Origin of the sequence: Daeguia caeni (assembly GCF_042653845.1) — a bacterium.
Lineage (GTDB): Bacteria > Pseudomonadota > Alphaproteobacteria > Rhizobiales > Rhizobiaceae > Brucella > Brucella caeni.
Window position 1 is genome coordinate 56,080 of sequence record NZ_JBHSEL010000126.1, and the last position, 56,239, is coordinate 112,318.

Here is a 56,239-nt window from a genome sequence, read left to right on the forward strand (position 1 = left end):
AGGGAAAGAGCAATGGTTGAAATCGCACTTCCCAAGAATTCCCGCCCGAAAGAGGGCAAGACCTGGCCGCGTCCGGATGGCGCAAAGCGGGTAACGGAATTCCGTATCTATCGCTGGTCGCCAGATGATGACGAAAATCCGCGTATCGACACCTATTTTGTCGATCGTGACGATTGCGGTCCGATGGTGCTGGACGGTCTGCTCTATATCAAGAACAAGATCGATCCGACGCTGACGCTGCGCCGTTCGTGCCGTGAAGGTATTTGTGGCTCCTGCGCCATGAATATTGACGGCTCGAACACGCTCGCCTGCACCAAGGGCATGGATGACATCAAGGGGCCGATCAAGGTCTATCCGCTGCCGCACATGCCGGTGGTGAAGGATCTTGTTCCAGACCTCAACCACTTCTATGCCCAGCACCGTTCGATCGAGCCTTGGCTCAAGACGGTTTCGCCGGAACCGCAGAAGGAATGGCTGCAGAGCCATGAAGACCGTCAGAAACTCGACGGTCTTTATGAGTGCATCCTGTGCGCCTGCTGCTCCACCTCCTGCCCAAGCTACTGGTGGAATGGCGACCGCTATCTTGGCCCGGCTGTCCTGCTGCAGGCCTATCGTTGGCTGATCGACAGCCGCGACGAAGCCAAGGGCGAACGTCTGGACAATCTGGAAGATCCGTTCCGTCTGTATCGCTGCCATACGATCATGAACTGCGCGCAGACCTGCCCGAAGGGATTGAACCCGGCCAAGGCGATTGCCGAAATCAAGAAGATGATGGTCGAGCGCCGCGTGTAAGCGTGGCAACAGTCCAGAAAGAAATTGAAAGGGGAAGGTCATGCCTTCCCCTTTTGCTTTTGCCAATGAAGTCTGTTGCTCATGCTGCGTTTCTGTCTGCCGCGATGAGCTTGCCCTTCTTCTTCCATCCGAGCAGATTTTTTAAATATGTCGAAGGATGCTCTGAGGGCTCAAGCATATAGGCTTCAATGTTTCCAGCATGCCAAGGTCGCGCGCCTTTCATGATGCGGCGCTGCTCGGCATGGAACCTGTCGTGGAATGTGGCGACTGGGTGGGCTATGACCGTAATGGCAAGCCGGGCCTGATCCGCATTATCAATCCCGATTATCATGCCGCCTTCGTGTTCGATCCGGACGGCCAGAATAGTGAGGCGGTCTATCCTTTGCCGGAAGGATCAGTCTCCTGCGGTCTTGAAATCAGATAGCAGCACGTCGGACAGCAATGGGCTGCAAATTCCTTGAATTCCTGGTGTTTCGGGTCAAAAACGGGTATCCGTCACGATCGGCCTGCCTCAATGCTGTAGCATAGGGTTTTCCGTTGCGGCTTGCCGTGTCTTGCAGGGCGTTGAAGTGCTGCTCTACCGCCTGCATGTTTCTGCTGTCATGTCCGGTCGGAAACGGAAAAGCACGATATGGCGTATCGTGCCGGACCGTAGGAAGGGTGAGGAAAGCCGCGGGCCAATCCTGCCGAGCACCGACAGAGCTGACCCGCGTCCCTCGACATTCATCCCAAAGTTGGAAGGCTAGAGCGCCTGTCCTTGCAACAGCTTCGGTGTGTCGCCGGCAATGCCTGCCGCCTGCTTAATGAAATAGGATTTCAGGCGCGGCATGCGGTCGACAAGCCCCAGACCAAAATCGCGAATGGTGCGGATGGCTGCATTGTCATTGGAAAACAGCCGGGTGAGGATGTCTGTGGTAACTCCCATCTGTACCGTATCGAAACGGCGCCACGACTGATAGCGCTCCAGTGCGGCAAGCGAGCCGATATCAAGGCCAAGACGATCGGTTTCGACGATGACTTCGGCAATGGCTGCGGCATCGCGGAAACCGAGATTGAGGCCTTGTCCGGCAATCGGATGCATGCGATGGGCGGCATCGCCGATAAGGGCAAAGCGCGGCTTCACATATTCGCGCACCAGTGTCAGGCCAAGCGGAAAGGCCTGACGTGGGCCTTCGACCCGAATCGCGCCCAGACGATGGCCAAAACGCTGTTCCAGCTCTGCCTCAAACACAAAATCATCGCTCCTGACCAGACGTTCTGCATCCGCAGTCCGCTCTGTCCAGACCAGCGAGCTGCGATTGCCCTTGAGTGGCAGAATGGCGAAGGGGCCTGATGGCAGGAAATGTTCATCAGCTCGGCCACCATGCGGCTTTTCGTGTGACACGGTGCAGACAATGCCGGATTGGTCATAGTCCCATTTGACGGTCTTGATGCCGGCCTGATCGCGCAGACGCGAGCGTGCGCCATCGGCTGCAAGCAGAAGCCTTGCTTCATATTCCTTTCCATTCGACAGATGGACGGAAATGGATTCATTGTGCGTTGCAAACCGTTCCGCGCTGACGCCCGGAATGAATGGAATGCCAAGCTCTTCCGCCTTGCGGTGCAGGCTGGCATTCAGCACACGGTTTTCGACCATATGGGCGAAAGGCTCGCCGGGCTTCACTTCGCCCTCAAAGGTCAGAAAGACCGGACGGACCGGATCGCTGACGCGCGAATCGGTGATCACCATTTCCGTTATCGGCTGCGCATCGGGCAGGACATCCTGCCAGCAGCCCAGCGTGTTGAGCATGTTGGCTGGTGCGGCTGCAATTGCCGAGGCGCGTGGATCGTTTTTCCATCTGCCGTCCGGAGCGCCATCTACGACCACCACGGACAGATGTGGTGCGCCCGTCTTGATTGCAATTGCGGTGACCAGGCCGACATAGGCACCGCCAGCGACGAGAATGTCGCATTTCTGGGGGGCTGGGTTGCGAACCATGTTTTATTCCTTTCCGGACAGATCCGTCGGGTGATGTTTTGGCACGAATTGATCGTGTTGAAAGCCCCCCTTTTTGACGCGGGGTAAGGAGGCGCGTCCTGTCCCATGTTTAAGCCGACTTGACAGTTTTCACCAGCCCGGTTCAAACAGGCACGCGTGGGAGACGGAAATAGATCATTGCGTCAGGGAGGCGGGTTCATGTCCGAATGTGAAACGGCATTTGTCGAGCAGACGGCTGCCATGGAGCAGCTTTTGTCGATTCTGGATCTTGAAATGCTGGATGAGGACCTGTTCCGTGGCAACAGCCCGCAGGTAGGCTGGCAGCGGGTTTTTGGCGGCCAGGTGATCGGACAGGCGCTGATTGCAGCACAGCGCACGGTGGATCGTGAACGGCATGTGCATTCGCTGCACGGCTATTTCATGCGTCCGGGCGATCCGGCCGTGCCGATCATCTATGAAGTCAACCGGATGCGTGACGGCTCAAGTTTCAACACGCGCCATGTTCTGGCACGGCAACATGGCAAGGCGATTTTCTCGCTCTTGGCTTCTTTCCAGATTGATGAGGCGGGGCTTGATTACCAGAAACCCATGCCAGAGGGTCTGCCGCTGCCCGAACAGCTTGTGGGTGACCGGGATATACCGGAAGTCTATCTGAAAAAGGCACCTGAAAATGTGCGCCGCTATTGGGAGCGGGAGCGGCCGGTTGAACTGAAGCCGGTCTCGCTGACACATTATCTGTCACGTGAAAAGCTGCCGCCCGTCCAGCATGTCTGGGTACGCGCACGCGGCATTGTGCCGGATGATCGCGCGCTTCAGGCGGCAATCCTTGCCTATCTGTCCGACATGACGTTGCTGGATACGTCACTGTTCCCACATGGGCGCAGCATTTTCGACCGTGATATTCAGGTTGCAAGTCTGGACCACTCCATGTGGTTCCATCGTCCGTTCCGGATGGATGACTGGCTGCTTTATACGCAGGACACGCCAAGCTCCTCCGGCGCGCTCGGCTTTAACCGTGGCGCACTTTATACGCGCGACGGCGTTCTGATTGCCTCGGTTGCGCAGGAAGGCCTGATTCGTGTTCATGGCATGGACAAATGATCAAAAATTAAACATGCGGTTAGCTGTTGCCTAAATTTTAATCTCTGCCTGGATGCGTCTGATTGCGTGATGCACGCATGAAAAGCCCATGCCGTCGGCGTGGGCGGTGCAATCATCCAATTCTTATGCACAAGGCAGATTTTCATGAAAAATTTTGTCGGTCATTGCCTGTGCCGTAATCCTGGTAAATGCTTGGTTTTTCAGTGTTTTATGTAAATCATCTGACAATTTTAAAAGGCCCGGTCCGGCAAAAATGCCCATCGTGGCAAGAGGCTTTTTCTAACTGGCACGATTTTTGATTGTCTTACGTCGATACGGTCTTTCCAGCGCAGAAGCGTTTGAAGCCGCCTTACGACGGAGATACTCGATGCTCATAAAGGGAAAATTCAAGCAATCAGCACTATGGGCTGCCGTGCCCTCGCTTATTGCCATGGCTGGAACGGCACTTGCACAGGATGCTGCTCCTGAAGCGACGCCTGTTCTCGACACCGGCGACACCGCCTGGATGCTGACGTCAACGGCTCTCGTCCTGATGATGACCATTCCAGGTCTGGCATTGTTCTACGGCGGCATGGTCCGTAAGAAGAATGTGCTCTCGGTTGTCATGCAAAGCTTTGCGATCACCTGCCTTATGTCCATTCTGTGGATGATTGCCGGTTATTCGCTGGCTTTTACCGATGGCGGTTCGCTCAATACTTATCTCGGCGGCTTCTCCAAGGCCTTCTTCGCTGGCGTAACGATGGATTCGCTGTCCGGAACCATTCCGGAATATCTGTTCATCGTCTTCCAGATGACCTTCGCGATCATCACGCCTGCGCTTATCACCGGTGCATTTGCCGAGCGCATGAAGTTTTCTTCCATGCTCGTCTTCATGACGCTGTGGCTGTTCATCGTTTATGTTCCGGTGGCGCACTGGGTCTGGGGCGGTGGCTTCCTTGGCTCTGACGGCGTTCTTGACTTCGCTGGTGGTACGGTTGTTCACATCAATGCCGGTGTTGCTGGTCTTGTTGCTGCACTCATCGTTGGCAAGCGTGACGGCTATGGCCACACCAACATGCAGCCGCACAATCTGGTTCTGTCGGTCATCGGTGCCTCTCTCCTGTGGGTCGGCTGGTTTGGTTTCAATGCCGGTTCGGCTGCTGGCGCCAACTCGCTTGCCGCTGTTGCAATGCTCAACACGCAGGTTGCCACGGCTGCTGCCGCTCTCGCCTGGATGTTCGTTGAATGGGCTGTTGCTGGTCGTCCGAGCGTTCTCGGCATCATTTCCGGTGCTGTTGCCGGTCTGGTCGCCATCACGCCTGCTGCCGGATTCGTCAACCCGGTTGGCTCGCTGATCATCGGTCTGGTTGCCGGCGCGATCTGCTACATCGCCGCTGTCAAGGTCAAGCACGCGCTCGGCTATGACGACTCGCTCGATGCTTTCGGCGTCCATGGCGTAGGCGGTTTTGTCGGCGCGGTTCTGACGGGTGTATTCGCTGATGCATCCATCAACTCCGCTTCCGAAGGCGCATCGGTTGCCAAGCAGTTCTTCGGTGCTGCCATCACGGTTGTCTACACCGCTATCGCAACGGCAATCATTCTCTACGTGGTCAAGGCAATCATGGGTCTGCGCACCAGCAAGCAGGCCGAAATCGAAGGCCTCGACATTGCGTTGCACGGCGAGTCTGTTCAGTAGAACAGATTTTCCGAAGAGGAAAAGGCGCGGGAGACCGCGCCTTTTTCATTTTGGGTGGGTTCTTGCGTTGGGCTGGCCTTACACCTGGACTGGCTCCTGGGTTTGGGGCATTAGCGCATGACATGCACGATTCGTCATGCCGACCAGCTTTCAAAGAGCATTGGCGGGTTCAAACCCTGAAAACAGCATGGTTCTTGAAAACGGCATGGTTAATGTCGAATTAACCATCACGCACTAGGATCGGGATCGATTCAGTGTGCCCGAATCATTGTCACGGGCAGTCAGCGTATTTGGTTCGGAACAGGCTTTATGCGGCAAGGATATTCCCAAACATACCCGCTGCGCGATGAGCGGATGTCGGAAGACAGGCTCAGGCTTTCCAATATCATCCGCAGACAGCTTTATATTCTGTTGGGTCTTGGTTTGCTGGCATTGACCGGCATGGCGGTCGGCGCTCTGGCGACGTGGAATGTCGCCGATCCCAGCTTCAGCCATGCCACCGATAATCCGGTGACCAATGCACTTGGCTATCCCGGTGCGGTCTTTGCTGATCTTTTCATGCAGTTTTTTGGTCTTGCCAGCGTGCCAGCGCTTCTGCCGCTGGCAATCTGGGGGCTGTTCCTGATGGTCAGCGGCCGGATTGGCCGCTTGCCGCAGCGTTGTTTTGCCTGGCTCATGGCTGCCCTGCTGTTTGCTGCCATTGCCGGCTGTTTTGCGGTGCCGGAATCCTGGCCCATGCCGATCGGCCTTGGCGGTGTGTTTGGAGATCTGATCCTGCGCCTGCCGGGTGTATTCCTTGGTCATTTTCCGCAAGGGGCGGTTGCCTCTGTCATCGCGCTGGTTCTGCTGGCACCGGCAGTCTGGCTGTGCCTGTTTGCCTGCGGCCTGATCGGGCGTCATCCGGCGACGAAAGGGGCAGCCGGAGATGATGCCGAAGACGACGGCATATTCATTAATGATGCGGACGAGGATGAGGCATCCGGTCGGGGCTTCTATCTGTTCGGTGCGCTGACTCACATGCTGCTTTCCATGAGCGCCAGCCTGAAACGCATGACCGGTCTTGGCCGGCGCATGTCTGCGCGGGATGATGCGCTTGATGATCTGCCGGCCGTGCGCCGCAAGGCGGAAGCGCGCAGATCCATGCGCCGCGAACCGGGTTTTGATGGCGATACCGACAATGATTCCTTGTTTGAGGCCGAGGATGACGAGCCTCTTGCCGGTCAGGAATGGCATGATGCGCCGCCGCCACGCAATCGCAAGCAACAGACCGGGTCTGGCCGCAGTGCATCGCGCGAGCGCGCGCCAGTCAGGATCAGTGGCGTGTTTGAAAAACCGTCGCTCAATTTCCTCGCCGAGCCAAAACTGGTTCAGCGCGATCAATCCCTGTCGCGCGAAGTGCTGGAGCAGAATGCGCGTCTGCTGGAAGGTGTTCTGGAAGATTTCGGCGTGCGTGGCGAGATCATCAGCGTCAAGCCGGGCCCGGTTGTCACGCTTTACGAACTGGAACCTGCACCAGGCATCAAATCCTCCCGCGTCATTGGTCTGGCGGATGACATTGCCCGCTCAATGAGCGCGATTGCCGCGCGTGTTGCCGTCATTCCCGGGCGCAATGCGATCGGTATCGAACTGCCCAATCCAAAGCGCGAAATGGTTTACTTGCGTGAAATGCTGGCAAGCCGCGATTTCCAGCAGTCGAAAGCCAAGCTCGCGCTGGCGCTCGGCAAGACCATCAATGGCGAGCCAGTGATAGCTGACATCGCCAAGATGCCGCATCTTCTGGTCGCCGGTACGACAGGTTCGGGCAAGTCTGTTGCGATCAATACAATGATCCTGTCGCTGGTCTATCGCATGACGCCAAGCGAATGCCGACTGATCATGATCGACCCCAAAATGCTGGAATTGTCGGTCTATGACGGCATTCCGCATCTGTTGACGCCGGTCGTGACCGATCCAAAGAAGGCAGTTGTCGCGCTGAAATGGACCGTGCGCGAGATGGAAGACCGTTATCGCAAGATGTCCAAGGTTGGCGTGCGCAATATTGACGGTTTCAATCAGCGCGTCAGCCTTGCCCAGCAGCGTGGCGAGCCGCTGGCGCGTACGGTTCAGACCGGCTTTGATCACGATACGGGTGAGGCGGTCTATGAAACCGAGGAGCTTGATCTGCAGCCCATGCCCTATATCGTCGTGATCATCGACGAAATGGCTGACCTCATGATGGTTGCTGGCAAGGAAATCGAAGGGGCGGTACAGCGTCTGGCGCAGATGGCGCGTGCGGCCGGCATCCATGTAATCATGGCAACACAGCGCCCGTCTGTCGATGTCATCACCGGCACGATCAAGGCCAATTTCCCGACGCGCATTTCCTTTCAGGTCACGTCCAAGATCGACAGCCGCACAATTCTTGGCGAGCAGGGCGCAGAACAGCTTCTGGGCCAGGGCGACATGCTGTTCATGGCGGGCGGTGGCCGTATCCAGCGCGTGCATGGCCCATTTGTCGGTGATGATGAGGTTGAACGTGTTGTCCAGCACCTCAAGGCGCAAGGCGTGCCGGAATATCTCGATGCGATCACCGAGGATGAGGACGAGGGCGATAGCCCGGCCGGAACCGGCAATCTTGCCGATTCGGACGATCCTTACGATCAGGCGGTCGCGATCGTGCTGCGCGACAGGAAGGCTTCGACCTCATACATCCAGCGTCGTCTCGGCATTGGCTATAACCGCGCTGCCTCCATCATTGAACGCATGGAGGAGGAGGGCATTATCAGTCCGGCCAATCATGCCGGCAAACGCGAAATACTCGTGCCAGCGCGGGATGATGATTTCTGATCTGTCCCGCATTGCGCCACACTCGCGACAAACTGGTCGTGTAGTCTTATGCTCATGAAAACAGAAAGAGATGCGATGATTTTCCATTCCTGGTTCGCCCGCCTTTCAGCCGTTGCAAAAGCTGGTCGTCTGGCTGTCATGCTGGGCGTGGGGGCAATTGGCGCAACGGCTGCTTTCATGCCGGTTGCCGTCATGGCGCAGGATGCTGCCGCCGTGGCTGCGGCCCAGGCGATTGCCGACCATTTTTCATCCGTGAAAACCATGACCGGCGAGTTCGTGCAGTTTGGTCCCAAGGGCGAACAGACGGGTGGGACATTCTATATCGAGCGTCCCGGCAAGATCCGCTTCAACTATAATGATTCGCCCATCCGTGTGATTTCGAATGGCGAATCTGTGGTCATCAACAATCGCAAGCTTGATACCTGGGATCTTTATCCGCTGTCCAAGACGCCGCTCAAGCTGCTGCTGGGCGACAGGATCGATCTTGGTGGCGGCAGGCTCAAAAGCGTGAAGCAGGAGCCGGACATGACGACCATCGTGCTTGGCGACAAGTCGGTGTTTGGTGATGCCAAGATCACCATGATGTTCGATCCCAAGACCTATGAGCTGAAGCAGTGGACAATCACGGATGCACAAAATCTGGATACGACCGTGATGGTGTTCAATGTGCGCACTGGCGTGCGTTTTACCGACGACATGTTCAAGATCGATACGCGCCGCATCACCATGAAGCAGAAAGAAACCCGATAAGCTGGGGTTGATCGCCTTGATCAGCGCTTCGTTATTTGCTTTTGGGCGAGAAGTGATTAGTTTCGCGGCAACCCAATCTTGCCGCGAGTTCCCCTAATGGTTTTTTCCGTCGCAACCTGGAACATCAACTCTGTTCGCCTGCGTCTGCCGCTGGTCGAACAGTTCCTGCGTGATTATCAGCCGGATGTGCTCTGCCTTCAGGAAACCAAGTGCCCGGACAATCTCTTTCCGTTCAAGTCCTTTCGAGCACTGGGCTATGAGCATGTCGCCGTCAGCGGACAGAAGGGCTATCATGGCGTTGCCACCGTTTCGCGCCGTCCCTTGCGGGATGTCGAGCGCATTGGCTTTTGCGATATGGGGGACTGCCGCCACTTGAGCGCGGTGGTGGAAGCAGGTGCAAAGAAACTGCGCATTCACAATTTCTATGTGCCGGCTGGCGGTGACGAACCTGATCCGGAGATCAATCCGAAATTTGCGCACAAGCTCGCCTTTCTGGATGAGATGCGTGCCATTGTTGCCGACCGGAATGACGGATTTTCCTCGCTTCTGGTGGGGGATCTCAATATTGCGCCGCTCGAAAATGATGTCTGGTCGCACAAGCAGCTTCTGAAGATCGTCAGCCATACGCCGATCGAGACGGAAACGCTGGAGGATCTGCGCATCAAGGGCGGCTGGAGCGATCTGATGCGCCATCTCATTCCGGCTGACCGGAAGATCTATACCTGGTGGAGCTATCGCGCCAAGGACTGGAATGAATCAGACCGCGGTCGCAGGCTCGATCATGTCTGGGGTTCTGTCGACCTGGAAGACCATATCAGGGATGTGAAGATCCTGCGTGAGGCGCGTGGCTGGGACCGTCCGTCTGATCATGTGCCGGTCATTGCCACATTTGATCTGGATTGACGGGCCGCAAGAGAGTGCTGCATCCATAGAAGTTCCAGAAAAAGCGGAAACCGGTTTCCGCCCGGAAACTGGGAAAAACATGCTTGAGCAATCAGCGTTTCCGTGAAAATCGGAGTTGCGCCGTGTGCGGCCCTTTTCATGGCCGTGGCGTTATCAGCCCTGACCGGCAAGGCGCGGTGCAACACGCTCGATTTCGTCAATCAGCGCCAGCAGATTGCGGCTGATCTGCTGGTGCAGCTTGATGGCGACTTCGGGATATTCTTCCAGAATGCGATGGAAAATTGAGCGGCTGATACGGATGACTTCGGTTTCAACGTCTGCAATGGCGCCGGTGAGACGCGCGCTCTGGGCGATCATGGCCAGTTCACCAAGTACCGTCCCTTTGGTGACGGTGCGCACCGTCAACCGGCCCTGTTGCGTATCGCGATAGAGGCTGATCTGGCCCGAGACGACAACATAGCCGCAATCCGCATTCTGGCCTTCCTGATAGAGTTCACGCCCGGCGCGCAACACCAGACGCTCGACACCGAAGGCAAGAAGACGCAACTGTTCAGGCGTGAAGGACGCGAACAGATCAACCGTACTCAGAATGAGAATATCATCATTGAGCGCCATGAAACGTCAATACACCTGACAAAGGTGTATTCCATCATGGGACGAGTTTGTATCCCCCGCTTTCTGTAACAAGAAGCGTTGCATTAGATGGATCTTTCTCAATTTTTTGCCGCAAGCGATAAACATGCGTCTCCAGAGTATGCGTGGTCACACCGGAATTGTAACCCCAGACTTCTTCCAGCAGCACATCACGACTGATGACTTTGTCACCAGCGCGATAGAGATATTTGATGATCGCCGCTTCCTTTTCCGTCAGGCGGATTTTCACGCCCTTTTCATCGATCAGGAGTTTCTGGCTCGGCTTGAAGGTGTAGGGCCCGACGATGAAGGTTGCATCCTCGCTCTGCTCATGCTGACGCAGCTGGGCGCGGATGCGCGCAAGCAGTACGGCAAACTTGAATGGCTTGGTGACATAGTCATTCGCGCCTGATTCGAGACCGAGGATCGTATCGGCTTCGGTATCATGCCCGGTCAGCATGATGATGGGCGCACGAAAACCGCTCTTGCGTAGAAGCTTGACCGCTTCGCGTCCATCCATATCGGGCAAGCCGACATCCATGATGAGCAGGTCAACGACCCCATTGCGCGCCGTCTCCAGGCCCTTGGCCGCCGTGTCTTCCTGCAGGATCTGGAACTCCTCGCAGAGTTCAAGCTGCTCTACCAGGATGGAACGGAGGTCTTCGTCGTCATCCACAACCAGAATTGTACGGCCTGTCATACGTGCCCTCGTTGCTCTTTGATCAAATCGCTCTTGATACTTATGACATTTAATGACGATAAGTTGAAGCCGCCAAAGGCGGTATTCATTTCGTGTTCGATCAAGTGCGGAAAAACAGCAAAGGATCATGCGGTGACCAGAACAGAGCAGCGGCGCGGATTGCGTTTCATCGATGTGCGGCCAAAGCCGGGTGACAGGTCACGCGGAATTCTGGTTGCAGGCAAATATGTTCTGCAATGTTCCCTGGGCAAAGGTGGCATCAGTGCCTTCAAGCGTGAAGGCGATGGCGCAACGCCTCTGGCAAAAATGCGCCTGCTTTATGGTTTCATGCGTGGTGACAAGGGGGCCCTGCCTGCAACAGGCCTGCGGCTGACACGGATCGGCAAGGCGGATGGCTGGTGTGACGCACCGCGCAATGCCAATTATAACCGGAAGGTGCGGCTGCCCTTTTGCCAGAGCCACGAGAAAATGTGGCGTGATGACGGTCTTTATAATGTCTGCATCGTGATGGACTGGAACATTCGCCCGCGGCGGCGCAATGGCGGCAGCGCGATCTTTTTCCATTTGGCGCGTCCGGGCTATCTTCCGACTGAAGGCTGTATTGCACTCAAACGGTCAGACATGGCGCTGATCCTGCCCCATCTGAGCGACCGCACGGTCATTCGCGTCTTGCGTGCTTGATGGCCTCGCGCAAGACCACATAAATGCGCGGATCCGTCGACTGGGCGACATTGAAGCGCAGATATTGGCCGGCTGAATGCGAAGGGCTGAAAACATTACCAGGGGCGAAGACGACGCCCTTTTCGAGGCCATAACGCGCGACATTGCCGGAATCGACGCCATCCGGCAGGCGCGCCCACAGGAACATGCCGCCTTGCGGTTCGGTCCACAGTGTCAGACCATCTGCCTTCAGCCGTTTGGCGGTCAGCGACATGGCATCGGCCAGTTTCACGCGCAGGCTTTCAATATGACGGCGATAGCTGCCATCTGTCAGCATGGCATGGATGATCTGGGCAGATAGCGGATTGTTGCCAAAGGTCGTGGCAAGTTTCAGATCGGTCAGTCCTTCGATCCAGTCACGCCGCGTGGCAATATAGCCAACGCGTGCTGCCGCCGACAAGGTCTTGGAAAAGCTGCCAATGTGCAGAACACGCTCAAACCCGTCGAGTTCGGCAAGAAGCGGCGTGGGGGAGGGATGAAAATCGCCGAATATGTTGTCTTCCACCAGCGTGATGCTGTGCATTTCCGCAAGCTTTAGCAAGCGATGCGCGGTGGCTGGCGTCATGGTGCCGCCGGTCGGGTTTTGCAGTCCGGCATTGGAAATATAGAGCTTTGGCGCATATTTGGCTGCGGCATTGGCAAAAGCATCAAGGTCGGGGCCGGTTGCGGTGTAAGGCACGCCAACCAGCTTGACGCGGTGCGACAGAAGCACGGCCTGAAAATTGAAATAGCATGGATCATCGACCAGAACCGTATCGCCCGGCTGGAGAATGAAACGGCAGATGAGGTCAATCGCCTGCGTGCCGGAATCTGTCAACATCAGATCGGCCGAGCGTAGATCAATGCCCTGTTCAGCAAGGCGATGGGCAAGATGCTGGCGCAGCGGGCCATGCCCCAGCGGTTCGCCATAATTGGCGAGATTGCTGTCTTCCTCGCGTGCGATCTGGCGTATGGCGCGGCGTATGCTTTCCAGCGGCAGCCATTCATCCGGCAGCCAGCCGCAGCCGGGCTTCAACGTGTCTCTGGACGTTTCCAGCGATTGCCGCATGACCCAGAACGGATCGATCTGACGGTCATGATGCGGTGTGGCCCTGGCCAGCGTGAAGGGCTGGCGCGCACGCTCGGCCACAAAGAAGCCAGCCCCCCGGCGTGACTGAATGATGCCTTCCGCCACCAGCCGGTCATAGGCTTCGACCACGGTTGATTTTGAAACAGCCATCGTTTCTGCAAGGCGGCGGATCGAAGGCAGGCGCGCACCCGGTGCAAGGTTCATTGCCGAAATGCGTCCGCGGATGATGCCCATGACCTTTTCAACCAGTGGCGTGCGCTCCGGGACAGTCTCTTCCACTTTTGGCGCTGCTGTTTCATTTTGTGCCGCCGTTTCGCCGTTGGCATAGGCCTGTTCCAACGCCTTGAGGCTGTCGAGCAGGCCTTCCGATATCATCTGTACCATAAGTTTCACCAGTACAGTTTGCTAAATTGTCTTGAAACTGTCCATTATCATTCTACGGCCGTTCATATAATTGTCCAGATTGGATATGGATGATTGCACAACAGGTTAAATGAACAAAATGAACAGCATGGTTGGAACCGACAAGGCTGGCTGGATCAATGGATTTCTTGGCGTTCTGATTTTTTCCGGTTCGCTACCGGCGACCCGTCTGGCGGTGATCGACCTTGATCCGACCTTTGTGACAATGGCGCGCGCCAGCATTTCCGGTCTTCTGGCAATGGCATTGCTGTTTGTCTTCCGCGCGCCCTTGCCCAACCGGCGCGAGGTGTTTTCTCTCATCATCGTGGCGATGGGGGTCGTGGTTGGCTTTCCGCTGCTCACCGGTGTCGCATTGCAGCATATGACATCTGCCCATGCGATTGTGTTTGTCGGCCTGTTGCCGCTCGCAACCGCCATCTTTGCTGTTGTGCGCGGCGGCGAACGCCCGCGCCCGCTGTTCTGGCTGTTTTCGCTCGCGGGCAGCCTGATCGTTGCTTCCTATGCCTATGAGCAGGGCAGCACATCGACGCTTTATGGCGATGCCCTGATGCTGGCGGCGATCATTGTCTGTGGCTTGAGCTATGCCGAAGGGGCAAAACTGTCACGTCATCTCGGCGGCTGGCGGGTGATCTGCTGGGCGCTGGTCGTCACGCTGCCGATCATGCTGCCCTTGAGCATCCTGACGCGGCCGGAGGTCTGGTCAGGCATTGGCGTGATGGCATGGGGCGGTCTGTTCTATGTAACGCTGTTTTCCATGCTGATCGGGTTTTTCTTCTGGTATACCGGTCTGGCGCAGGGTGGCGCTGCCACGGTTGGCCAGTTGCAATTGCTGCAGCCGTTTTTCGGGCTGGCGCTGGCGGCAAGCATTGCAGGTGAGGCTGTGAGCCTTGGCATGGTGCTCACAGCTTTGGCTGTCGTGCTTTGCGTCGCCGGGGCGAAAAAATTCGCTTAGGACATCGCGTCCATCCGGACACCGACGCTCTAGACAAAAGCCCAGACGGTCGTGCGCTTGACTTCCGAATCCTCCAGTGCGCGGGTTACCGGAACGGTATAGACACCCAGTTCCTTCAGCCGGTCTTTCGGCAGATAAGCGCGGCCCGGATCGCCGACAATGATGGTTTTTCCACCTTGGCTGAGAGCGGAAAACCATGGAATAAGCCGGTCGGCGAGTGGTTTTTCATAAAACACATCGCCCGCCAGAACCACGTCCCAATCGCCGTCCTGACCGATCAGATCATCGAGCGTGACGGTGATGGCGACATGATTGGCGTTCGCATTGAGTTCAATGGCCGGACGGGCAAATGGGTCGATGTCGGATGCAGTGACCCTTGCTGCGCCTGCTTTCATTGCGGCAATGCCGACCAGCCCGGAACCGGAGGCAAAATCGAGAACCGTCTTGCCCTTCACCACTTCCGGATGATCGAGAATATAACGCGCAACGCCCTGGCCACCCGCCCAGGCAAAGGCCCAGAAGGGTGGCGGCAGGCCAATGGTTGCAAGCTCTTCTTCCGTCTTGTGCCAGAGATCATGCGCCTCGTCGGCAAGATGCAGCATGATTTCCGGTACATGCGGTGGGGCTTGCAGGCCGGTATTGGCCAGAATGAAAGCGCTCGTGCCCTGTTCTTTCGGATCAAGCATCGTCAGATCGAATTCGGATCCAGCTCTCCCATGCGGCAGACTTCAATCCATTCGTCTTCCCGGACTGGCTGGACGGACAGGCGCATGGAAGTGACCAGCGACATGTTCTGCAACAGCGGGTTGGCCTTGATGGCCTTCAGCGAGACGGGTTTTGGCATGTCGCAGACGGCACGAATATCGACGCATTCCCAGCGTGGATCATCCGTGGTGGTATCGGGATGTGCCAATGCACAGACTTCGACAATGCCAACGATCTCCAGCCCTTCATTGGAATGGTAGAAAAAGCCTTTGTCGCCAAGCTGCATGGCGCGCATATTGTTGCGCGCCTGATAGTTGCGCACGCCGTCCCACTGCTCGCCTTTTTCGCCACGGGCTTTCTGCATTTCCCATGACCATTTGAACGGTTCGGATTTGAACAGCCAATATGCCATTGGTCAGACCTTTACGCGTTAGCTGGATTCTTGATCGCCCAGTTCCATGGGCGGACGGTGACATCCTGAAACAGGCCTGCCTTGGCGTAAGGGTCGCTTGCGGCAATGGCTTCGGCTGCAGCCTTGTCTGCCGCTTCAACGACAACCAGACTGCCATTCGGCTTGCCATCATCACCGAGGAAGGGGCCGGCAAATTTCACCGTGTCGCCAAGGCTGTCGAGATATTCAAGATGGGCGGGGCGGGTGTCGAGACGCAGCTGAAGATGGTCTGGCTTGTCGTTGCACAGCAATGCGAACAGCATGGATTAGTCCTCGGATTTGAGTGGTCGATTGATGAGCGCCGTCACCGCATCGGAAATGGTGATCCTGCCTGCGAGAAGGGCTGCAACGGCGCTGATGATGGGGGCGTAGATATTGTGTTTTCGGCAAAGTTCTGCCGCCATGGGGGCGGTTGCCACACCTTCGGCGAGCGGGCGGTTTTCAAGGCTTTCGCCGCGCCCCAGCGCAAGGCCATAGGAATAATTGCGCGACTGGCTGGAAGAACAGGTAAGCATCAGGTCGCCAAGCCCGGAAAGCCCCATGATGGTTTCCGGGCGTGCACCCAGAGCTTCGCCAATGCGGCGCAGTTCGGCAAAGCCGCGTGTGACAAGAGCTGCCTGCGCGCTGGCACCAAGGCCAAGCCCGGTTGAGGCGCCGGCGGCAAGGGCAAGTACGTTTTTCAATGCGCCACCAAGTTCAACACCCATGAGGTCGGTGGTCGAATAGCAGCGAAAGGACGGACCAGACAAAAGTGCGGCCAGCCGGTCGGCAATGGCGGCATCCGTTGCGGCAATGGTGACGGCCGTGGGCAGTCCGCGCGCAACATCGCTGGCAAAGCTTGGGCCGGAAAGGGCTGCGATCTGATGGTAGGGCAGGATTTCCGCGACAAGCTCTGACATCATGCGACCCGTGCCGCGTTCAATACCCTTGGCACACAGGACGATCGGGGCCTGCAGGGGAATCAGATCGGCAAGACCGGACAGAGCCTGCCGCATGGACTGGGCGGGAATGACCACCAGAACCGCATCCGCCTTTTCAAGCACGGCTTTTGCATCTGTGCTGGAGCGAATGCCGTGCGGCAAGAGAATATCGCCAAGATAGCGCGGATTTTGCCGCCTCTCATTGATGGCGGCGACGGTTTCGGCATCGCGGGCGTAAAGCCATGTCTCATGGCCATTGTTGACGGCCATTGCAGCCAGTGCGGTGCCCCATGCGCCGCCACCAAGAACCGCGATTTTTGTGTCTTTGCTCATGCCTTGGCTCCACGTCTCCCTGTGCCAAATACGGGGGCTGATTTTTCATCGAGCGGCCAGCGCGAACGTGGAGCAAGGCTGAGCGGGTCGGGTTCGCTTGATCCGGCGCGTTCAGCACCCGCCCAGGCGATCATTGCGGCATTGTCTGTACAAAGATTGAGCGGCGGCGCAATGAAGCGGAAGCCGCGCTTGGCGCAAAGCTCTTCAAGGGCAGCGCGCAGCGTCTTGTTGGCGGCAACGCCGCCTGCAACGATGAGCGCTGGCGTCGGGCAATCGGGAAATTCCGCGCTGAAACGGTCGAGCGAACGGCCAACGCGGTCGCGCAATGTGTCGGCCACGGCTTCCTGAAACGAGGCGCAGATATCGGCCACATCCTGATCTGAAAGCGGCACCAGTTCGCTCGCCGTCTGGCGGACGGCGGTCTTGAGGCCGGAAAAGGAAAAATCGAGCCGCTTTTCGCCTTTCAAGGGGCGCGGCAGGGCAAAACGCGTGGGATCGCCTTTCTTTGCCATGGCTTCCACTGCCGGGCCGCCGGGATAGGGCAGGCCGAGCAGTTTTGCCGTCTTGTCGAAGGCTTCACCAAGAGCGTCATCGATCGTCGTGCCGAGGCGTTCATATTGGCCAAGTCCGCGCACCAGCACCATTTGCGTATGCCCGCCAGAGACGAGCAGCAGCAGATAGGGAAAATCGAGATTGTCGGTGAGCCGCGCCGTCAATGCATGGCCTTCAAGGTGATTGATGGCGTAAAACGGCTTCTTGGCCGCCATGGCCAGCGCCTTGGCGGTCATCAGGCCAACGATCAGCCCGCCAATCAGGCCGGGGCCTGCGGTTGCGGCAATGCCGTCCACATCATCGAGCGTGAGATTTGCCTGTTCCAGCGCGCGCCTGACCAGACCATCCAGTGCCTCGACATGGGCGCGGGCGGCAATTTCTGGTACAACGCCGCCATAGGGTTCATGCTCGGCAATCTGGCTCAGAACCACATTTGACAGAATATGGCCTTTGCCCTGCTCGTCGCGTTCGACGATGGCTGCGGCTGTTTCGTCGCAACTGGTTTCTATTCCAAGAATGCGCATTTGCGGGTAGACCCTGCCTGATTGAACTCTGATGAACCCGGTATCATGGACGGCGCGATATGCAAACAGCATCCTTGAAGATTGGCACACGTGGAAGCAAGCTGGCGCTGGCGCAGGCTTATGAAACGCGCCGTCGCTTACAGGAAGCGCATGGCCTGCCGGAAGAGGCCTTTGAAATTGTCACCATGTCCACGGCAGGTGACCGGATCCAGGATCGCGCCCTGTCGGAGGTTGGCGGCAAGGGCCTGTTTACGGAAGAAATCGAACGCGCGCTGAAGGATGGCGACATCGACATTGCCGTTCATTCGACCAAGGATATGCCGACTTCCCTGCCGGAAGGCCTGCATTTATCGGTCTTTCTGGAACGCGAAGATCCGCGCGATGCCTTCATCGGCCGCACGGTGAAGCGGTTTATCGATCTGCCTGAAGGGGCGGTGGTGGGTTCCTCATCGCTGCGTCGACAGGCACTGATCCGGCGGTTTCGCCCCGACATCAAGATCGTGCTTTTCCGCGGCAATGTGCAGACACGCCTGCGCAAGCTGGAAGAAGGCGAGGTGGATGGCACTTTCCTTGCCTGCGCTGGTCTGCGTCGTCTCGGCATGGCCGATGTGATCACGGAAGTGCTTGACCCGGTCGCCTTTCCGCCAGCACCGGGGCAGGGCGCCATCTGCATTGAAAGCCGAATCGGTGATGCACGCATTGATGCGCTGCTGAAGCCTCTGGCGCATCGTGAAACACAGATTGCGCTGGCCTGTGAACGGGCCTTTCTGTCGGCGCTGGATGGCTCGTGCCGCACGCCGATTGCCGGACTGGCCAAGGTCGATGGCGATAAGATATCGTTTTCCGGCATGATCCTGACGCCGGATGGCACAAGGATGCATGAAATCAGCGCAGAAGGGGCAGCCACAGACGCAGCCCTGATTGGCGCGGATGCGGCAGCGCGCATCCGCAAGGCGGCAGGTGAAGATTTTTTCAATGGCTGGGCGTGAGATTGGCTGAAGCGGAACACAAGACAGGCAACAGGCGCATATTGGTCACGCGCCCGCAACCCGGCGCTTCGCGTACGGCCGAACGGCTGAAGGCAATGGGCTTTGAGCCGGTTGTCCTGCCGTTAAGCCGCACTGTTTCGCTTGCTGTGTCGCTCGGGGATGAAACATTCGATGCCGTAACAGTCACCAGTGCCAATCTGTTTTGCCATGTCAGCGATGATATTCTTGCGAAATTGCGCCATCTGCCGCTTTTTGCGGTCGGTATTGCAACCGCGAAGGCTGCGCGCGAAGCCGGTTTTGCCACGGTGATTGAAGGCGGGGGTGATGCGATCAGGCTTGCCGAAACGATCAGGCAGGCTTTGCCGGGCGGCGCACGTGTTCTCTATCTTGCCGGCAAGGTGCGCCAGCCTGTCTTCGAGGAACGGATGGTGGTTGCAGGACTGACCATGCGCGTCCACGATGCCTATGATATTGAAGGTATCACGCCTTCTGCTGCCGAGCTTCGGTCCCTGTCGGCCGGGGCGCCTTTTGTCGCAGCCTTGCTCTATTCCGGCGTTGCGGCGCAGAAATTCGTCGAAACCTTTGCAGCATTTGCGCCGATATATCTGAAAGAGGCGCGTTTCTTATGCATTTCAAGGCGCGTTGCGGGGCTTTTGCCGCCAGATTGGCAGGCACGCGCGCTTGTTGCCGATCATCCTGATGAAGAAGGACTTTTTCGCCTTTTATCCATGGTGTAGGCCAAAACTTTGACTCTTTTTGCCGTAACCTTTCTTCTACTGAGGACTTTATCTGATACACTCAAGCGCAGATCAGTACGATGAGAGGCTCCATGGCGAAATCCGGCACTCCGCGACATTCCAAACCGGCGCGCAAATCCGTGACGATCAATCTTGATTCATCGGAGGTAAAACGCATGGATGCGCCAGATACGGCGAAGTCAACGCCTGCTGCCGAGCCGGTGGGCGATTTTGCCAGACTACAGGATAACGCCTCTGCCTCCCCGTCCGAATCAGTGAAAGACCGCAGCACCACGGAAAAACCACAGCGGCCTGAAACCTCGTTTGATCAGCCGCCCTTTGTTGCCGGGGTAAAGCCCGAGGCCGATCGCGCTTCTGCAGCGGCAGCTTCAGCGAATCAGAAATCGCCCTCCGGCCTTTCCTATCTTGCGGCGGGCATTGCCGGTGGTGTCGTGGCGCTGGGTGGTTTTCTGGTGCTGCAATGGGGCAATGTGTTGCCAGTGCCGGGCACAAGGCCGGTCGGCGCGGAACTGCAGCGTCTCGAGCAGAAAATCGCGGATCTGCAGCGCGCGCCGGTTTCCGTCTCGCTGGATGAGGCAAGCAGGGCGCAGCTTGAGCAGATGCAGAAGAATGTGCAGGCCGCCGAAATCAAGGCAGAGGCAGTCGCAGGCACGCTGTCGCAATTGCAGCAAAGGCTGGATGCGCTGCCAAAAACGCAAGCGCAGGATTATTCTGCCGAGATCAAGGTCTTGCATGACAAGATTGCCGCACTGGAAAGCGCTGTTTCTGACACCAGGGATCAGGCCAAACAGGCCAGTGCTGCCGCCACGAATACAAGCGGGACGATTTCCACGCTGCAGTCCATGCTGAATGCCTTGCAGGAAAAGGTAAGTTCCGCGGCGCGTCAGCCGGATGCAACATTGCTCGTTGCCGCCAATGCGCTGAAAACCGCCATTGATCGCGGTGGATCGTTCAAGTCCGAGCTTGAAACCTATGCCTCGCTTGCACCGGAAGATGATGCCGTCAACGGGCTGCGCCCCTTTGCCGACAAGGGTATTGCAACCCTTGCCGAGCTCAATGCCTGGTTTGGTCCGGTTGCTAACAAGATGGTTGCCAGCGAAAACAGGCTGCCGGATGATGCCGGCGTGTGGGATCACCTGAAAGCCAGTGCAATGGGGTTGGTGAGTGTGCGTCCTGTGGCGGGAAATGTTGAGGGTTCGGGCGTCGGCCCGACAACGGCCCGGATGGAGGATGCCCTGCAGAAAGGCGACCTGCAGCGCGCCTATAGCGAGTGGGAGACCTTGCCGGCGGACGCCAAGGCTGTTTCCAGCGAGTTCATCAGCCAGCTCAAGGCGCGGCGGGATGCGGATGCGCTTATCCAGCGCCTCGTCGCCGACAGCGTCAAGCCGAAGCAGGTGAATGAAGAAAGCACGCTTTCAACTGCACCGGCCGGAAATTGAGGAGAGGCCTCATGCTGCGCGTCCTGTTTTATTTCGTTGTCATTGCGGTTCTGGGGCTTGGCTTTGCGTGGCTGGCAGATCGGCCCGGAGAATTGCATGCCGTCTTTGCCGGCAATCAGTACAGCGTTCCGTTGATCACCGCCGCCGCCATGCTGGTGGCGCTGGTTGCAGTCATTCTCATCTGCTGGTGGCTGATCAAAAGCATCTGGCAATCGCCTTATATATTGCACCGCCATTTTCGTGCACGCAAGCGCGACCGCGGTTATCAGGCGCTGTCAACCGGCCTGATTGCGGCCGGTGCCGGTGATGCCGTGACCGCACGGCTGATGATGAAGCGTGCGGCCGGCCATCTGAGTTCCGATCAGGAGCCGCTGATCAAGCTTCTGGATGTGCAAACAGCCATGCTTGAAGGACGCACCGATGATGCGCGCAAGGGCTTTGAGGCACTGATCGAGGATCCAGAAACCCGGCTTCTTGGTCTGCGTGGGCTTTATATCGAGGCGCAGCGTGCGGGCGCAATGGAAGCAGCACGCCATTATGCGGCAGAAGCGGCAAAGCTGGCGCCGCAGCTGGAATGGGCGTCTTCCGCCGTCATGGGGCAGCTTTGCGCCGAAGGTGACTGGGATGGCGCACTCAAGCTGGTCGATGCGCGCAAACAGGCGCTTGCCCATGGCAAGGATGTGGCCAGGAAAGAGCGCGCAGCACTTCTGACGGCGCGCGCCATGGCCAATATCGACACCAATCATGCCGCCGCCAAGGCAGATGCGCTGGAGGCAAACAGGCTGGCGCCCGATCTGGTGCCTGCCGCGGTAACGGCAGCGCGGGCGCTTTTCACCGATGGCGAAGTGCGCAAGGGTTCAAGAATTCTGGAGGCGGCATGGAAGCGCTTTCCGCATCCGGATATTGCGGCTGCCTATATTGACGGGCGCGCTGGCGATACGGCTCAGGACCGCCTGAAACGGGCGCGCCACCTGGTGTCGCTGCGCTCGCATACGGTGGAGGGCAGTCTTGCGCTGGCGCGGGCGGCCTATGATGCAGGCGATTACAAGCTGGCGCGCGAGAATGTCGAAAAGGTCATCCGCTCCGCACCGCGTGAAAGCGCCTATCTGCTGCTTGCCGATATTGAGGAGGCCGAAACCGGTGATCAGGGCAAGGTGCGCCAGTGGCTTTCCATGGCTGTCAAGGCGCCGCGCGATCCGGTCTGGACGGCCGATGGCTATGCGTCAGAGCAATGGTCGCCCGTGTCGCCGGTTACAGGTCGGCTGAACAGTTTTGAATGGAAGACACCGGTTGAACAATTGTCGCCGGTCATTGAAGCGCATCAGCCGGAAGTCAGGGGAGCGGTTGAAGAGGCCAAAGCGCTTTCGCCAGTCGTGCATCTGGACGAGGCGCGCCGACAGGCAAGGGCGAAAGCGGCCAGGCACGATGTCGAGGATGCGCAGACCATGGTTCCTGCCGCAGAGCCTGCACGGAAGGCGCCGGCACAAAAACCGGAAAAGCACGACACGTTGGCGGAAAAGAATGATGAGGTGGAAGACGCCCATCTCCCACAGGGGCCGATTGTCTTCGATGATCCGGGTGTCGATGAGGATGAACGCCAGCGTAAGGCAAAGAACGCATTCAGATTATTCTAAAGTTTAAACCGGACAGAATCGCTGGAAGACGGTTGATCTGTTGTGGTATTGGTACAGGCAGACATCTGTTGATGTCTGCCTTTTGTTGTTTTTCTGGATTGATTGCGCCTTTTTCGGTTTTACCAAGAGGGCAGGCTTTCAGAATTGATGCGTTGTGCTTCTGCGCAGAACATATGAGGGGCGATGTTCGAACGTCTTCTGGATTTCCTGAAAGATCTACCCGGTGCAGCTCTCCGGGCATCGACAGATAAGGACAGTCAGGACAATTTGCGCGTGGCCATTGCTGCCTTGCTGTTTCATGTCATGGAAGCGGATGGTGAAACGCGCGAGGTGGAGCGTGAAAGACTGGCATCCACGCTGGGCCAATATTTCAGATTGAAGAAGGATGAAGTCAAAAGACTCATCAAGGCCGCGGAGGCTGCGGATGCCGAGGCAATTGACCTTGCCAATTTTGCCCGTGTCGTGCGGCGGCATCTCGACCACCGGGCGCGCGTTGAATTTGTCATGTTGATGTGGGATCTGGTCTGCGCCGATGGCGAAGTGCGCGAAATCGAAGCCGATGTCATGTGGCGTGTTGCCGGCCTGATGGAGCTTACGGACGATGAGCTCAACGAGATTGAGCAACGGGTGGCGCAATTGCATGCCTAGAGCTGTTCCAGGAAAAGTGGGAACCGGTTTTCCACCAGGATGCCGGCGCAAGCGATGAAGTCGCGCCCAGAATGATGATGAAAAGGCCGTCAGGACGATTTCGACCACGAGCGCCGAAGTCAGGCTGTAGCCGCCGGTGATAGATCACCATAGCCACTGGAGGCAAAGGTGGCGGGCGAGAAGCCGGCCTTGCCGCAGGCGATGATATAAAGGATCGTGGCCGCGGCAATGCCGCCCAGAACCTGTGCGATCCAGTAGGGGATGAGGTCTCTGGCCGGAAAATGGCCGTCAAGCATCAGGCCAAGCGAGACCGCCGGATTGAAATGTCCGCCGGATTGAAATGTCCGCCGGAAATACCGTCAACGGCCATGGTCAGGATGGTAAGCCCAAAGGCAAGCGCAACACCTGTGAATCCGGTGCCAAGTTCCGAAAATGTGGCAACCAGAACAGTACTGCCGCAGCCACCGAAGACCAACCAGATGTACCGAAAAACTCTGCTGACAGTTTGTGCAAAATGGTAATCTTCACAATTCTTGAATTGAAATTATGGCTTTCGATAACTATGCTTGAAATATAGTCTATTATTTTATTTCCATCATGTGAATAATTATTCGAAACGAAACTGCCGTCGGTTCTTGTCATGTTTGTATTTATTGAAAAAACTATAATTTCCATGATTCAGGCAGGGGGTATGCTTGTGTGCGTGGGGATAAGTCATGCAGCGATGTCTTCAATTGCCGGCTGCGGGGGAGAGTTGCTAAGCCAGATGAAAAGGCTGTATAAGAACAGGCATTACAGATGGCGTCTTGCGCGAGGGATGCTCCTGAAAAGCAAATGATTGCAAGATGAAAGCCGCAGTTTGGTCAAAGGATCGACGATTTTGAAGAACATAAACTGTAAGTGCGGTGTACGTCTCTCACTCAATATATTGCTGGTTGCGGGTCTTTCATGTACATCCTCAGGATGTACGGCAACAGCCTGGTCTGAAAAGGTCAGTTTTGATGCGGCACCGCAGCCAACCGAATGTGCTGGCTGGCAACGCATCAATATGGGGCCAAGGGCCGCGATGGTTCTCGTGCGCGAGGATGCAAAACTGGTTGCGGAAATCGACGCGCATAATCTGCGTGGGCGTAAGCTCGGCTGTTGGAATTAGCCGTCTGTCTGCCACGCACTCTTTTTCGTGTCCTGTTTGATTGTGTTCAGGTGTTTATTTTGCTTCTGCGTTCAGCGTAAACTTTCGCAGATGCAAATTCATGCGTTTTTTCATAAAGCTGGGCGGATTTAACGCAACATTAACCGTCCGGGATAATGGTCAGTCTGATATCGAAATCATCCGCAGGGCTTGCGCCGGCGGGCAATGAAGAGAAGCAGACCGGTGATACGTTTTGAGAATGTCGGCCTGAGATATGGAATGGGGCCTGAAATCCTGCGGGATGTCAGCTTCCATATTCCGCCGCGCTCGTTCCAGTTTCTGACGGGGCCGTCGGGGGCTGGCAAGACGACCCTTCTGCGCCTTCTGTTCATGGCCCTGAAGCCGACACGTGGCCTGATCAATATTTTCGGCAAGGATGTTGCAAGCCTTGATCACAAACAGGTGCCGATGCTGCGGCGGCGCATTGGCATTGTGTTTCAGGATTTTCGCCTGCTCGACCACATGACGACCTATGAGAATGTCGCGCTGCCCTTGCGCGTGCGCGGCAAGGAGGAGGCGACCTATCGCCATGAGGTCGAGGAGCTGTTGCATTGGGTCGGGCTTGGTGACCGCATGAATGTGCTGCCGCCCGTGCTGTCAGGTGGTGAAAAACAGCGCGCGGCGATTGCCCGTGCATTGATCGACCAGCCGGAACTGCTGCTGGCGGACGAGCCGACGGGCAATGTCGATCCGCCGCTCGCCAAGCGCCTGTTGCGCCTGTTTATCGAACTCAATCGTTCTGGAACTGCAGTTGTCATTGCCACGCATGACCTTTCCCTGATGGATCAGGTCGATGCGCGGCGCATGATTCTCGATCAGGGACGGCTCGACATCTATGAGTGAGCTGATGCGCATGATGCAAAGAAGCTGGTCGGATTTCAGGCTTCGGCTGGAAGACCTGAAGGACATGCTGTTCGTGCGCATTGGCAAGCGTCGCAAACGGCAGGGGCCAACGCCGATCGTGCCGGATGGCAGCGTCACTGGAACGGCGCTGGTCATTGTCATTGCCATCATGACCTTTCTTGCCTGCCTGACGCTTGGTGGCGTCACGCTGGTGAAAGCCTCGGCCTCTGCCTGGCAGAGCCAGATTGCGCGCGAGGCGACGATCCAGATCCGCCCGGTCGATGGGCAGGATATGGAGAAGGCACTGGAACAGGCAAGCGCGATTGCGCGCGGCTTTGCCGGGGTCAAGGGAACCGAGATTGTCGACAAGGCGGCAACGGCGCGTCTTCTGGAACCATGGCTTGGCAGTGGTCTGGACATTGATGAACTGCCCGTGCCGCGGCTGGTGGTGGTGACCATTGATGAGACATCGCCGCCAGATTTTGAAACCATGCGCAGCGAGATTTCCCGTGCGATACCGGCCGCCAGTCTTGATGATCACCGCACCTGGGTTGATCGTCTGGTCGCCATGGCCAATACGACGGTTCTGGTTGGCACGGCCGTGCTGTCCCTGGTGATTGTGGCAACCGTGCTAACGGTCATTTTTGCCACGCGCGGCGCCATGTCGGGCAACAGCCATATTATCGAAGTGCTGCATTTCATCGGGGCGGAATCGAAATTCGTGGCGCGCGAATTTGAATGGCATTTCTTCCGTACCGCCTTCAAGGGTGCGCTGATCGGCGGCGCTGCCGCCATGCTGGTGTTCCTTGTCTTTTCGTGGTGGGCTGCCAGCAATATTGCCACGCCTGAGGGTGATCAGGCCGCAGCCCTGTTCGGCAATTTTTCGATCGGCCGTGATGGCTATATCGGTGCGGCGATCATCATCTTTCTGGTGAGTGTCCTGACGATGCTGACCAGTCGTCTGACGGTCATCCGCCAGCTGTCACTGATGGACGGGCCGGGAGGGCGGGCAGAATGACACTCTCTTCGCTTTATTCCGGTCGTGGTCATGCCAATTTCGAGCGCGCCTTGGCTGCCTATCGCTCATCGGGCATTCAGCGGGCACAAAAACCTACGGTCATACGCAGGTCTGATGTGGCTTCGTGGCGCAGTGCGGTTGCCGCGCCACTGTCATTAATCGTACTTGCTTCGGCCAAAATACTGTGGTCTGTGCTCCACATCATGTTTCGACGCCTGCAACCCGTATCAATCGCACTTTTTCTTGTCATGGCTGCTTTTGTGGCGGGTTTTGTCATGTTCAGCGAGCATGTGACGACAATGCAGCCGCCGACGATTGACAAGCCGGCCGATGGCATTGTCGTCCTGACCGGCGGACATGCGCGCATCAGAACGGCACTCGATCTTCTGCGGGAGAAGAAGGGACAGCGGCTTCTGATCAGCGGCGTTCATGCCGCCACGAACAAGCAGGATCTGAAGCGCATCAACCAGGATGACCAGAACCTGTTTGACTGCTGCATAGATCTGGATCGTTCAGCGCTCAACACGCTTGGCAATGCGACGGAAAGTGAACGCTGGATCCGTGCCCATGGCTATCGCTCGGTGATTGTGGTGACCAATGGCTATCATATTCCGCGCAGTATTCTGGAAATGTCGAACCGCATGAAGGATGTCGAGTTCATTCCCTATCCGGTGGTCAATGGCGACAAGCGTCCGCAGGGCTGGATCGGCTATGGCGATGAATTGCGCATCCTGCTGGTGGAATATGTCAAATATCTGGGTGCCTATGCGCGCGCTGGTCTGAGCAACCTTCTGGGAATAGACGTCGAAAGCCTGTCTTTCTGAACGTGCTGGCCAAATGTTTCACCCTTGCATGTGATAACGGGCCGCTCAGCGTAATTCTCACTGGAAAAAACTCACTTTCCTGATATATCGGGCGCGGATCATTTGCATTCCAGCGCTGCATTCTTTCGTGAATGTTCGCTCAAGCCCGGCGGGATCATCACCCATATATGCTTTATCTGCGCTCTGTTCTGTTTAATGTGGCCTTCTATCTCTGCACTTTCGTGCAGATGGTGATTTATACGCCGTTCTATTTCCTGTTGCCGCGCAAGAAGGCGTGGATCGTGCCCAAGACCTGGGCGAGGGTTAATCTCTGGCTGCAGAAACATATTGCCGGCACGGATCATGTGATTGAAGGCCTGGAGAATATTCCGCAGGGGGGCTATATCTGCGCGCCAAAGCATCAGTCGGCATGGGATACCTATGCCTTCCTGCCGCATCTGGACGATCCGGTTCTGATCCTGAAACGCGAATTGATGCGTATTCCGCTGTTTGGCTGGTATGTGGCCAAGATGCGCATGATTCCGGTTGATCGCGGCTCGCGGGTGAAGGCGCTGAACTCGATCACGGAAGGGGCAAAACAGGCGCTTGCCGAAGGCAGGCAGGTTCTGATCTATCCGGAAGGAACGCGCCGCACCCCGGGAGCGCCGCCGGAATACAAATATGGCATCGTCCATCTCTATACTTCATTGAACGTGCCGGTTCTGCCGATTGCGCATAATGCCGGGCTCTATTGGCCACGCCGCAAGTTCCTGCGCTATCCCGGTACGATCCGTTGCCGGATTCTGCCGCCAATACCGCCGGGATTGAGCAAGGAGGAGTTTCTGCGTCGTTTGATCGAAGTGACCGAAACGGCGTGCGATGAGCTGCTGGTTGCGGCTAGTCGCGATCCAAATCCACCGCCAATGCCACCAACAGCCAAGCGAAGGTTAAAGGAATTGGGTGCATAACCCATCGATTGCAAACGAAGTTGTAACTGCTCCAACAAATGACAATTCGTCGCGTTTTGTAAAACTTTCGTTTTCTTGCACGAGAGACTGAAACCCGTTATCAGAGCGCGACACGAAAGGACACATCATGAATATTGATGCAATTTCCATCGGTAACAATCCGCCTGAAGACGTTAATGTCATTATTGAAGTGCCAGTCGGTGGCCATCCGATCAAGTACGAGATGGACAAGAAGGCTGGAGCCCTTATTGTTGACCGTTTCCTCTATACGCCAATGACCTATCCGGGCAATTACGGTTTTGTACCGCATACGCTCTCGGATGATGGTGACCCGATCGACGTTCTGGTTTGCAACACCCGTCCGCTGGTACCGGGCTGCGTGATCAATGTTCGTCCGATAGGCGTTCTGATCATGGAAGACAATTCCGGCAAGGACGAAAAGATCATTGCCGTTCCGTCGCCGCACCTGACGCGCCGTTACGAAAAGGTGCATGATTATTCCGATCTGCCGGAAATCACCCTGAAGCAGATTGCGCACTTCTTCGAACACTACAAGGATCTCGAACCAGGCAAGTGGGTCAAGATCGGTGACTGGGGCGATGAAGACTATGCCCGCAAGATCATCGTTGAAGCGATCGAACGTGCACAGGGCAAGTAATTGATCCCGATTGATGCTTGAAGAAAGCCCGGTTTTGGCCGGGCTTTTTGTTTGTGCCTGTTGTCTTACATGAGCAGGGCAGGGGCAAGCGTCGTCCAGATGAACTGGCGAATGAAGAAAATGAGCAGCAGAACAATGACGGGCGATATATCGATGCCACCCATATTGGGCAGCAGATTGCGGATGGGACGCAAGACCGGTTCCGTGACCTTGTAGAGAAACTCGCCGACTGACGCGACGAAGCGATTGCTCATATTGACAACGTTAAATGCATAGAGCCAGGAATAAATGGCGCTTGCGATCAGGATCCACGTATAGATTTCAAGCGCCAGATCTATCGTGCGGAACAATGCAATCATGTTGGTCTCCTTGCCAGATGTGGCAGATGTAGCGGTTGCACTCCCGTTGAACAAGGGCACGTGGTCTGGCTCTGCAAACTTTCAGCCTGAAATTTTGTACAGGCGATGGGGGCAGGGAACGGAGAGGGCGGCATGCGCACAGCACCCCATGATTTCCAGTGACAGCAGATCCCTTGTCAATGAAATCCGGCCGCCGATACCAGCCTTTCCTGGGCTGCGGGGTGATGATTGTCATGGCTCCATGAGGAAGCAAGCGCCAGACCCGTCGCAAGGTATCAGCAACAGCATCGTGATCGGTGCGAAACCGGATTGTTCAGCCTTGGTCAGGGCAGTGGCCGGAAATATCTGGCCGGTGGAAGGGATTCTGGCAGCCTTTCCTTGAAAATCAGAAGGATGAACAAATATGCGTTCAGGCGCTGTGCTTGCAGCCGTTCTTCTGGCGCGCCAGGATTTCGTGCATCATGTCACTGACATGTTCCAGCGCGTGATCGCGTACGCGCATATTCTTCAGGTGTTGGATCGTATTGGTGAGATAGTCAATATTCGGGCCGGATTCGCCCCGCGATGAAGCGACAATGGCAGCGGCGGCCTTTGCATCAAGCCTGCCGGCATATTGCTCGTGATGGCGGTTGGCGACATAGGCGAGCGCGCGGACAATACGTCCATCGGCAAGATGCAATGGCAGCCATTTCTCGAAATAGACATTGTTCGACATTTCGCGTTCGCGCAGATAGGCAATCACCTCATCCGTCATGGCGCCCGGAACACGAAAGGCAATGCCAAGGCAGGAGCCGCCGGCATCCAGCCCCAGAACCAGCCCAGGATGGTCGGGTGTGCCGCGGTGGACATATGAATAGATGCACAGGCTGCGGCGATAACCATGCAGACGGGCGCGCACGGTCTCGACATGGGCAAAGCCCGGCCGCCACATCAGCGAACCATAGCCAAAGACCCAGAAATCCCTGGATCGTTCATCCTGTATCGTGGCATTTTTTCCAGAATTTCTATAAGGCATGAATTCGAAATCACTTACATAAGGATATGCGTTGTTTTTTCCGGTCGGTCGCATCACTAACCGCATTATTGCCATAATATGGCCACCACTTGGCCACAGCAATCATGATGTTTCCATCACATCTTGCGCGATTGGGTGATCATCCAGTTCCGACAGTGTGTCAGAACAATGTTTTGCAAAAGGCTAATCAGATGACAGTCTCTGCACCAAGCATTCATGATAACGGCCAGAAGAAGCCGGGCAATCGCTGGTTTGTTGTTCTGGCACTGCTGCTCATCGTCGTTTTTCTTTACAGTGTGGTCTGGTATTACATGGCTGGCAAGCTGGAACAGCGCGCCAAGGCAGATATGGCAAAACTGGCCGCGCAGGGTGTGGGCGTGCAATGCGAGGATCTGCATATTGGCGGCTATCCGCTGCGCATGAATGTGGTGTGCGACACCATATCCTGGAAGAAGCCTGCGGCAGGCATGGCGTTCAGCGCCGGCCGACTCACATCGGGCTCGCCGGTCTATGCGCCGAAAGCCTTGAGCAACAGGCTGGAAGGCCCGGCCTATGTCGAGTTTCCGGGGCTGAAGCCGCTTGAAATCAACTGGAGCAGTTTTACCTCCAACACACGGCTTGCACGGCCATTCCCGACCGAAATTACCGTGTTGGCAAGCGACGTGGCGGTTGGCATGCGCACGGAAACCACCACAACCGTGCCGCAGGGCACGCTGGAGCAGCTTGATCTGTCGGTCAGCGAGGTTGATGGCAATCTGAAACTGCAGGGCCGTTTTGTCGGTTTCAAGCTGGCTTCCACCCTGCTTGGCAACAGCAGAAGCCCGGAACTGGATGGGGTGGCCGATATTGATGTATCGGATGCCGCAACCCTGTTAAGTGGCGAGGGGTCCATTGCGGACCGTCTGATCGGACATTCCGGCGTGATCCATCAGGCGATGATTTCCATGCCCAATGGCGCCAATATCACCCTGTCAGGCCCATTTTCGATTGATGATGACGGGCTGATCGATGCGGATGTGAAGCTGAAGCTGGTCAATCCGCAATCCTTCCTGCAGGCAGGTCAGATGATGTTTCCGACCCAGAGCGGCAATCTGACAACCATCATGTTTGCGCTTGGCGCCATGCCAAAGGACGAAAACGGTAATCCCATCATCGAACTGACCATCCGCAAGAGCAAGGTCAGCGCCGGTTTCATTCCGCTCGGCCGCTTGCCGAGCCTGTAACGCAATCAGCCTATAGGCGGATTGCGTTGGCTGGACGGAAAATCGTTTTTCGGGCAGGTGCCCGAAAAACATATTGCAGAACAATGATTAATCCGTTCTTGTTTTCGCGGCGACCTGGCGGCCAAAGTCTGGCGCATCCACTTCCTGACCAGCCTCGATAATGCTGCGGCGTACGGCGCGCGTGCGGGTGAACAGGTCGAACAGCGCATCGCCATCGCCCCAGCGGATCGAGCGTTGCAGCGAGGCGAGATCTTCCGAGAAGCGGCCCAGCATTTCAAGGATGGCATCCTTGTTATGCAGGCAGACATCGCGCCACATGGTCGGGTCGGATGAGGCAAGGCGGGTGAAATCACGGAAACCGGAAGCGGAATATTTGATCACTTCCGAATTGGTCACCTTTTCCAGATCGCTGGCCGTGCCGACAATATTGTAGGCGATGAGATGTGGCAGATGCGAGACGATGGCGAGCACCAGATCGTGATGCTGCGGGTCCATGACATCGAGCCTTGAGCCACAGGCCGTCCAGAAATCGCTGAGCTTGCTGAGGGCTTCCTCGTCGGTATCGGGAAGTGGTGTGAGAATGCACCAGCGATTGGTAAACAGCTCGGCAAAGCCGGCATCAGGGCCGGAAAATTCCGTACCGGCAATCGGATGACCCGGAATGAAATGGACATGATCCGGCAGTTCCGGCTGCATCTGCGCAATGACGGATGCCTTGGTTGAGCCGACATCGGTGACAATGGCGCCGGGCTTGAGCGCGCTGGCAATCTGGCGCGCAACCGTGCCGGATGAGCCGACCGGCACCGAAACAATGACGAGATCGGCATCGCGCACGGCTTCGGCACTGTTGGTGGTGTAGCTGTCCCCCAACCCCAGCTCCTCTGCGCGTTTCAGCGTTTCGGCGCTGCGGGTGGCGATGGCAATATGATTGCACAGATTTTCGCGGCGGATGACGCGCGCCAATGATGATCCGATAAGGCCAATACCGATCAGCGCGATTTTATCAAAATGGACAGTGGACATTGTTCTACTTCAAAAACTCGGTGAGGGCGGCGACTACGCCGTGATTGGCTTCTTCTGATCCGACAGTCATGCGCAGCGCATTGGGGAAGCCATATCCACCAACACGGCGCAGGATATAGCCGCGCTGCTGCAGATAGGCATCGGCCCTGGCTGCCGAATGGGCCTCGTCTTCGGGGAAGTGGATCAAAAGGAAATTCGTGACCGATGGCGTCACGCGCAGGCCAAGCCTGGTGAATTCACAGGTCAGCCAGTTCAGCCATTTTTCATTATATTCGACCGACTTTTCGACATGGGCTCGGTCGCGGATGGCCGCAGCCCCGGCAGCAATGGCGGCCGAATTCATGTTGAACGGCCCGCGAATACGGCCAACCGCATCGATCACATGCTGCGGCGCATACATCCAGCCGATGCGCAGTGCCGGAAGGCCATGGATTTTCGAGAAGGTACGGGTCATCACGACATTTTCATTGCCGGCAACCAGTTCAATACCCGCTTCATAATCATTGCGGCGGACATATTCGGCATAGGCGGCATCAAGCACCAGCAGCACATTCTTCGGCAGGCCGGCATGCAGGCGGCGCACTTCCTCGAACGGCAGATAGGTGCCGGTCGGATTGGCCGGATTGGCAATAAAGACGATGCGCGTGCGCGGCGTGACGGCGGCAAGAATAGCATCAACATCGATGCGCTCATCCTTTTCCTTCACCGTCACCGGGGTTGCACCAGCGCCGAGCGTCTGGATCTTGTAGACGGCAAAGCCGTGTTCGGTGATGATCGACTCATCACCCGGTGCAAGATAGGTCTGGCACAGCAGGCCGAGCAGTTCATCAGAACCATTGCCGCACATGATATTGGCAATGTTCAGCCCTTGCGTCTCGGCAATGGCTTCACGCAGCGCATAGGCCTGTCCGTCGGGATAGATATAGAGTTTGTCGACCAGGCTGCGGTAGGCCTCGACTGCCTTTGGGCTGGGACCGAGCGGCGTTTCATTGGACGAGAGCTTGTAAACCTTGGCAACACCTTCAACATGTTCCTTGCCCGGCACATAGGCTGCGATATTCAGCAGACCTGCCTTGGGCTGGGGACGGTTGAGGTTTTCTTGCTTGGTCATGGCTTTGGCTCCGCCAAAATTGGTGTTGAAGTTGAAGAAATGTTGCGCTGGCGGCATAAACCGCCGCCGCGCGCAAGTCGAGAAAAACATTGCCTGGCATGTCATGGCTACCAGCAAAAGGGGCGTTTTTCTGGCCGCCGTGACTTTTAAAGCATTTTCAGACGAAACGAAATCACGAGAAATGTGCCTGCCCCTATCGGTCGCTCATGCACGGCCTTGCTTATGACGCATGCAACCTTTGGGTGGCCAGCACTCAATCCGGTTTCTGCTTTCGCCTGAGTGTGTCGCTGCGCCAGCCACTGACGGGTGAACCTTGAGGCGCCAGCACAGGTACAAAGACGCGGCGCGAGGCGCGTTGCGCGACCGGCAGCCCCTGATAAAGGCGTTTTTGCGCCTCCAGCACCAGGACACCGGCAAAGATCGGACAGACACGCCGCCCCAGCCCGTCCAGGGCAAGCGAGGGGCGCATCATCCAGCGCCGGGTGACGGGCGGAAAATGCAGGGCATGGGTGATCGTATTGACGGTGAAGTTGGCCTCGCGCAAAAGGGTGGCAAGTTGTCTGCGGCTATAGGGGCGACCGCTGCCAAAGGGGGTGTGTTCAAAGCGCGCCCAGACACCGCGCCGGTTTGGCACGACAATGACAATGCGCCCATTGGGAGCAAGAACCCGCCAGAGTTCCTTCAGTGTTTCTTCCGCATTTTCCGCATATTCGAGCGCATGAACCATCAATATGCGGTCAATGGACGAATCGGGCAGGGGAAGTTCTTCATCAAAGACCAGCGCGGTTGCGGACGGCGCACCATGCGGCCAGGCAATCGCGCCCTGTCCGGCCGGCATGAAGGCAAAGGTGCGCTCGGTATCCGGACTGAAGCGGTCGAGATAGGGCAGGCTATAGCCAAGCCCCACCAGACGTTCGCCAGGCAAACGCGTCCACAGGCTCGAAAGCGTCATGGTAATGGCGCGTTCGACCAGATGGCCCAGGGTCGTTTCATAAAATGAACGCAGTTCGATAATGTCTGGATGCATGATGGCGGCACGCTATCGTAAATTCGCCTCATAGGGAATGGATAAGCGTCTTTGAGCATGCAGCCGGACGTGCAATTCTTTCAAAGCGTGGTATAGAGCTTTTTCATTTTCACCTAGGCGACAGTTCAGGAGAAGCGGTGAATGCCAGAGGTAAGCGGCAAGGCAATTGAAATTCTGTTTAGCGCCGAGGAGATCGCCAAGCGCAATCTCGATCTGGCCCAGATGATTTCAGGCCGCCAGTTTCACAATCTATTGACCATTTCGATCCTGAAAGGTTCGTTCATTTTCGCAGCCGATCTCATCCGTGCCATGCATAATGCGGGCGTTGAGCCGGATATGGAATTCATCACCGTGTCGAGCTATGGTGCCGGCACGACCAGCACCGAAGTCAAGCTCCTGCGTGATATCGATAGCGATGTACGCGATCGCGACGTGCTGTTGATCGATGATATTCTCGAATCGGGCAAGACGCTGAAATTCGTGCGCGAACTGATGCTGCAACGCGGTGCGCGCAGCGTCAGCATTGCCGTGCTGCTTGACAAGCGCATGCGCCGCCAGGTTGATATCGAGGCCGATTTCGTGGCCTTTGAATGCCCGGACTATTTCGTGGTCGGCTATGGCATGGATGTGGCGCATTCCTTCCGCCAGCTGCCCTATGTCGGCCGCGTGATGGAAGACTGATCCGCGAAAACCGCCCCTCACTTTTCCTGGAACTGTTTGTTATTTTCGCAGTTCCGGACGGAAAACCGGTGCCCACTTTTCCTGGAACTGCTTATTGATCAAATTTCAGCAGGCGCTGCAGATATTCCTTTTCCAGTTGCGGCGTCAGCGCCTTGCCCAGCTTGCGGCGGATTTCATCAAGGATTTCACGCGCGCGCTGAATGTCGATCTCGCCGGGAATCTTGACATTGCCGCCAAGGCTGTCCTGTCCGCGTTCCCGGCCAAGCGGATCGCGCCCTTCACCAGACTGCCCTGCCTCTGAACCTTCCTGACCCATGGCCTGCTGCATTTTCTGCATCATGTCACGGCTGGCACGGCGCAGCGCATTCAGGGCCTCGCCCTGCTGGTCGGTGGCATCGCCCGTCTCACTGCGGCCAAGCGCTTCGGCAGCATCATTCATTGCATCGCCGGCATCAGAAAAATCCTTGCCGGGTTCAATGCCAAGCTCTTTCAGCTCATCCATCAGCTTTTGCAGGTCGGATTGGATGTCCTTTTGCTGCTGCTGCAGTTTGCGCATGGTCTCAGCCATGTCTGAAGGAATATTGCCGTTTTCCTGTTCGCCATCCTGGCTGCCAAAAAAGTCTTCGCCCATGCCGTACTGATCCTGCAATTTCTTGTCGAGGGCGAAGGTGTCGTTCATGTTCTGCTGCTGGCGACGCATCAGATCGCCAAGCCTGTTCATCTGATTCTGCATCTGTCTGGACTGGCTTTGTCCCTGACCCTGGCCTTGCCCATTGGGCTGGGCCATCTGCAGATTGTTCAGCAAGCTCTGCAATTGCGACAGCAATTGCTCGGCCTGGTCGCGTGCACCCTGCTTGGCCAGTTCCTCGATCTGATCCATCAGGCGTTGCAGATCTTTCTGGCTCAGAACACGCGCATTCGGATTGGGCGGCAGGCGCGAGGCATTGGGGTTCTGCTGTTGTCTTTGCGCAAACTCACGCAGAAAATCCTGCATGGCCTTGCGCAATTCTTCCGACAGTTTTGCGATCTCTTCGGGCGTTGCGCCTTTCTGCAAGGCATTGCGCAGGGCTTCCTGCGCCTGACGCAGGCGGCGTTCTGCCGCCGACAGGTTTCCGTCCTCGATGCCCAGCGCAACCTGCCACATGTAATCAGCCGTATCGCGCAGCTCGTCCTCGATGTGCGACAGGCGCAAACGCGAACGGATGGTGGTCAGGCCAAGATAGTGCGGGATGTTTTTGATGGTTTCTTCCGGCCGCAGCATCAGCGCATTGAGCATGTCCAGCACATGATCGCGCTGGCTGGCGTCGAGCGCCAGAATGCGGCGCTGTTCGGCAATGGCGCGTGCCAGCGGATTGGCAAAGGGTCGCTCGGGCAGGATGATGATCTTGGTCTCACTACGGCCAATATGACCGGCACCATCAACGACCACCAGCGTGATTGCGACCTTTTCACCTGCCCATGGATGTTCGGTCAGGTCTTTTGCCGTGCTTGCTTCCTTCGTGCCACGCCGCGGCAGGGTAAGCGGCAGGTCCGGCGGGTCAAACAGAGGGATGGTGTGGTCGCTGTCCTCCTCCTGATTGAGTGGCACGATCTCGGCATAGGCTTTTGCCAGCGGATAATCGTCATCAATCTCGTAGGAAAGCTGCAATGTGCCGTTCAATGCACGCCCCGGCTCCTTGGTGAAGCGTATCGTTGGCAGGCGGTCGGGGATGACGGAGAATCTCCAGCCAACATCCGTGCCGGAAAGGGCGATTGTCTCATCCTGCTGCAATTCATGGCGGAAGTTGCGGCTGCCATCGACCGCACCCTGATCATCCTCATTGTGAGGCAAGGCGATGATATTGCGCTTTTTGCCATTGGGGTCCGTTGCGGTGAGCTTTGCGTTGTTTGCGCCGATGAGGCGCACGGAAACAATGCTTCCCTGCGGCACTGCGATCGGGTTGGACTGCTCATTGCCGGCGGTGGCAAGGAAAATCGGTGCACGGCCGCTATAGGGTGGCGGCGTGACCCAGGCATCTATACGCACCGGAATATCATTGGCACCATTGCGAATCCGGAAAGCATCTGCCAGCCGTCCGCTGTGGTCACTGTGCGAATAGGCAATGGCTGTTACGAACAACAATGCGACGATCGCGCGGAGGGCAAATGGATCGCGTTCCGGTATATGCGGGCGCGGCAGGCCGGCATGCAGATGGGTGAGCCGTTCTGCCATGCGCCGCTGATGTTCACGCCAGAGGGCTTGTGCAACCGGATCGTCCGTGGCGGTGGCAAGCCGGCTGGTCTGAACGGCGAGCGGCTCATGCGCAAGATTGTTGACGGCTTCGAGCCTTCGGGTGATTTCGTCAGCCGTTGGCGCGCGAAAGCGCAAGGGCAACGCCAGGGCAATCAGGCTGGCGGAGCCGAAAATGACCAGGACGCCGATATGGAGTGCGCGCGGCAGGAGGGCAAAAAGGCCAAACCATGCGGCACTGACAAACAGGGCAACGAGCAGGATGATTGGCAGGACAAGCGGCCAGAGACGCTCGAATCCCATGACGAGACAGGCACGCAGGCGAAGGCGGCGAATTTTTGCGCCTTCGCCCTGAAACAGACGCAGAAAAGCATCACGCCAAAGGCGCGCTGCCGTTTTCCTGTTGCTGTTTTGCACCGGGCCGATTTCGCTCATTCCTGGTTTCTGATGCGCCTATCCATTGCATTTGTTTCAGAATAGCATGCATCATGGCAAAGGCGAGGCTTTGCGCATATTTTGTGTCACAGCCAGTCTGGCACCGAATCCAGCGCCAGCAGATCCTCATAGGTCCTGCGCGGGCGAATGACGTGAAAACGGTCGCCATCGACCAGAACTTCCGGCACAAGCAGACGGCTGTTGTACGTATTGGACATCACCGCGCCATAGGCGCCAGTCGTTGATACGGCGATCAGATCACCCGGTTCCGGCTTTGCCGTTTCGCGGTCGAGGCCGAGATAATCGCCCGTCTCGCAGACGGGGCCGACATAATCGGCGCGGAAACGCGGCGCATCTTCAGGCGGCAGGACGACCGGGCGGATTTCGTGGTAGGCATCATAAAGCGTCGGGCGGATGAGGTCGTTCATCGCCGCATCGACAATGATGAAATTCTTCGCATCGCCTTCCTTGACGAAAATCACTTCCGAAACCAGAAGCCCGGCATTGCCGACGATCAGGCGGCCTGGCTCGAAGATCGTCTTGAGGCCAAGCGGCTTGATATGGCGCGCAACGATTTCGGAATAGGCAACCGGCAGCGGCGGCGGATTGTTGTCGCTGCGGTAGGGAATGCCAAGCCCGCCGCCGCAATCGACATGCTGAATGTCATGGCCGTCGGCTCTGAGATCGCGGACGAGTTCGGCAAGCAGCGCAAAGGCATTGTCAAATGGTTCCAGATCGATGATCTGGCTACCGATATGCATGTCGATGCCGACAACCTTGATACCCGGCAGGCTTGCGGCATGGCGATAGGCATCACGCGCCTTCACATGCGGAATGCCGAACTTGTTTTCCGATTTGCCGGTCGAGATCTTGGCATGGGTCTTGGCATCGACATCCGGATTGATGCGTAGCGAGACCGGCGCAATCTTGCCATTGGCAACGGCGCGTGCCGAGAGAATGTCCAGTTCAGGTTCTGATTCGACATTGAAGCAGTGAATGCCTGCCTGCAGCGCGAAATCCATCTCGCGCGGTGTCTTGCCGACGCCGGAAAAGACGATCTTTTCTGCCGGAATGCCGGCCGCCAGCGCACGGCGGATTTCACCTTCCGAAACCGTATCGGCACCCGCGCCAAGCTTTGCCAGGGTCTTCAGCACCGCCTGATTGGAATTGGCTTTCAGCGCATAGGCGATCAGCGTGTCCATATCGGCAAAGGCTTCCGAAAAGACGCGATAATGACGCTCCAGTGTCGCGCGCGAATAGACATAGAAGGGCGTGCCGACAGATTTGGCGATTTCAGGCAACGCTATGTTTTCGGCGCAAAGAACGCCATTGTGGTATTCGAAATGATTCACGTGAAAACCCTATCTGTCCATCAGAGCAGAGGCCCTGACCTTACTTGATGCGTGCCTGATCCTCAAATCCGCAAAGCGGCAGGGCGAGGCTTGCGGATCAGAGAAGCTTGTCGAGAATGATTGGCTTGTCTTCTTTCGGCTTTTCGTGCGTGCGGCCCTGATCATCGGTCACGATGGCGGCCGGCGGCGGTTCAAGCGGGCCTTTGCGTCCACATGCGGCCAGCATGGTCGCAAGCATGGCAATGATCAGCGTGGAAGAAATGGCGGAGCGGCCTGTCATCAGCTTTGTTCCCGAAACTTTGATGTCAGATCAGGTCTAACCCAAATGTGCCAAAGTGGAAACATCCTTTGATGAGATGTTTCCACGCATGGTACGGCTTCAGCGCCCTCAGGCATTGATGATGCGCTTTTTCCAGTAGCGGATCTGGCGGCGCACTTCCTGCGGCGCGGTGCCGCCGAAGGACTGGCGGCTTTTCACCGATTTCTCAACCGTCAGGAAGCCGAAGACCGCTTCGGTAATGCCCGGATGGATCGACTGAAGGTCTTCCAGCGTGAGTTTTGCCAGATCAACCTTCCTGCTTTCGGCCAGGGCGACGGCGCGACCCGTGACATGATGGGCTTCGCGGAAGGGTAGGCCAAGCTCACGCACCAGCCAGTCGGCCAGATCGGTTGCGGTCGAGTAGCCGGAGCCTGCGGCCTTTTTCATGGCGGCGACATTGATGGTGAGGTCGCGCACCATGCCGGTCATGGCGGCAAGGGCGAGTTCCAGATTTTCGGCGGCGTCGAAAACCTGTTCCTTGTCTTCCTGCATATCCTTGGAATAGGCGAGCGGCAGACCCTTCATGATGGTGAGAAGTGCCACCAGCGAGCCATTGATGCGGCCGGTCTTGGCACGAACGAGTTCAGCCGCGTCCGGATTCTTCTTCTGCGGCATGATCGACGAGCCGGTCGAGAAGGCATCGGACAGGCGCACGAAATTGAACTGCGGCGTTGACCAGATGACGATTTCCTCGGCAAGGCGGGAAAGATGGCTGGCGCAGATTGCGGCAATGGCCAGGAATTCCAGTGCATAGTCGCGATCGGAAACGCTGTCGAGCGAGTTGCGGGTGGGCTCCCGGAAGCCAAGTGCCCTGGCGGTCATGTGGCGGTCGATCGGAAAGCCAGTGCCGGCAAGCGCGGCTGCACCCAGTGGTGATTCGTCCATGCGCACGATTGCATCACGCACGCGGGAGAGATCGCGGCCAAACATTTCGACATAGGCCATGCAATGGTGGCCGAAGGTGACAGGCTGGGCGGTCTGCAGATGGGTGAAGCCCGGCATGACGGTGGCCACATGTTCTTCAGCACGCTCAAGAAAAGCCTCGATCAGCTTTTTCAGGCTGTCGGCAGTCTTTTGCAGCTCCTGCTTGACCCAGAGGCGGAAATCGACCGCCACCTGGTCATTGCGTGAACGTGCGGTGTGCAGGCGGCCGGCAGCAGGGCCGATCAGTTCGGCAAGACGTGCCTCGACATTCATGTGAATGTCTTCCAGCTTGCGCGAGAAGGTGAATTTGCCGTCCTCGATCTCCTTGAGGATGGTTTTCAGTCCCTGTTCGATCTTTTGATGATCTTCTGCCGTAATGATGCCAGTCTTTGCGAGCATGGCAGCATGGGCTAAGGAGCCTTGAATGTCCTGCGCATAGAGCTTGCGGTCGAAATCAATCGATGCATTGATCTCTTCCATGATGGCGTCGGGGCCGGAGGCAAAGCGGCCGCCCCACATCTGGTTGCTTGATTTCTGGTCGTTCATGCTCATATGCCCCGGATGGAAGGTTTGACAAAACACGGGAAGGATAGGCGCGACATGGCGGAAAACAGCGAAAAGACGAAATCGGGTAGCCGCAGGATCGTTCTTCTGGCCGCTCTTGCCGGAGTCATTGCCGGTGTTGCAGCGGTATACGTGATGGAGCAGCCTTCTGGCAATGTCGTTGCCGGCAATGGCGGGACGAAAATTGCTGATTCTTCGTCACAATGTGCTGTTTCTGCCGATGCGCTGAAGGCAATCGATATGGCAGCCACCGGCGCCGTCGCTGCAATGCGCGCGGCAGACAATCCGGTCTCGCTGGAAAATCTCGCCTTTACCGCGCCGGATGGAACCAAGACCACACTTGGCGCCTATCGTGGCAAGACGCTTCTGGTCAATCTCTGGGCGACGTGGTGCGCGCCCTGCCGGGAGGAAATGCCTGCACTCGACAGGTTGCAGGCCGAAAAGGGCGGCGATGACTTCGAAGTGGTAGCGATCAATATCGATACCGGCTCGGATGAAAAGCCAAAGGGCTTTCTGCAGGATATTGGCGTGAAGAATCTGAAGCTCAACCGCGATGCCTCGATGGCAAGCTTCAATGAACTCAAGCGCAAGAATCTGGCATTCGGCCTGCCAGTGACACTGATTGTCGACAGGAATGGCTGCCAGATTGCCGCCATGAATGGCCCGGCGATCTGGGACAGCGCGGAAGCGGCAAAGCTGATCGATACGGCGAGAGGGTTGTGATCAGCTTGTGAAGCCCTCGCGTTTCAGCCGTTCAATGGTCTGATGCAGGGTGGAGAGAAAGGCGGAGCGATCGCGCGGCGAAAAGGGTGGCGGGCCGCCGGTCACGGCACCTGCCGAACGCAGCGAATCCATCAGGTTGCGGGTCGCAAGCGTGTTGCCGATCGTGCTTCTGGTATGCTCGCGCCCATTGGGAGCAATTACGCATGCACCTTTTTCCAAAGCACGGCTGGCAAGCGGAATATCGGCGGTAATGACGATTGCACCGGGGTGGGCATGTTCGGCAATCCAGTCATCCGCCGCATCAAGACTGCCGGAGACAACGACCCGTTCCACCCGCTCTGCATCGCGTGGAATGGCCATATAGCTATTGGCGACCAGCACGACGGCAAGACCGTGGCGCTCTGCCACGCGATAGATTTCGGCCTTGACCGGGCAGGCATCGGCATCGACCAGAATACGGATCTCATTGTTCAGGTTTGTCATGTGCTCTTCTTAGGTGCGCGCGATGCTGAAGGCAAATGACGGTCAGCAAATTGAATGATCCGCTCAAAAGAATGAATTGGACTATTCCCACCGGCCGATATAGTGCGTGCGAAACTTCAGGAAAGTCTGCGCATGCCAATACGCTATTATCCGATCATGTTCGTTCTGCTCTGGGCCACCGGCTTCATCGGTGCGGGCCTGTCCATGCCTTATGCAGAACCGCTCACCTTCATGGCAATGCGCTTTGCCATCGCGGCGGTCATCATGGTGTTGTGGTCTTTGTGGAGCCGCAGCATCTGGCCAAAGGGCTGGGCATTGGTCAATGCGGCAATTGCCGGCTGTCTGATCCACGGCATTTATCTTTCCACCATGTTCTGGGCGGTGCATCGAGGTCTGCCTGCTGGCATGGCAGGGCTGGTGTCGGGGCTTCAGCCGATGATCACCATGATCATGGCAGCCCTTGTTCTGGGCGAGCGGGCAAGTGGCCGGCAATGGTTCGGGCTGGTGGTCGGATTCGGCGGCGTTGCCATGGTGGTCTGGCCGAAATTTTCCGCAAGCGGTGGCGGAGTCGATCCACAGACCATGACCGCCTGTTTCTGTGCCGTTCTGGCCATCAGCCTTGGCACGGTGTGGCAAAAGCGTTTTGGCAGTGCGGGTGATTTGAGGTCGGGCACGGCGGTGCAATATATCGCGGCGGGGATTTTGTGTACCGTTCTTGCCTTTCTGCTTGAAACGCGGGAGGTCGAATGGACGCCGGATCTGATCATTGCGCTGGTCTGGCTGACGCTGGCGCTTTCCATCGGCGCCATTCTGGCGCTTCTGGTGCTGATCCGAGAAGGGGCCATCGCCAAGGTTGCATCATTGTTTTATCTCGTGCCGGGTACGGCGGCGATCCTTGCCTATTTCGTCTTTGGCGAGACGCTGAACCTGGTCCAGATCATCGGCATGGTGGTGACGACGTTTGGTGTGGCAATGGCGACAGCCCGACGCTGATCAGGCCTGTTCGGGCTGCTGTTCGCGATTGCGGAAATTCATGATGGCTGCGTTGAATTCCGCACCGATGATGAAAATGGCCGACAGCATGTAAAGAAAGACGATCGCCACCATGATCGAGGCCAGACCTGCATAGGTGGAGACATAATTGGCGAAAGTGGCAAGATAGGCGGCAAAAGCATAGGCAGCCGCCAGCCAAGCGACGAGTGTGAGCACAATGCCCGGCAGAATGTCGCCAAGGCTGCGCCGTCCAGCCGGAAGCCAGATATGGACGATGAAAAGCGAGGAGACGAGCACGAGGACCGTGATCGTATAGCGCCATGCGGCGATGGTTCCGATATAGCCCTTGAGCTCAGGCACGGATTTGATGATCAGTTTGACGGCCAGAGGGGCGAGAACCAGAAGAAAGCTGATGGCCATCAGGCTGAGCGTGCCAAGCAGGACAAAGCCTAGGCTTTGCAGACGGCAAAACAGGATGGAGCGGCGATCATTAACGCGATAGGCGCGGTTCAGTGCAATGCGCAGCGCTTCCACACCGTTTGAGGCAAAATAGGCCGCCGCAATCACACTCAAGGTCAGAAGGTCTGTGCGCTGAACGGTCAAAACATTCATCACCTCGTGCGCAATGGGGGCTGCGATGTTTTTCGGCCACATGTCGAAAATGACATGCACGGTCGTATTGGCAAATTCCTTGGTGTCGACAAAGCTTGCAAGTGTGGTTGCAAAAATCAGGAATGGAAACAGCGCCATCAGGCTGGAAAGCGCAATATGGCTGGCAAAGGCCCAGCCGTCGTCCGAGCTGAAATGATTGTAGACATCAAGCGTCGTCGTTCGGAGAAAGCGTCTGATATTGCGCATCAGCAGGTTTTCCTCGTTCGTTCCGGGCTGGCGGCGCTGGTCGTTTTCCACTGGGCATTAGCACAAGAACGCAAGGTCATCTATCATATTACGCAGATAAGCATCACATGCAGATGACGAATCAACAATGGGGCAGCAAAGGCGGACCGCATGCAGGATCAATCCGCAAGGCGTACCATCATCATTACCGGCTGTTCGTCCGGCATTGGCGCCTATTGTGCCGAAGCCTTGCATCAGCGCGGCTGGCGGGTTTTTGCCACGGCGCGCAAGGATGAAGATCTTGACGCACTGGCAGCAAAAGGCCTGGAGGCGCATTATCTCGATTATGCCGAGCCGCACTCGATCGCTGCACTGGTCGAGACTGTCATGACGAAAACCGGCGGAAGGCTTGATGCGCTGTTCAACAATGGCGCCTATGCCCAGCCCGGTGCGGTGGAAGATCTGCCGGTGGATGCGCTGCGGGCGCAGTTTGAGGCCAATTTCTTTGGCTGGCATGATCTGACGCGGCGCATCATCCCCGTCATGCGCGCACAGGGGCATGGCCGCATTGTCCATTGCTCGTCCATTCTGGGACTGGTGCCGATGAAATGGCGCGGTGCCTATGTGGCGTCGAAATTTGCGCTGGAAGGGCTGATGCTTGCAGCGCGCATGGAACTAGAAGGCTCCGGCATATCGGTTTCAATGATTGAGCCGGGGCCGATTGCCTCCCGCTTTACCTATAATGCGGCGTCGCATGCGCGGCGCAATATTGATATGGAAGCGTCGGTTCATCGCGCGCTTTATGCACGGCAGATGGCAAAACTCGAATCGGGCGGCACGAAATCGAAGAACAAGCTTGGCCCCGACGCGGTCTATAAGGTACTGATGCATGCGCTGGAAGCGCCGCGCCCACGCCCGCATTATCTGGTGACGCGGCCGGCAAGGCTTGGCGTGCTGGCCAGGCGGCTGCTGCCGTCGCGCTGGCTTTACCGCGTGCTGTCTGATCAGTCATGATGGTGCAAGCAAGGGCGTTGATGGGACGGGGAGGAGAGGACTATGGGCATCTTGTTTAAAGCGGCTGCGATGCTTGCCATGGCAGCCATTGTGATTGTTCTGATGATTGGCCTGCGCAATATGGTGCGTGGCGGTGATGGGAATTTCTCCAACAAGATGATGCAATTGCGCGTCATGTTGCAGTTTCTGGCGCTTTTGTTGATCGTCGGGGCGCTTTATTTTGCACGCCAGAGCGGCGGATGAGGAACAATGGTAAAACTCAACAAGATCTATACCCGCACGGGTGATGACGGCACGACCGGCCTTGGCGATGGACAGCGCCGCCGCAAGGATGACCTGCGCGTGGAAGCATTTGGCACGGTGGACGAGGCCAATTCCTGCATCGGCATGGCGCGGCTTTATACAGGCGGCGAAGGCAATCCCCATCATGAACTCGATCAGATGCTGGGGCGCATCCAGAATGATCTGTTCGACCTTGGCGCTGATCTGTGTACGCCGGATGATGGCAAGCCCTTGTCTTATGAACCGCTGCGCATTGTTCCGGCACAGGTTGCGCGGCTTGAGGCCGAGATTGATCTGATGAATGCGCGGTTGCAGCCGCTGCGCTCCTTCATCCTGCCGGGCGGATCGTCTGCCGCTGCCGCCCTGCATGTGGCGCGGACGGTTGTGCGGCGGGCAGAACGCTTGATGGTGGCGCTTTCCCGCACCGAGGGCGAGGTCGTGTCGGCGGCCGCATTGCAATATATCAACCGCCTGTCCGACTTCCTTTTCGTTGCCGCCCGTATCGTCAATGACGATGGCACAAAGGATGTGCTCTGGGTGCCGGGACTGAACCGTTAACGTTGCAGAAAAGGCGGAAACCGGTCTTCTGTCCGCAACCGCGAAAACAATATGCCAGAGCGTTCAGGGTTTGCGTGACATTCTGGATTGTGCCGGGCATGATTGATCGCCCCATTGTCGCGCAATGGGGCAATCACGAGGAAACAGTCAGTTTTCCGTCAAATCTGCATACACCCATTGCGCAACTATCGAGCGGTCAGGCCATGCGCAGATGGAATAATGTTGTCGCAATATATTTACAATTTAATCGATATAGCATGTCCTCAATCATTGACGTTAACGTCTGCCATCTTTAACTTTCGGCGCAGTTCCTGGCAGGGGAGGAGGCGGAGTTTTAAAAAACATTCGTGCAGCTCCGCCAGTCATTCTATCGGGTTTTCGGTGCAGCGTGAGGGCTGCGTGTTTCAAAGAGGTGGTTTCGGATGAAAGTCCTAGTCGCGGTCAAGCGGGTTGTTGATTACAACGTCAAGATCCGGGTCAAAACGGACGGATCGGGCGTTGAACTTGCCAATGTCAAGATGTCGATGAACCCGTTTGACGAAATCGCAGTAGAAGAAGCGATCCGGCTCAAGGAAGCAGGCAAGGTAACGGAAATCGTTGTCGTGTCGATTGGCCCGGCTCAGGCTCAGGAAACCCTGCGCACGGCGCTGGCCATGGGGGCTGATCGCGCGATCCTCGTCAAGACCGATGAAACGGTTGAGCCGCTTGGCGTTGCCAAGGTTCTCAAGGGCGTTGTCGAAGCCGAAAAGCCAGACCTTGTCTTCCTCGGCAAGCAGGCCATTGATGATGACTGCAACCAGACCGGCCAGATGCTCTCGGCGCTGCTCAACTGGAGCCAGGCCACCTTTGCTTCGAAGGTTGAGCTGGGCGATGGTTCGGCAAAGGTAACGCGTGAGGTTGATGGTGGCCTGCAGACGATTGAAGTCAAGCTGCCTGCTATTGTCACGGTCGACCTTCGCCTCAACGAACCACGCTATGCGTCGCTGCCAAACATCATGAAGGCCAAGAAGAAGCCGCTTGATGAAAAGACGCCGGCTGATTTCGGTGCGGATATTGCGCCGCGTCTGAAAGTGCTCAAGACCGAAGAACCGGGAGGCCGCAAGGCTGGCGTCAAGGTTGGTTCGGTTGGCGAACTGGTTGAAAAGCTCAAGGCTGAAGGCCTGATCTAAGATATTCGGAAAGGATACGACAATGGCTATTCTTCTTGTTGCCGAACATGACAATGCAACCCTTTCCGACCAGACCGCAAAGGCGTTGACGGCTGCTGCCAGGATTGGCGGCGAGATCGATATTCTGGTTGCTGGTCAGGGTGCCAAGGCTGCTGCTGAAGCGGCTGCCAAGCTCAGCGGCGTTCGCAAGGTTCTGCTGGCTGAAGGCGATCAGCTGGCCAATGGCCTTGCCGAGCCGGTTGCGGCACTTATCGTTGAACTGGCTGGCAATTACGACACGATCATTGCGCCTGCGACGACGTCTGCCAAGAACATCCTGCCGCGCGTTGCAGCCCTGCTTGACGTGATGCAGGTTTCTGAAATCATGGAAGTGATTTCGGCCGATACGTTCAAGCGCCCGATCTATGCCGGCAATGCGATCCAGACGGTGCAGACCACCGATGGCAAGAAGGTCATTACGGTGCGCACGGCTTCCTTCCAGGCGACCGGCGAAGGCGGTTCGGCTGCCATTGAGACCATCTCGGCTCCGGCAGATCCGGCGCTGTCGCGCTTTGTTGAAAATGCGCTGTCGGCCTCGGATCGTCCGGAACTGACCTCGGCCAAGATCATCGTATCGGGTGGGCGTGCGCTGGGTTCGGCAGAAAAGTTCAAGGAAATCATCCTTCCGGTTGCCGACAAGCTGGGCGCTGCGGTTGGCGCAAGCCGCGCGGCGGTTGATGCCGGCTATGCACCGAATGACTGGCAGGTTGGACAGACAGGCAAGGTGGTTGCGCCCGAACTTTATATCGCAGTCGGAATTTCCGGCGCGATCCAGCATCTTGCCGGCATGAAGGACAGCCGCGTCATCGTCGCCATCAACAAGGACGAAGAGGCCCCGATCTTCCAGGTGGCCGATTATGGCTTGGTGGGGGATCTGTTCACCATCATGCCAGAGCTGGAAAAGGCACTCTGATCATTGCAAAAGCGGCAGTTTCCTGCCGCTTTTGTCTTATGGCGCAGGACGAGCCGGCAATGTTCAGGACAGATGCAGGCTTTGTCCGGGATAAAGGCCTGTTATTCCATTATCTTGGGGCAGTTTCAGGAAACCGGGGCAAGCTTTCCGTCCAGGGCTGCGTTAAGGCAATTCGAGGCAGCGCTGTTTCTGTGGCGTTGAAATGGCTATACTCGATCAGAACATGATCGAGCAGTTAATACAGGGAGTTCGGACAGTGGCGATCAAGACAGTAGGTGTGATCGGTGCGGGGCAGATGGGTGGCGGCATTGCCCATGTTTGCGCATTGGCTGGTTATGAAGTTCTGCTGCATGATGCGGCACCAGACCGGCTGGAGAAGGGTATTGCCACCATCAATGGCAATATGGCGCGTCAGGTTGCTTCCGGCAAGCTGCAGGAAGATGAACGCAGTGCCGCCCTGAGCCGGATCCGTCCTGCCGAATCCGTGCAGGATCTGGCCGGTGTTGACCTTGCCATTGAGGCTGCGACGGAAGACGAAACCATCAAGCGCAAGATCTTTGCCTCGCTTTGCCCAATTCTCAATCCGCAGGCAATTCTGGCAACCAACACGTCCTCGATCTCGATCACACGTCTGGCGTCGACCACGGATCGCCCGGAACGCTTCATTGGCATCCATTTCATGAATCCGGTGCCGGTGATGAAGCTGGTCGAGCTGGTACGCGGTATTGCGACCGATGACGAAACCTTCGCGCGTGCGCAGGCATTTGTCACCAGCCTCGGCAAGACGGTCACGGTCGCTGAAGATTTCCCGGCCTTTATCGTCAACCGCATCCTTCTGCCGATGATCAATGAGGCGATCTATACGCTTTATGAAGGTGTTGGCAGTGTCGAAGCGATTGATACGGCGATGAAGCTGGGCGCAAACCACCCGATGGGCCCGTTGCAGCTGGCCGACTTTATCGGTCTTGATACCTGCCTGTCGATCATGCAGGTGCTGCATGATGGTCTGGCGGATTCGAAATATCGTCCATGCCCGCTTCTGGTCAAATATGTCGAGGCAGGCTGGCTTGGCCGCAAGACCGGCCGTGGTTTCTATGATTATCGCGGCGAGACGCCGGTTCCGACCCGCTGATTGTGGGCGTTTTGCACACAGCGCACAAGGATCAGACCGGCCCATTCAGGGGCCGGTTTTTTCATGACGGGGGAAGCTGTTTCCTATCAGATTTCACGGGCTGTTTATATTAAAACACTGTTAACCCTAGTGATTCAGTGATTGTTCATCTCTTGAAGGTAAAGTTTTCTTTAAGATGTTCAGGTAATCGATCATTGCACCGTGCATTGCATCGTGCCGGTAGCGATGATGGCTTGGCATCGCAAATTTCTTGTGAAGGTGAAGACGATGAGCATTCTTGTTCAGCTGCGTGACACCGTAAATGTCATCCGTGAATTTGTCGCACCGAGCTACCGTCCGGAACGCCATTACATGCGTGGACCTGGTCCTGCTTGCGCTGCGCGTAGCGGACGTTGATCGATTCTCAGATCGAAGCGGCAATGAAAAAGCCAGAGCAACGGGGTGCTCTGGCTTTTGGTTTATGCATGTCGCGCACAACCGGACACCGGTTTTGCGCGACATGCCTTGTCTTGGATCATTCCAGACCTTCAAACAGGGCCGTCGACAGATAGCGTTCGGCGAAGGACGGAATGATGACGACGATATTCTTGCCCGCGTTTTCCGGACGGCGGCCGATTTCAACCGCGGCGGTGAGGGCTGCACCAGAGGAAATGCCGACCGGAATGCCTTCAACGCGCGCGATCAGGCGGGCATTGGCAAAGGCGTCTTCGTTGGAAACCGTAATGATTTCATCATAAACGCTGGTGTCGAGCGTTTTGGGCGCAAAGCCGGCGCCGATGCCCTGGATCTTGTGTGGGCCGGGTGTGCCGCCGGAAAGAACCGGAGAATCCTTTGGTTCAACCGCGACAACCTTGAAGGATGGCTTGCGCTGCTTGATGACCTGACCGACGCCGGTGATGGTGCCGCCAGTACCGATACCGGAAATCAGGATATCGACATCGCCATTGGTGTCGTTCCAGATTTCCTCTGCCGTGGTACGGCGGTGGATTTCCGGATTGGCAGGGTTTTCAAACTGCTGCGGAATGATCGCATCCGGATTGCCCTCGGCAATGGCCTCTGCTTCGGCAATCGCACCCTTCATGCCCTTGGCGCCTTCGGTCAGCACCAGCTCGGCGCCCAGAAGCTTCAGCAGCTTGCGGCGTTCAAGCGACATGGTTTCCGGCATGGTAAGGATCAGGCGATAGCCCTTGGCTGCGGCAGCAAAGGCCAGCGCGATGCCGGTATTGCCAGAGGTCGGCTCGACAAAAACCGTCTTGCCCGGAACAGCCTTGCCCTGTGCCTCAAGCGCCTCGATCAGCGCCAGACCGATACGGTCCTTGACGCTGGCAAGTGGATTGAAGAATTCGAGCTTGACCAGAAGATTGGCAACGACGCCCTTTTCCTTGGCGAACTTGTTGATGCGCACCAATGGCGTATTGCCGATCGTGTCGAGAATGGAGTCGTAGATACGGCCGCGACCCGCAGTTTCGCCGCCTTTGAAGCCAACGGGCTTGTTCATGACATGGTCTCCCTTTGAGTTGGACGGATTTTAAGGGCAAACACTGCGAAAGCATAGCGGATTACATGCAGGCTTGCGGTAATAATTAGAAATTAATTCTAATATTGTATAAAAACAAGAAATTCATTCTGCTGTCTTTCCGTGATGCCGGTCGTCGCCGGAATGATAATGCGCAAAAACGCATCGTGGCAGAACATGGTTCCAAATGCCCAGCTGCCCGACCTTCAAGGCCGTTCAGCATTTCGCACATTCGTCTTTACGTCTTGCGCATTTCTGATTGATCCGCGTCAATGCAGTATGCTTTTGTTCCATGCAGAATTTCAAAAAACACATCAGCTGGAGAGAGCCATGTACAAGAAAATTCTGGTCGCAACCGATGGATCAGAACTTGCGGGTAAGGGGGAAGATCAGGCGTTGGCGCTGGCCAAGGAGCTTAACGCAAAGCTCATCTTCGTTTCGGTAACCGAACTGCTGCCGTCCTATGGCATTGTCGTTGCAGCCGAATGGGCATCAAGTCCGGTGGCGTTTCAGGAATATAGCGAGGCGGTTGCCAAGGCGGCCAATGAGCTTCTCGCCAAGGCCAAGGCCAAAGCCGATGCTGCTGGTGTGGAAGCTGAAACGCTTCATGTCGAAAACCAGTCGCCGGCTCAGGGCATTGTCAAGGCAGCGCAGGAAAAGGGCTGCGATCTGATCGTCATTGCATCGCATGGCCGTCGCGGCGTCAACAAGCTGCTGCTGGGCAGCCAGGCTGCCGAAGTTCTGTCCTACAGCACGGTTCCGGTTCTTGTCGTCAAGTAACAACATTTCGGCGCAGACATGGCCCTTCCGTACAGGTGTGCGGAGGGGTTTTGTTTGGCCAACAGAAAGCGCAATTATTTTAGTATTTCTGGCTTTCTCATGTCGGCCACACGTGTTTTGATAATAAAGGGGTAGAGTTGCATAAATTACGTTTTGTTGGCGTTGCTTTGTTTGCGGTTTTTTCTGCATGCAACTCCAACGGACGGGATGACATGCCGGAAATCCGTACAGCCGCGCGGTACAGAAAGGCGGACATGCGGCAGAGCTGAAGCTGGCTGACCAATATGCGGCACGTATCAGAGCAGGGACAGGGTTGATGCGGATGACAGGAAACTGACCGATATAGGCGAGATGGTTCTGCAGGATCGCAAGAACTGTTACGCGCTGAACCTTACGGGCAGCCGGTGCGCGATGGCGTTGAATACAAGGCCCAGAACGCAGACGTCATATCAGCGTGCGCCTCTATCAGGACGGGACACATAATGGCCGTATCGTCGATCTTTCCGAATTCCTTATATTCCGCGCTAAATTGCGACATCTTCATTTTTGCCATGGCGAGTTCCGGGACAAGCGGCAGGCTGGCATTCAACGGCAAGTTTTGTGCATGAAACGGCAGCGATCTTCAATGAAACGCGGTTTCGTAGCCTCCTGCCTCGGATCGGCAGGCACCCAGGGCTTGTGATCTCTGTTTGCGATTTGAATGAAAAATGTCAGACGGGAAAGAGTGGTGCGGGTGGTCGGAATCGAACCGACACTCCTTTCGGAACCGGATTTTGAGTCCGGCGCGTCTACCAGTTCCACCACACCCGCACAGTGCCGCATCAGCAGCTTGATATGACCCGACAGGGAACAACGCGACGGGATATATCGGCTAATTTGGCTTTGGTCAATCGCCTTGCTGTGCCCGTTGATTGCAGTTCTGCCAGTTGGCAGGAAAAAGCCCCGGTCGAAACGATCCAGGGCTTTCGTTCTTTGGAATCATGTTCTTATTGCAAAAGCAGCACCCATTTCGGTGAGGCATGTATTTGCAGTCATATGCCTTTGTCCCAAAACCGGTTCCCGCTTTTGGGAGGCATGACTTTTTCGCATGCCTTTGCCCCAAAACCGGTTCCCACTTTTGGGAGGCATGCGTTAGTCAAACGCACCGTGGCAGTGCTTGTATTTTTTGCCAGAGCCGCATGGGCAGAGCTCGTTACGGCTGATCTTGCCCCATGTGCGCGGGTCGGTCGGGTCACGTTCCGCTGGCGGCACGATGCGCTCATCCTGCAGGTGTTCGGCCCATGCAGATTCATCGAAATCGTTTTCGCCGGTCGTGCTGTCGATATGAACGCCAGACATTGGTGGCAATTCAGGCTCAGGCGGCGTTTCACGCACGATTTCAACGCGCATCAGCTGGCTTGTGACCACTTCGCGCAAATTGGAAAGCAGCGCCTGGAACAGTTCGAACGCTTCGGTCTTGTATTCGTTCAGCGGATCGCGCTGGGCATAGCCGCGGAAGCCGACAACCGAACGCAGATGGTCAAGATTGACCAGATGCTCGCGCCACAGATTGTCGAGCGACTGCATGATCACGGACTTTTCGATATAGTTCATGATCTGCGGGCCAAAGCGTTCGGCACGCTCGGCTGCAGCCTTGTCGGCGGCTTCCTTGATGCGCGTTTCAAACTCTTCCTCGGCGATGCCTTCTTCCTTGGCCCATTCCTCGACCGGCAGGTCGAGATTGAGCTTCTGGGCAATGTCCTTCTTCAGGCCGGCAATGTCCCATTTTTCGGCATAGGCATCCTTCGGAATGCGCAGCGCAACCATGTCCTCGATGGTTTCGTCGCGCATTTCCTTGACGACTTCCGTCAGATCCTGCTCGTCCATCATTTCCAGACGCTGTTCAAAGATCACCTTGCGCTGATCATTCATCACATCGTCATATTTGAGCAGGTTCTTGCGGATTTCGAAGTTGCGGGCCTCGACTTTCTTCTGTGCCTTTTCCAGCGCCTTGTTGATCCAGGGATGGACGATGGCTTCGTCTTCCTTCAGACCGAGCTTCTGCAGCATGCCATCCATGCGGTCAGAGCCGAAGATGCGCATCAGATCATCCTGCAGCGACAGGAAGAATTTCGAGCGGCCAGGATCGCCCTGACGGCCAGAACGGCCACGCAACTGGTTGTCGATGCGACGGCTTTCATGGCGTTCGGTTGCCAGAACATAGAGGCCGCCGGCGGCCAGCGCCTGTTCCTTCAGTCTGGCGACATCGGCCTTGATCGCCTCGATCTTTGCGTCGCGTTCAGGGCCTTCCGGCATGTCGGCCAGTTCCTGTTTCACGCGCATTTCGACATTGCCGCCGAGCTGGATGTCGGTACCACGGCCAGCCATGTTGGTGGCGATGGTGATTGCGCCCGGAACACCGGCCTGTGCGATGATATAGGCTTCCTGCTCGTGATAGCGGGCATTCAGAACCTGGAAGTTCTTGATGCCCTCACGGCGCAGGCGCTCGGCCAGAAGTTCCGATTTTTCAATCGAGGTCGTGCCAACAAGGATCGGCTGGCCCTTTTCATGCGCTGCGCGGATTTCGCGCACGATGGCACGGTATTTTTCTTCGGCGGTACGATAGACTTCGTCCGATTCATCAATCCGCTTGACCGGAAGATTGGTCGGGATTTCCGTCACTTCCAGATTGTAGATATTGGCGAACTCTTCCGCTTCCGTGGCCGCCGTACCGGTCATGCCGGCCAGCTTTTCATACATGCGGAAATAGTTCTGGAAGGTGATCGAAGCCAGTGTCTGGTTTTCCGGCTGGATCGGCACATGTTCCTTGGCTTCCAGCGCCTGATGCAGGCCTTCCGAATAGCGGCGGCCCGGCATCATGCGTCCGGTAAATTCGTCAATGATGATGATTTCACCATTGCGGACGATATAGTCTTTGTCGCGCTGGAACAGGTGATGGGCGCGCAGCGCATTGTTCAGGTGATGGACAACGGCTACGTTTTCAATGTCATACAGGCTTTCGCCCTTGAGATAACCGGCCTCGGCAAGCAGCTTTTCGACCTTTTCCGTACCGGCTTCGGTAAAGATGGCCGTCTTCTGCTTCTCATCGATCTCATAATCTTCCGGAGTGAGCGGCGGAATGAAGGTATCGATGAGGTTGTAGAAGTCCGAGCGGTCTTCCAGCGGGCCCGAAATGATGAGCGGGGTGCGAGCCTCGTCGATGAGGATCGAGTCCACCTCGTCAACGATGGCATAGTGATGGCCGCGCTGCACCATCTGGCCGCGCTCATATTTCATGTTGTCGCGCAGATAGTCGAAGCCCAGTTCGTTGTTGGTGGCATAGGTGATGTCGCAGGCATAGGCCGCCTTGCGCTCTTCATCATCCAGGCCATGCTTGATGACACCGACGGAAAGCCCCAGGAAATTATAAAGCTTTCCCATGGTTTCCGCGTCACGCGTGGCAAGATAGTCATTGACCGTGACGACATGCACGCCCTTGCCGGTCAGCGCATTGAGATAGACCGGCAAAGTCGCCATCAGCGTCTTGCCTTCACCGGTGCGCATTTCTGCAATGCCGCGCTCATGCAGAACCATGCCACCGATCAGCTGCACGTCGAATGGCCGCATGCCAAGCACGCGCTTGGCCGCTTCGCGCACTGTGGCAAAGGCATCGGGCAAAAGGGCGTCGAGCGATTTTCCTTCAGCCAGCGCCTGACGGAATTCTGCCGTCTTGGCCTGAAGCTGTTCATTCGAAAGGGATTCGTAATTCTTCTCAAGCGCGGTGATCTGGTTCGCACGTGCCCGCAGCGCCTTGACGCGGCGGTCGTTGGATGAACCGAATATCCTGCGGGCGAGGCCGCCAAAGCTGACCATTCCTGGTCCTTTCCTGTCCGTTCTGCCGGGTTATGTGCCGGCTGTGTCGTATGCTTCTATTACGCGTATCGAAACAAATGCAAGAAAACAGCGCAGGCATGCTGCCGGGAAACATGGTTCCGGCGCAAATCCGCCGCCGCTTACTGGACGCAAGGTCAAAGGACAGATAAGAGTGGGCATGAGCGATGTCAACGTCACTCGATCGACCGGGAAAGCTTAATATTACAGCCCATAAGCGTTATCCGGGCGAAATTCCGCCGCATTCATCGGGACGGTAGATGGTCTCGAAGGAGAGATCTTATATGCACGCCATTCTCAAACAATCATTTCGCATGACCCTTGCAGCTCTTGCAGCCTCCACGGTGCTGGCCGGTTTTGTCAGTAGCGCTGCCTTGGCGCAGGACGCCGCCAAGCCTGCCGATGCTGCCCAGAGCGCGGAACAGGTCGATCCGGCCAAGGTTCTGGCAACGGTAAACGGTCAGCCCATTACGGCTGGCGAGGTTGATCAGGCCGCAAGCGACCTGGATCCGCAATTTGCACGTCTTCCGGTCGAACAGCGTCGTCTGGCTGCCCTGGCAGCCCTGATCGACATCAAGGCGTTTTCTTCTGAAGCTGTAAAGGCAAAGCTCGACCAGACGCCGGAATTCAAGGCGCGGATGGAATTCCTGCGTGAACGGGCGCTGCACAATGAATATTTCAAGGATCAGATCGTCGACAAGATTTCTGAT

55 protein-coding genes, 1 tRNA gene and 1 pseudogene (1 of these 57 cut by a window edge) are annotated in these 56,239 nt (G+C 56.8%); 32 read left to right on the forward strand and 25 right to left on the reverse strand.

Annotated elements, in window-relative coordinates:
* Positions 1-12: 12 nt before the first annotated feature.
* The gene (locus tag ACFO1V_RS15095) at positions 13-792 is read left to right on the forward strand and encodes a succinate dehydrogenase iron-sulfur subunit (RefSeq protein WP_374830663.1); all 780 of its coding nucleotides are present in this window, start codon (positions 13-15) and stop codon (positions 790-792) included.
* Positions 793-991: 199 nt separating this feature from the next.
* The gene (locus ACFO1V_RS15100) at positions 992-1,216 is read left to right on the forward strand and encodes a VOC family protein (protein WP_374830665.1); all 225 of its coding nucleotides are present in this window, start codon (positions 992-994) and stop codon (positions 1,214-1,216) included.
* Between the two features lie 318 nt (positions 1,217-1,534).
* Here the strand turns inward: ACFO1V_RS15100 and ACFO1V_RS15105 are convergent, their stop codons facing one another.
* Complete coding sequence (locus tag ACFO1V_RS15105; protein ID WP_374830667.1) at positions 1,535-2,770, reverse strand: ubiquinone biosynthesis hydroxylase; 1,236 nt, start codon at positions 2,768-2,770, stop codon at positions 1,535-1,537.
* Positions 2,771-2,968: 198 nt separating this feature from the next.
* On the opposite strand from ACFO1V_RS15105, the gene tesB reads away from it, so the two are divergent.
* From tesB to ACFO1V_RS15130, 5 genes are all read left to right on the forward strand, one after another.
* Complete coding sequence (gene tesB / locus ACFO1V_RS15110; RefSeq protein WP_374830669.1) at positions 2,969-3,871, forward strand: acyl-CoA thioesterase II; 903 nt, start codon at positions 2,969-2,971, stop codon at positions 3,869-3,871.
* A gap of 367 nt (positions 3,872-4,238) precedes the next feature.
* Positions 4,239-5,546: an ammonium transporter gene (locus ACFO1V_RS15115; RefSeq protein ID WP_374830670.1), complete on the forward strand. Its 1,308-nt coding sequence runs from the start codon at positions 4,239-4,241 to the stop codon at positions 5,544-5,546.
* A gap of 309 nt (positions 5,547-5,855) precedes the next feature.
* Positions 5,856-8,372, forward strand: a complete 2,517-nt coding sequence (locus ACFO1V_RS15120; protein ID WP_374830672.1) for an FtsK/SpoIIIE family DNA translocase — start codon at positions 5,856-5,858, stop codon at positions 8,370-8,372.
* A 75-nt stretch (positions 8,373-8,447) separates the two neighbouring features.
* Positions 8,448-9,122, forward strand: coding sequence for an outer membrane lipoprotein carrier protein LolA (locus tag ACFO1V_RS15125; protein WP_374830674.1), 675 nt, complete (start codon positions 8,448-8,450; stop codon positions 9,120-9,122).
* Positions 9,123-9,218: 96 nt separating this feature from the next.
* On the forward strand, positions 9,219-10,025 hold the full coding sequence (locus ACFO1V_RS15130; protein ID WP_374830676.1) for an exodeoxyribonuclease III: 807 nt from the start codon (positions 9,219-9,221) through the stop codon (positions 10,023-10,025).
* A gap of 153 nt (positions 10,026-10,178) precedes the next feature.
* Here the strand turns inward: ACFO1V_RS15130 and ACFO1V_RS15135 are convergent, their stop codons facing one another.
* The gene (locus ACFO1V_RS15135) at positions 10,179-10,640 is read right to left on the reverse strand and encodes a cyclic nucleotide-binding domain-containing protein (RefSeq protein ID WP_374830678.1); all 462 of its coding nucleotides are present in this window, start codon (positions 10,638-10,640) and stop codon (positions 10,179-10,181) included.
* A 34-nt stretch (positions 10,641-10,674) separates the two neighbouring features.
* Positions 10,675-11,358: a response regulator OptR gene (gene optR / locus ACFO1V_RS15140; RefSeq protein ID WP_374830680.1), complete on the reverse strand. Its 684-nt coding sequence runs from the start codon at positions 11,356-11,358 to the stop codon at positions 10,675-10,677.
* A gap of 174 nt (positions 11,359-11,532) precedes the next feature.
* Here optR and ACFO1V_RS15145 point away from each other — a divergent pair, with 174 nt between their 5' ends.
* On the forward strand, positions 11,533-12,039 hold the full coding sequence (locus ACFO1V_RS15145) for a L,D-transpeptidase family protein (protein ID WP_374830800.1): 507 nt from the start codon (positions 11,533-11,535) through the stop codon (positions 12,037-12,039).
* Here the strand turns inward: ACFO1V_RS15145 and ACFO1V_RS15150 are convergent.
* On the reverse strand, positions 12,017-13,522 hold the full coding sequence (locus ACFO1V_RS15150; protein WP_374830802.1) for an aminotransferase-like domain-containing protein: 1,506 nt from the start codon (positions 13,520-13,522) through the stop codon (positions 12,017-12,019). The two genes, ACFO1V_RS15145 and ACFO1V_RS15150, sit on opposite strands and share 23 nt — an antisense overlap.
* Positions 13,523-13,658: 136 nt before the next feature.
* Between ACFO1V_RS15150 and ACFO1V_RS15155 the strand changes: the two genes are divergently transcribed.
* Positions 13,659-14,522, forward strand: coding sequence for a DMT family transporter (locus ACFO1V_RS15155; protein ID WP_374830804.1), 864 nt, complete (start codon positions 13,659-13,661; stop codon positions 14,520-14,522).
* Between the two features lie 29 nt (positions 14,523-14,551).
* On the opposite strand, the gene ACFO1V_RS15160 is transcribed toward ACFO1V_RS15155, so the two are convergent.
* The 5 genes from ACFO1V_RS15160 to tsaD are packed head-to-tail and all read right to left on the reverse strand — an operon-like array spanning position 14,552 to position 18,007.
* On the reverse strand, positions 14,552-15,208 hold the full coding sequence (locus tag ACFO1V_RS15160) for a class I SAM-dependent methyltransferase (protein ID WP_374830682.1): 657 nt from the start codon (positions 15,206-15,208) through the stop codon (positions 14,552-14,554).
* 2 nt (positions 15,209-15,210) lie between these two features.
* A complete protein-coding gene (locus ACFO1V_RS15165) occupies positions 15,211-15,639 on the reverse strand; it encodes an EVE domain-containing protein (protein ID WP_374830684.1) in 429 nt (142 codons plus the stop codon).
* A gap of 11 nt (positions 15,640-15,650) precedes the next feature.
* Positions 15,651-15,941: a YciI-like protein gene (locus ACFO1V_RS15170; RefSeq protein WP_374830686.1), complete on the reverse strand. Its 291-nt coding sequence runs from the start codon at positions 15,939-15,941 to the stop codon at positions 15,651-15,653.
* Positions 15,942-15,944: 3 nt separating this feature from the next.
* Positions 15,945-16,931, reverse strand: a complete 987-nt coding sequence (locus ACFO1V_RS15175) for an NAD(P)H-dependent glycerol-3-phosphate dehydrogenase (RefSeq protein ID WP_374830688.1) — start codon at positions 16,929-16,931, stop codon at positions 15,945-15,947.
* Positions 16,928-18,007, reverse strand: a complete 1,080-nt coding sequence (gene tsaD, locus ACFO1V_RS15180; RefSeq protein WP_374830690.1) for a tRNA (adenosine(37)-N6)-threonylcarbamoyltransferase complex transferase subunit TsaD — start codon at positions 18,005-18,007, stop codon at positions 16,928-16,930. The genes ACFO1V_RS15175 and tsaD overlap by 4 nt, the downstream gene beginning before the upstream one ends.
* Positions 18,008-18,066: 59 nt before the next feature.
* Here tsaD and hemC point away from each other — a divergent pair, with 59 nt between their 5' ends.
* The 5 genes from hemC (at position 18,067) to ACFO1V_RS15205 (ending at position 23,475) form a co-directional block, all read left to right on the forward strand.
* On the forward strand, positions 18,067-18,996 hold the full coding sequence (hemC, locus tag ACFO1V_RS15185) for a hydroxymethylbilane synthase (protein WP_374830692.1): 930 nt from the start codon (positions 18,067-18,069) through the stop codon (positions 18,994-18,996).
* Between the two features lie 2 nt (positions 18,997-18,998).
* On the forward strand, positions 18,999-19,733 hold the full coding sequence (locus ACFO1V_RS15190; RefSeq protein WP_374830694.1) for a uroporphyrinogen-III synthase: 735 nt from the start codon (positions 18,999-19,001) through the stop codon (positions 19,731-19,733).
* Between the two features lie 92 nt (positions 19,734-19,825).
* Positions 19,826-21,193, forward strand: a complete 1,368-nt coding sequence (locus ACFO1V_RS15195; RefSeq protein ID WP_374830696.1) for a COG4223 family protein — start codon at positions 19,826-19,828, stop codon at positions 21,191-21,193.
* Positions 21,194-21,204: 11 nt separating this feature from the next.
* On the forward strand, positions 21,205-22,827 hold the full coding sequence (locus ACFO1V_RS15200) for a heme biosynthesis protein HemY (RefSeq protein ID WP_374830698.1): 1,623 nt from the start codon (positions 21,205-21,207) through the stop codon (positions 22,825-22,827).
* A 183-nt stretch (positions 22,828-23,010) separates the two neighbouring features.
* Positions 23,011-23,475, forward strand: a complete 465-nt coding sequence (locus ACFO1V_RS15205) for a tellurite resistance TerB family protein (RefSeq protein ID WP_374830700.1) — start codon at positions 23,011-23,013, stop codon at positions 23,473-23,475.
* Between the two features lie 34 nt (positions 23,476-23,509).
* Here the strand turns inward: ACFO1V_RS15205 and ACFO1V_RS15210 are convergent.
* A pseudogene (locus ACFO1V_RS15210) lies at positions 23,510-23,991 on the reverse strand (aquaporin); the annotation flags it as partial.
* Between the two features lie 361 nt (positions 23,992-24,352).
* On the opposite strand from ACFO1V_RS15210, the gene ACFO1V_RS15215 reads away from it, so the two are divergent.
* The 6 genes from ACFO1V_RS15215 to ppa all read left to right on the forward strand — a co-directional run bounded on the left by ACFO1V_RS15215 (position 24,353) and on the right by ppa (position 28,957).
* Positions 24,353-24,628 (forward strand): hypothetical protein, encoded by a 276-nt coding sequence (locus ACFO1V_RS15215; protein WP_374830806.1) that lies wholly within the window; start codon positions 24,353-24,355, stop codon positions 24,626-24,628.
* Positions 24,629-24,886: 258 nt separating this feature from the next.
* Positions 24,887-25,510 carry a cell division ATP-binding protein FtsE gene (ftsE, locus tag ACFO1V_RS15220; RefSeq protein WP_374830702.1) on the forward strand — a complete coding sequence of 208 codons (624 nt, stop codon included), beginning with the start codon at positions 24,887-24,889 and terminating at the stop codon, positions 25,508-25,510.
* A gap of 13 nt (positions 25,511-25,523) precedes the next feature.
* The gene (locus tag ACFO1V_RS15225; protein ID WP_374830808.1) at positions 25,524-26,528 is read left to right on the forward strand and encodes a cell division protein FtsX; all 1,005 of its coding nucleotides are present in this window, start codon (positions 25,524-25,526) and stop codon (positions 26,526-26,528) included.
* On the forward strand, positions 26,525-27,352 hold the full coding sequence (locus tag ACFO1V_RS15230) for a YdcF family protein (RefSeq protein WP_374830704.1): 828 nt from the start codon (positions 26,525-26,527) through the stop codon (positions 27,350-27,352). Before ACFO1V_RS15225 ends, ACFO1V_RS15230 begins: the two co-directional genes overlap by 4 nt.
* 167 nt (positions 27,353-27,519) lie before the next feature.
* Positions 27,520-28,299 (forward strand): lysophospholipid acyltransferase family protein, encoded by a 780-nt coding sequence (locus tag ACFO1V_RS15235; protein WP_374830706.1) that lies wholly within the window; start codon positions 27,520-27,522, stop codon positions 28,297-28,299.
* Between the two features lie 127 nt (positions 28,300-28,426).
* Positions 28,427-28,957 carry an inorganic diphosphatase gene (ppa, locus tag ACFO1V_RS15240; RefSeq protein WP_374830707.1) on the forward strand — a complete coding sequence of 177 codons (531 nt, stop codon included), beginning with the start codon at positions 28,427-28,429 and terminating at the stop codon, positions 28,955-28,957.
* A gap of 65 nt (positions 28,958-29,022) precedes the next feature.
* Here the strand turns inward: ppa and ACFO1V_RS15245 are convergent, their stop codons facing one another.
* Positions 29,023-29,316: a YggT family protein gene (locus tag ACFO1V_RS15245; RefSeq protein ID WP_374830709.1), complete on the reverse strand. Its 294-nt coding sequence runs from the start codon at positions 29,314-29,316 to the stop codon at positions 29,023-29,025.
* A gap of 409 nt (positions 29,317-29,725) precedes the next feature.
* Positions 29,726-30,331, reverse strand: coding sequence for a gamma-glutamylcyclotransferase (locus tag ACFO1V_RS15250; RefSeq protein ID WP_374830711.1), 606 nt, complete (start codon positions 30,329-30,331; stop codon positions 29,726-29,728).
* 191 nt (positions 30,332-30,522) lie between these two features.
* Between ACFO1V_RS15250 and ACFO1V_RS15255 the strand changes: the two genes are divergently transcribed.
* On the forward strand, positions 30,523-31,554 hold the full coding sequence (locus tag ACFO1V_RS15255; protein WP_374830713.1) for a DUF2125 domain-containing protein: 1,032 nt from the start codon (positions 30,523-30,525) through the stop codon (positions 31,552-31,554).
* An 87-nt stretch (positions 31,555-31,641) separates the two neighbouring features.
* Here ACFO1V_RS15255 and ACFO1V_RS15260 read toward each other — a convergent pair whose 3' ends face one another.
* The 3 genes from ACFO1V_RS15260 to ACFO1V_RS15270 form a co-directional block, all read right to left on the reverse strand.
* Positions 31,642-32,577 carry a prephenate/arogenate dehydrogenase family protein gene (locus ACFO1V_RS15260; RefSeq protein ID WP_374830715.1) on the reverse strand — a complete coding sequence of 312 codons (936 nt, stop codon included), beginning with the start codon at positions 32,575-32,577 and terminating at the stop codon, positions 31,642-31,644.
* A gap of 4 nt (positions 32,578-32,581) precedes the next feature.
* Positions 32,582-33,688 carry a histidinol-phosphate transaminase gene (gene hisC / locus ACFO1V_RS15265; protein WP_374830717.1) on the reverse strand — a complete coding sequence of 369 codons (1,107 nt, stop codon included), beginning with the start codon at positions 33,686-33,688 and terminating at the stop codon, positions 32,582-32,584.
* Between the two features lie 253 nt (positions 33,689-33,941).
* Positions 33,942-34,715 (reverse strand): class I SAM-dependent methyltransferase, encoded by a 774-nt coding sequence (locus ACFO1V_RS15270; RefSeq protein ID WP_374830719.1) that lies wholly within the window; start codon positions 34,713-34,715, stop codon positions 33,942-33,944.
* A gap of 141 nt (positions 34,716-34,856) precedes the next feature.
* Here ACFO1V_RS15270 and hpt point away from each other — a divergent pair, with 141 nt between their 5' ends.
* Complete coding sequence (gene hpt / locus ACFO1V_RS15275) at positions 34,857-35,396, forward strand: hypoxanthine phosphoribosyltransferase (RefSeq protein WP_374830721.1); 540 nt, start codon at positions 34,857-34,859, stop codon at positions 35,394-35,396.
* 91 nt (positions 35,397-35,487) lie between these two features.
* Here hpt and ACFO1V_RS15280 read toward each other — a convergent pair whose 3' ends face one another.
* The 4 genes from ACFO1V_RS15280 to argH all read right to left on the reverse strand — a co-directional run bounded on the left by ACFO1V_RS15280 (position 35,488) and on the right by argH (position 41,202).
* Entirely contained in the window at positions 35,488-38,061 is a 2,574-nt protein-coding gene (locus ACFO1V_RS15280; protein ID WP_374830723.1) for a TIGR02302 family protein, read from the reverse strand.
* Between the two features lie 86 nt (positions 38,062-38,147).
* Positions 38,148-39,413 carry a diaminopimelate decarboxylase gene (lysA, locus tag ACFO1V_RS15285; RefSeq protein ID WP_374830725.1) on the reverse strand — a complete coding sequence of 422 codons (1,266 nt, stop codon included), beginning with the start codon at positions 39,411-39,413 and terminating at the stop codon, positions 38,148-38,150.
* A 97-nt stretch (positions 39,414-39,510) separates the two neighbouring features.
* Complete coding sequence (gene lptM, locus ACFO1V_RS15290; RefSeq protein WP_374830727.1) at positions 39,511-39,693, reverse strand: LPS translocon maturation chaperone LptM; 183 nt, start codon at positions 39,691-39,693, stop codon at positions 39,511-39,513.
* Positions 39,694-39,801: 108 nt separating this feature from the next.
* Complete coding sequence (gene argH / locus ACFO1V_RS15295; RefSeq protein WP_374830729.1) at positions 39,802-41,202, reverse strand: argininosuccinate lyase; 1,401 nt, start codon at positions 41,200-41,202, stop codon at positions 39,802-39,804.
* Between the two features lie 54 nt (positions 41,203-41,256).
* Here argH and tlpA point away from each other — a divergent pair, with 54 nt between their 5' ends.
* On the forward strand, positions 41,257-41,943 hold the full coding sequence (gene tlpA, locus ACFO1V_RS15300) for a thiol:disulfide interchange protein TlpA (RefSeq protein WP_374830731.1): 687 nt from the start codon (positions 41,257-41,259) through the stop codon (positions 41,941-41,943).
* Here tlpA and ACFO1V_RS15305 read toward each other — a convergent pair whose 3' ends face one another.
* On the reverse strand, positions 41,944-42,426 hold the full coding sequence (locus ACFO1V_RS15305) for a YaiI/YqxD family protein (protein WP_374830733.1): 483 nt from the start codon (positions 42,424-42,426) through the stop codon (positions 41,944-41,946).
* Positions 42,427-42,558: 132 nt separating this feature from the next.
* Between ACFO1V_RS15305 and ACFO1V_RS15310 the strand changes: the two genes are divergently transcribed.
* Complete coding sequence (locus ACFO1V_RS15310; protein ID WP_374830735.1) at positions 42,559-43,419, forward strand: DMT family transporter; 861 nt, start codon at positions 42,559-42,561, stop codon at positions 43,417-43,419.
* Here ACFO1V_RS15310 and ACFO1V_RS15315 read toward each other — a convergent pair whose 3' ends face one another.
* On the reverse strand, positions 43,420-44,277 hold the full coding sequence (locus ACFO1V_RS15315; RefSeq protein ID WP_374830737.1) for a YihY/virulence factor BrkB family protein: 858 nt from the start codon (positions 44,275-44,277) through the stop codon (positions 43,420-43,422).
* Between the two features lie 150 nt (positions 44,278-44,427).
* Between ACFO1V_RS15315 and ACFO1V_RS15320 the strand changes: the two genes are divergently transcribed.
* From ACFO1V_RS15320 to ACFO1V_RS15345, 6 genes are all read left to right on the forward strand, one after another.
* On the forward strand, positions 44,428-45,270 hold the full coding sequence (locus ACFO1V_RS15320) for an SDR family oxidoreductase (RefSeq protein WP_374830739.1): 843 nt from the start codon (positions 44,428-44,430) through the stop codon (positions 45,268-45,270).
* A 42-nt stretch (positions 45,271-45,312) separates the two neighbouring features.
* The gene (locus tag ACFO1V_RS15325; RefSeq protein WP_374830741.1) at positions 45,313-45,513 is read left to right on the forward strand and encodes a twin transmembrane helix small protein; all 201 of its coding nucleotides are present in this window, start codon (positions 45,313-45,315) and stop codon (positions 45,511-45,513) included.
* Between the two features lie 6 nt (positions 45,514-45,519).
* Positions 45,520-46,110, forward strand: coding sequence for a cob(I)yrinic acid a,c-diamide adenosyltransferase (locus ACFO1V_RS15330; protein WP_374830743.1), 591 nt, complete (start codon positions 45,520-45,522; stop codon positions 46,108-46,110).
* A gap of 422 nt (positions 46,111-46,532) precedes the next feature.
* Positions 46,533-47,279, forward strand: coding sequence for an electron transfer flavoprotein subunit beta/FixA family protein (locus tag ACFO1V_RS15335; protein WP_374830745.1), 747 nt, complete (start codon positions 46,533-46,535; stop codon positions 47,277-47,279).
* A 22-nt stretch (positions 47,280-47,301) separates the two neighbouring features.
* Positions 47,302-48,231, forward strand: coding sequence for an electron transfer flavoprotein subunit alpha/FixB family protein (locus ACFO1V_RS15340; protein WP_374830747.1), 930 nt, complete (start codon positions 47,302-47,304; stop codon positions 48,229-48,231).
* Positions 48,232-48,487: 256 nt separating this feature from the next.
* Positions 48,488-49,363, forward strand: coding sequence for a 3-hydroxybutyryl-CoA dehydrogenase (locus tag ACFO1V_RS15345; protein WP_374830810.1), 876 nt, complete (start codon positions 48,488-48,490; stop codon positions 49,361-49,363).
* A 514-nt stretch (positions 49,364-49,877) separates the two neighbouring features.
* Here the strand turns inward: ACFO1V_RS15345 and cysK are convergent.
* The gene (cysK, locus tag ACFO1V_RS15350) at positions 49,878-50,861 is read right to left on the reverse strand and encodes a cysteine synthase A (RefSeq protein WP_374830751.1); all 984 of its coding nucleotides are present in this window, start codon (positions 50,859-50,861) and stop codon (positions 49,878-49,880) included.
* A 348-nt stretch (positions 50,862-51,209) separates the two neighbouring features.
* Here cysK and ACFO1V_RS15355 point away from each other — a divergent pair, with 348 nt between their 5' ends.
* Positions 51,210-51,659 carry a universal stress protein gene (locus ACFO1V_RS15355; protein ID WP_374830753.1) on the forward strand — a complete coding sequence of 150 codons (450 nt, stop codon included), beginning with the start codon at positions 51,210-51,212 and terminating at the stop codon, positions 51,657-51,659.
* 391 nt (positions 51,660-52,050) lie between these two features.
* Here ACFO1V_RS15355 and ACFO1V_RS15360 read toward each other — a convergent pair whose 3' ends face one another.
* The 3 genes from ACFO1V_RS15360 to secA all read right to left on the reverse strand — a co-directional run bounded on the left by ACFO1V_RS15360 (position 52,051) and on the right by secA (position 55,511).
* The gene (locus tag ACFO1V_RS15360; RefSeq protein WP_374830755.1) at positions 52,051-52,212 is read right to left on the reverse strand and encodes a hypothetical protein; all 162 of its coding nucleotides are present in this window, start codon (positions 52,210-52,212) and stop codon (positions 52,051-52,053) included.
* A 172-nt stretch (positions 52,213-52,384) separates the two neighbouring features.
* Positions 52,385-52,469 (reverse strand) — tRNA-Leu (locus ACFO1V_RS15365).
* Positions 52,470-52,790: 321 nt separating this feature from the next.
* Positions 52,791-55,511 (reverse strand): preprotein translocase subunit SecA, encoded by a 2,721-nt coding sequence (gene secA / locus ACFO1V_RS15370; RefSeq protein ID WP_374830757.1) that lies wholly within the window; start codon positions 55,509-55,511, stop codon positions 52,791-52,793.
* A 302-nt stretch (positions 55,512-55,813) separates the two neighbouring features.
* Here secA and ACFO1V_RS15375 point away from each other — a divergent pair, with 302 nt between their 5' ends.
* A protein-coding gene (locus tag ACFO1V_RS15375; protein WP_374830759.1) for a peptidylprolyl isomerase crosses the window boundary here: on the forward strand, positions 55,814-56,239 show its 5' portion. Its footprint extends 525 nt past the window's final position; only the first 426 of its 951 coding nucleotides appear in the window; the start codon lies at positions 55,814-55,816; its stop codon lies beyond the right edge, outside the window.

Coding starts and splice junctions, on each gene's coding strand:
- ACFO1V_RS15260 (WP_374830715.1), bottom strand. CDS start 32,577: ATGTCCACTGTCCATTTTGATAAAATCGCGCTGATCGGTATTGGCCTT.
- ftsE (WP_374830702.1), top strand. CDS start 24,887: ATGGGGCCTGAAATCCTGCGGGATGTCAGCTTCCATATTCCGCCGCGC.
- ACFO1V_RS15150 (WP_374830802.1), bottom strand. CDS start 13,522: ATGATATCGGAAGGCCTGCTCGACAGCCTCAAGGCGTTGGAACAGGCC.
- ACFO1V_RS15095 (WP_374830663.1), top strand. CDS start 13: ATGGTTGAAATCGCACTTCCCAAGAATTCCCGCCCGAAAGAGGGCAAG.
- ACFO1V_RS15170 (WP_374830686.1), bottom strand. CDS start 15,941: ATGCTGTTCGCATTGCTGTGCAACGACAAGCCAGACCATCTTCAGCTG.
- ACFO1V_RS15245 (WP_374830709.1), bottom strand. CDS start 29,316: ATGATTGCATTGTTCCGCACGATAGATCTGGCGCTTGAAATCTATACG.
- ACFO1V_RS15130 (WP_374830676.1), top strand. CDS start 9,219: ATGGTTTTTTCCGTCGCAACCTGGAACATCAACTCTGTTCGCCTGCGT.
- ACFO1V_RS15165 (WP_374830684.1), bottom strand. CDS start 15,639: ATGGCATATTGGCTGTTCAAATCCGAACCGTTCAAATGGTCATGGGAA.
- cysK (WP_374830751.1), bottom strand. CDS start 50,861: ATGAACAAGCCCGTTGGCTTCAAAGGCGGCGAAACTGCGGGTCGCGGC.
- hisC (WP_374830717.1), bottom strand. CDS start 33,688: ATGACCAAGCAAGAAAACCTCAACCGTCCCCAGCCCAAGGCAGGTCTG.
- ACFO1V_RS15230 (WP_374830704.1), top strand. CDS start 26,525: ATGACACTCTCTTCGCTTTATTCCGGTCGTGGTCATGCCAATTTCGAG.
- lptM (WP_374830727.1), bottom strand. CDS start 39,693: ATGACAGGCCGCTCCGCCATTTCTTCCACGCTGATCATTGCCATGCTT.
- ACFO1V_RS15255 (WP_374830713.1), top strand. CDS start 30,523: ATGACAGTCTCTGCACCAAGCATTCATGATAACGGCCAGAAGAAGCCG.
- ACFO1V_RS15340 (WP_374830747.1), top strand. CDS start 47,302: ATGGCTATTCTTCTTGTTGCCGAACATGACAATGCAACCCTTTCCGAC.
- tsaD (WP_374830690.1), bottom strand. CDS start 18,007: ATGCGCATTCTTGGAATAGAAACCAGTTGCGACGAAACAGCCGCAGCC.
- ACFO1V_RS15235 (WP_374830706.1), top strand. CDS start 27,520: ATGCTTTATCTGCGCTCTGTTCTGTTTAATGTGGCCTTCTATCTCTGC.
- ACFO1V_RS15355 (WP_374830753.1), top strand. CDS start 51,210: ATGTACAAGAAAATTCTGGTCGCAACCGATGGATCAGAACTTGCGGGT.
- ACFO1V_RS15205 (WP_374830700.1), top strand. CDS start 23,011: ATGTTCGAACGTCTTCTGGATTTCCTGAAAGATCTACCCGGTGCAGCT.
- argH (WP_374830729.1), bottom strand. CDS start 41,202: ATGAACGACCAGAAATCAAGCAACCAGATGTGGGGCGGCCGCTTTGCC.
- ACFO1V_RS15195 (WP_374830696.1), top strand. CDS start 19,826: ATGGCGAAATCCGGCACTCCGCGACATTCCAAACCGGCGCGCAAATCC.
- tesB (WP_374830669.1), top strand. CDS start 2,969: ATGTCCGAATGTGAAACGGCATTTGTCGAGCAGACGGCTGCCATGGAG.
- ACFO1V_RS15135 (WP_374830678.1), bottom strand. CDS start 10,640: ATGGCGCTCAATGATGATATTCTCATTCTGAGTACGGTTGATCTGTTC.
- optR (WP_374830680.1), bottom strand. CDS start 11,358: ATGACAGGCCGTACAATTCTGGTTGTGGATGACGACGAAGACCTCCGT.
- tlpA (WP_374830731.1), top strand. CDS start 41,257: ATGGCGGAAAACAGCGAAAAGACGAAATCGGGTAGCCGCAGGATCGTT.
- ACFO1V_RS15305 (WP_374830733.1), bottom strand. CDS start 42,426: ATGACAAACCTGAACAATGAGATCCGTATTCTGGTCGATGCCGATGCC.
- ACFO1V_RS15270 (WP_374830719.1), bottom strand. CDS start 34,715: ATGCATCCAGACATTATCGAACTGCGTTCATTTTATGAAACGACCCTG.
- ACFO1V_RS15155 (WP_374830804.1), top strand. CDS start 13,659: ATGGTTGGAACCGACAAGGCTGGCTGGATCAATGGATTTCTTGGCGTT.
- ACFO1V_RS15175 (WP_374830688.1), bottom strand. CDS start 16,931: ATGAGCAAAGACACAAAAATCGCGGTTCTTGGTGGCGGCGCATGGGGC.
- ACFO1V_RS15115 (WP_374830670.1), top strand. CDS start 4,239: ATGCTCATAAAGGGAAAATTCAAGCAATCAGCACTATGGGCTGCCGTG.
- ACFO1V_RS15315 (WP_374830737.1), bottom strand. CDS start 44,277: ATGCGCAATATCAGACGCTTTCTCCGAACGACGACGCTTGATGTCTAC.
- ACFO1V_RS15100 (WP_374830665.1), top strand. CDS start 992: ATGCCAAGGTCGCGCGCCTTTCATGATGCGGCGCTGCTCGGCATGGAA.
- ACFO1V_RS15330 (WP_374830743.1), top strand. CDS start 45,520: ATGGTAAAACTCAACAAGATCTATACCCGCACGGGTGATGACGGCACG.
- ACFO1V_RS15120 (WP_374830672.1), top strand. CDS start 5,856: ATGCGGCAAGGATATTCCCAAACATACCCGCTGCGCGATGAGCGGATG.
- ACFO1V_RS15280 (WP_374830723.1), bottom strand. CDS start 38,061: ATGAGCGAAATCGGCCCGGTGCAAAACAGCAACAGGAAAACGGCAGCG.
- ACFO1V_RS15105 (WP_374830667.1), bottom strand. CDS start 2,770: ATGGTTCGCAACCCAGCCCCCCAGAAATGCGACATTCTCGTCGCTGGC.
- ACFO1V_RS15335 (WP_374830745.1), top strand. CDS start 46,533: ATGAAAGTCCTAGTCGCGGTCAAGCGGGTTGTTGATTACAACGTCAAG.
- ppa (WP_374830707.1), top strand. CDS start 28,427: ATGAATATTGATGCAATTTCCATCGGTAACAATCCGCCTGAAGACGTT.
- ACFO1V_RS15360 (WP_374830755.1), bottom strand. CDS start 52,212: ATGGCAAAAATGAAGATGTCGCAATTTAGCGCGGAATATAAGGAATTC.
- ACFO1V_RS15225 (WP_374830808.1), top strand. CDS start 25,524: ATGCAAAGAAGCTGGTCGGATTTCAGGCTTCGGCTGGAAGACCTGAAG.
- hemC (WP_374830692.1), top strand. CDS start 18,067: ATGCAAACAGCATCCTTGAAGATTGGCACACGTGGAAGCAAGCTGGCG.
- hpt (WP_374830721.1), top strand. CDS start 34,857: ATGCCAGAGGTAAGCGGCAAGGCAATTGAAATTCTGTTTAGCGCCGAG.
- ACFO1V_RS15200 (WP_374830698.1), top strand. CDS start 21,205: ATGCTGCGCGTCCTGTTTTATTTCGTTGTCATTGCGGTTCTGGGGCTT.
- ACFO1V_RS15125 (WP_374830674.1), top strand. CDS start 8,448: ATGATTTTCCATTCCTGGTTCGCCCGCCTTTCAGCCGTTGCAAAAGCT.
- ACFO1V_RS15160 (WP_374830682.1), bottom strand. CDS start 15,208: ATGCTTGATCCGAAAGAACAGGGCACGAGCGCTTTCATTCTGGCCAAT.
- ACFO1V_RS15325 (WP_374830741.1), top strand. CDS start 45,313: ATGGGCATCTTGTTTAAAGCGGCTGCGATGCTTGCCATGGCAGCCATT.
- ACFO1V_RS15310 (WP_374830735.1), top strand. CDS start 42,559: ATGCCAATACGCTATTATCCGATCATGTTCGTTCTGCTCTGGGCCACC.
- ACFO1V_RS15250 (WP_374830711.1), bottom strand. CDS start 30,331: ATGCCTTATAGAAATTCTGGAAAAAATGCCACGATACAGGATGAACGA.
- ACFO1V_RS15320 (WP_374830739.1), top strand. CDS start 44,428: ATGCAGGATCAATCCGCAAGGCGTACCATCATCATTACCGGCTGTTCG.
- secA (WP_374830757.1), bottom strand. CDS start 55,511: ATGGTCAGCTTTGGCGGCCTCGCCCGCAGGATATTCGGTTCATCCAAC.